Source organism: Pseudoalteromonas carrageenovora IAM 12662 (assembly GCF_900239935.1).
In the GTDB taxonomy this organism is placed as follows: Bacteria; Pseudomonadota; Gammaproteobacteria; order Enterobacterales; family Alteromonadaceae; genus Pseudoalteromonas; species Pseudoalteromonas carrageenovora.
Map to the genome: position 1 here is coordinate 412,287 of NZ_LT965928.1, position 57,671 is coordinate 469,957.

Sequence of the window (57,671 nt, forward strand, 5' to 3'; positions counted from 1 at the left end):
GCAAAAAAATGTAATGGTGAAGAGCGAAGCGGTAGTTAAATCAGATCAAGTTAAACGGGCTGAGCTATTAACAGGGGCTAAGCAGGCAATACAGTTTGGTTTGTATGATGAAGCAATAAGTGATTTAAATTTAATTTTAATTCAGTCTCCTTTGCATATAGAAGCAAGAAACTTATTAGCAGGTACTTACTTTAAGCAACAAGATATAAATTCGGCTCAACTCGTATTACAAGAAGGTATTGCCTTAAATGCGAATGTACTTGAGTGGCGCATAATGCTAAGCAAAATATTAATTATGCAAGGCGAGTACGATGTTGTATTGCAATTGTTAAGTGCTGAATTTGAAAGCCAAGCGAACCTTGATTTTTGGGTGCTCCAAGGCACTGCAGCACAAAGTGCTAGCCAACATAAACAAGCATTAAATAGCTTTAAGCACCTTACACAGTTGCAACCAAGCCAAGCTAAATGGTGGCTTGCACTTGCTACCTCTAAAGATGCATTAGGAGAGTACCTAGATGCAAAGCAACTTTATAAAGTGGCATTAGACTTAGGCGGATTAAATACAGCCATGACCCAGCATGCATTACAGCGTTTAGTTGCGCTCAAGGAGGCAGTATGAGACCGAGTTTAAAAATGCGTTTAGGGGATTTACTTGTTCACGAACAAATGATTACCGAGGCACAACTAAGCCAAGCACTTAATGTGCAAGCGTCATCGGGTCGTAAATTGGGTGCAACTCTTATTTCTCTGGGGTTTATCCGTGAGCCGCAACTACTTAGATTTTTAGCTCAGCAATTACAAGTCCCGTTTTTAGATATCTCTCAGCGTAAACTTTCACCCGATGTATCAAAGCTTTTATCTGAAGTGTACGCGCGTCGTTGCCGGGCTTTAGTTATTGAAGATAATGGTGACTCAGTTTTAATGGGGATGAGTGACCCTGCTGATTTAAGAGGACTTGACCAACTTGCGCCTATGCTTGCCCCTAAACGAATTGATTTAGCGGTAGTGCAAGAAAGCCAAATATTAGTAGCCTTTGATAACGTATATCGCCGTACCGACGAAATAACTAACTTTGCAGAGCAGCTCCATGAAGAATATGAAGATGTAGAAGAGTTTGATTTAAATTCTTTAGGTGATGAAACATCTGACGCAACAGTTGTTAAGTTACTGCAATCTATTTTTGAAGATGCTGTTCAAGTTCGCGCCTCAGATATACACATAGAACCCGATGAAGGCTTACTTAGAATACGTCAACGTGTAGATGGCGTTTTGCAAGAGCATACCCTTAATCAAGTAAAAATAGCCTCTGCATTAGTGCTACGTTTAAAGTTAATGTCGGGTTTGGATATTTCTGAGAAACGCTTACCGCAAGACGGACGTTTTAATATTAAAGTACGTAGCCATAGTGTTGATGTTCGTTTATCAACAATGCCTGTGCAGCATGGCGAATCAGTTGTAATGCGATTGCTTGACCAATCGGCTGGATTGCTATCGTTAGATGAAACAGGCATGCCTGTACATATACTAAAGCGAGTGCGCAGTATTATTAAGCGCCCCCATGGGATGGTACTTGTTACTGGGCCAACAGGCTCAGGTAAAACAACCACACTTTATGGGGCCTTGAGCGAGCTAAATCAGCAAGAAAGTAAAATTATTACTGTTGAAGATCCCGTTGAATATCGTATTGGCCGCATAAACCAGGTGCAAATTAACAATAAAATTGGTTTGAGCTTTGCGAGCATTTTACGAACGGCGTTAAGGCAAGATCCCGACATAATAATGGTCGGCGAAATGCGAGATCAAGAAACTGTTGATATAGGTTTAAGAGCCGCGCTTACGGGTCATTTAGTTTTATCAACACTGCATACAAACGATGCGATAACCAGTGCAATGCGCTTGATTGATATGGGAGCCCCCGCTTATTTAGTCGCAAGCTCACTGCGGGCTATTATTGCTCAGCGCTTAGTTAGACGCGTATGTAACGATTGCAAAGTACCTTACCTACCAGATCATCAAGAGTTGAGCTGGCTAAAATACCTAGGCGAAGACATCGCTGACGCACATTTTTCTAAGGGGCAGGGGTGTACCGCCTGTAATCATAGTGGTTATAAAGGGCGTGTAGGTATTTTTGAATTGCTAGAAATGGATGATGCGATGATGGATGCGCTGCGTGCAAATGACACTCAAGAGTTTTCAAAAGCCGCTAAAAATAGTGCAAACTTTTCACCACTTTCAACTATGGCATTAAATTACGCTAAACAAGGCATTACTTCCTTAGATGAGGTATTTAAAGTAGCGGAATACATCCCCGAAATTGTAGGGGATGCTGATGCAACTATATAGCTATAAAGCAAAAGACAGCAAAGGGGCGTTAGTTAAAGGGCAGGTTGAGGCTAACAACCAAGCTGGCGTTGCTGATAGCTTAATGAGGCGCCAGTTTATTCCAATTTCAATCACTCAAATTGAAACCAAAAATAATATTAAAATGTTCGATAATTTATTTATCGAAAAAATAACACTCGATGACATGATCATGTTCTCTAGGCAGATGTATTCTTTGCTTAAAGCGGGAATACCTATTATTCGCGCGATGATGGGCCTGGCAGACACCACACAAAACAAGCAGTTTAAAAATGTACTAATAGAAGTGACTAAACAGCTAGAGCAAGGGCGTGATTTATCAAGTGCTATGGCTATTCACAATGAAGTATTTAGCCGTTTAACAGTGTCGATGGTAATGGTAGGGGAAGGCTCAGGAAGATTAGAAGATGCTTTTTATCAGCTAGCTATTTATTTTGAAAAAGAGCAAGAAACACGCAAACGAATAAAAGCCGCCATGCGATACCCTACGTTTGTTATTTTAGCCTTGGTAGCCGCAATGGTTATTTTAAATATTTTTGTAATACCTACCTTTGCCAGTATGTTCGCAAAATTTGATGCTGAATTACCTCTAATGACACAAATATTAATTGGCACGAGCAATTTCTTTGTTAATTACTGGTGGTTGCTATTAATACTTGGAATTGGCGCTGTATTAGCTGCTCGTCATTATTTAAATACCACCGCAGGTCGTTTTAAGTGGGATCAGCACAAGTTAAAAATTCCTTTTATTGGACACATTTTAAAGCGAACATTACTTGCACGTTATAGCCAAAGCCTAGCTATGGTACTTCGCTCAGGGGTTCCAATGACAACCGGCTTATCACTCACTGCACATGCGGTAGATAACAGCTATATGGAAAAAGCAATTATAACAATGCGCCAAGATATAGAAAAAGGCGATAGTTTGCTTAGGGCATCAAAAAGCTCAACTTTATTTTCTCAGTTAGTACTACAAATGGTAGCCGTAGGTGAAGAAACCGGCCGAGTAGATGAGCTACTGCAAGAGGCCGCTGATTATTATGAACGTGAAGTTGACTATGACCTGCGTAGTTTAACCGCAAAAATAGAACCTATATTAACTGTGTTTGTTGCCATTATGGTGCTCATTTTAGCACTGGGTATATTTATGCCTATGTGGAACATGATGTCGGCAATTAAAGGTAATTAAGCAAGTGATAGCTTCTAGAGTTTACTCAAAAGGTTTTACGTTATTTGAGTTGGTGATAGTTGTTATTTTACTCGCGATTATTATGAGTTTCGCTATACCTCAATATTTAGGTATTAAAAATCAGGCGTATAACTCTAGCGTAGATGCAGTTGCTGGTGGTTTTGCTTCTGCTGTTGGTATGGTTAAAGGGCAATGGGAATTGGAGGGGCGGCCTAGCGGCAAGCTCAATACTACTTTTGTAAATTATGGGGGAGTAATAGTTGGTGTAGATGGAACTAAAGGCACACCAACCAGTGATGAAACTACAAAAATAGATACTCGCGCACTGGCAAGTAATGCACAAAAGTGTCGCCAAGTATTACGTGTAATTTTACAAGATGCACCCAGTAGTACGTTAAGTAATCAAGTATCAATAATAAAAAGTGTAAGTTTTTTAGTTAGGTACAATGCAAAAAATACACAATGCATCTACTATTTAACTAACACCCTTGATACTAAAAATATACCAACCAATGGTGCCGTTGTACCTGGTTTGGCTGGTTTTTCATACTTTCCCCAAACAGGTAAAGTAAAAGTATTTAAATTGAGTAATTAAAAGAGGCTTACTTATGAAAACGCAATCATTAAACAACTTACCACTAAATAAACAAGCAGGTTTTACGCTTGTAGAATTGATTATTGTAATCGTTATTTTAGGCATTTTAGCGGTTACCGCTGCACCTCGTTTTTTAAACTTACAGGGTGACGCAAATGCTTCAACACTTGAGGGTTTACAAGGTTCTATTCGCAGTGGTATGAATATCGTAAATGGTAAATCTATTATTGCGAGTGATCACAAAAAGGCAACGGCAACGGTGACTGTAGATACGGGTGATGCAGTTCCTACTGTATATGGCTACCCGGCAGCTACACTGTCTGCATTTGAAGCCTTTTTGGATGTAGATTTTGCAGCTGATGATTCAGCAGATTTTAACCTTGATGATACAGCCGCAGATGGCACGCTAATTATTTATCCTAACAGTTACGTAAAAACAGATGATTGCCGTATTGATTATACACAAGCTACAGCAACGACAGGACCTGTTGTAGTAACTCCACCTACCATTACTCTTGTAACTACAGGCTGTTAATTAAACTAAATGAAAAGCAGTAGTAAGCAACGGTTGCGTGGCTTCACACTCATTGAGTTAATTATTACTCTAGTGATATTGGGAATACTGTCGGTAACGGCAGTTCCCAAATTTCTGGGAAGCTCAACAGAAGATGCATATTCATATCGAGATAGTGCTTTAAATGCGCTTAGAACAGTGCAATTACGTGCAATGCAAAATACCGCTTTAAGCAGTTGCCATAAGCTCTATATTACTCCCACCCTTATAGCACCTCCCACACCAGATACATGTACCGGTAGCGCAGATGCTAATAATAGCGAACACTTAGTTGTTCAAATAAATACGCAGCGCAGCGATATCACTTTTAATGCTTTAGATAGTAACGCAAATACCTTTACTGAAATTAGCTTTGATCCGTTAGGTCGTGCTGATCAAAATTGCGCATCACAGTGCAAAATTGATGTTGGCTTAGCTGCAATATGTATAAGCGGCGAAGGGCTTATTTATGCATGCCCTTAAAGCTAAAGGCTTTACATTAATAGAGCTGATTATAGGTATAGTCATGCTTGCTATTACACTTAGCATTATTACAGCGTTAATTGCCCCTCAGGCACAAAAAAGTGCAGAGCCCATTATCGCTTTAAGGGCTTCAGAGCTAGGCCAGTCTCTGATGAACGAAATTCAAAGTAAATCATTTGATGAACACAGCGATAGAAGCCCCCCTTTTAGGCGCTGTGGTGAAATATTAGTGGGTGCACAAGCGTGTACCGCACCTGCTGAGCTAGGGGTAGATAACTCAGAGACCAGAACCAGCTACAACGATGTTGATGATTATATTGCGCTCTCTAATCAGCCGATTACTAATAGTTTAGGTGAGGTGCTAGCACCATATAGCGACTTTAATGTTGTTATTGCTGTTGAGTACGATAGTGATTTTAACGATTCAACCAATAACGATGGCACCACCTTTAAGCGAATTACGATTGAAGTAACCTCATCTCAAGGTGAGGTTTATGGATTTAGTGCATATAAAGGAAATTATTAATGCAAACAGCTAAGTATCAATATGCATTTACGCTTATAGAGCTATTACTTGTTATGGTGATAATAGGTATTTTAGCGGTAAGTGCATTTTCATTCATTGGTGCAGGTGTCAGCATTTATTCACAAGGTATAGAGCGGCAAGAGGCTGTGGCGCAGGCTCGTTTTGTAATTACACGTATAAGTAAGGAGCTACGCCATGCTACGCCAAACTCACTTAGGCTCTCTTGCGATAATAACACCCGTGGTGCGTGTAGTGCTCAACAGTGTTTAGAGTTTACGCCGTTTTTATCGGCTACTCATTACACTAATTATTTACCCACTGTAGCGCCTTTTAATATTAGCGCTGTTGATTTTGAACTTAATAATTTAACGCAGCCGCAAGCAGGAAGTTGGGCAACAATTTACCCATTAAATAGCGGGGACATATACGACGAAAACAATAATAAGCGTTTACAGGTATCTGCATTTTATAGCTCGGCAACGAGTGCAATTGACGAATGGCAATTTGATAAAGCATTTGCACAGGAGTCGCCAAGTAAACGCCTTTACTTACTCAGCACGCCAGTTAGTTTTTGTATTGAAGGGCAGTATTTATATCGGTATAGCGATTACGGCTTTAGTGCTACTCAATTAAATGCCGTAGGCTTACAAGTATCATCAGGCGTAAAACGAGATTTACTCGGGATTTATATTGCAAATAACTTAGCCTCTGAATTGTTTTTTACCCTTGATTCTATTTCACTGCAAAGAAATTCAGTACTTAACATAAATGCACAAATGCAGTTTAACGAAACCGAAGTTATGAATTTTAATCATGAGGTACATATTCCTAATGTCCCTTAAAAAACCACACGGTACGTGCTCGTTAGCAAAGCAAAGAGGTAATTTAATTATTGTTTCTTTAGTTATTATTGTAGTTTTATTGGCTCTAGGCTTAGCGCTTGTAAAAGTGCTTTCGGGGGCGTCGCAGCAAAATACAATTGAATACTATGGCGCGCGGGCATATATGGCAGCACAAAGTGGAATCGAAAGCGGTTTAACGCAGTTATTCCCTGTAGACAGCCCTGCACAAAATTGCGCATCGGTAACATCAAACTTAACCTTTGAAACTAAATATTTAGCTTATTGCACGGTCACTCTTAGCTGTGAAGAATATATAGATTTACCTGATAGCAGCACAACTAACGGGCTTGTGAATATATATTACTTACAAAGCAGCGCAACATGCGCTGCAACAAATTGCCCCGTTGGGAATAGTTGTAGAAAAGATTATTGGCAAACGCAAAGAACGCTAAGCGTAGAGGCTAAAACGTTACCATGATAAAAAATGCCTTAATAATTTTTATTTTTAGCTGTTTATTACTTTGTAATTACGCATACGCTGTTCCCCCTAAAATAGAAGGACGCTATATAGAGCTACAAAACACGTATACGTCGCCTATTTGGACAAAAATAAACTTTCAGCAACAATACATCACGCCTCCAGCTGTATTTATGCTTTCAACAAACCAAGGCGGAAACCCTGCAATAATAAGAATACGTAATATAACCACAACAGGCTTTGAGGCACTACCGCTTGAACCCTCAGGGGAGGATGGGGGGCATATTAGTATGGGCGCGCACTACTTAGCCGTTGAATATGGTGTGCATGAGTTTCCTGATGGAACAGTTATGGAAGTCGGGAGTACTGATCTGCAGCTTGAATTACAATATGGCTCTAAATCAGGTTTCTCCCCTTTGACTCCTAAAGGTTATAAGTCGTTAGTGTTTGCAGAGCCATTTACTCAAAGGCCAAACTTTTTTCATTCTTTGCAAACGCTTAATAGTATTGATAGTAATCCACCTTCTCAGGCATTAATTCCGTTTTTAACCATTGCAGTAGAAAGTGGTTCTTTATCAACCAGTGGTGTAAATGTAGCACTTGAAGCATCAGAAACCGCGCTTGGCATAATAAAAAATGAAACGATTGCTTATATGGCAGTAGAACCTGGAAGTAATCGAACGTTTAGCGACGATAATGGCATTGAGGTATCGTGGGAAACATTTTTTACCGGCTTTGAAGTCGATGGCTGGAGCAATGGCTGTAATTACTTTAACTTTACTAATGACTTTAGTGTTGCACCTTTAGTGGTTGCCAGTAAAAACTCGCGTTTAGAGGACGACGGTGGTTGGCTACGCAGCTGTAACTTACGAACCGACAGGCTAGGGCTTGTTGTTGATGAAGACCGTGATGGCGATAACGAGCGAAATCACGTAAAAGAAGAAGCGTCTATTCTCGCAATGACCAGTACCTTTGTATTTAATGGTGACATTTTAGATTGCGATACATTATTTCCAGGGGCTATATCCACTTACAATAATGGTGAGGTACAGCTTGTTCAAGGTGTTGAAATAACAGATGGTAATGCTCAGTTTGTAACTACGACCAATTTAATTTCTACAGCACTTACAAACCCTCCTTTGTGTAACGGGCAAGGCTGTGTTGCAAGTGGCTATAACTCTTTAGAGGCAAACCAAGCTGCGCAGGTACCAACAGTTACAAACGATGGTAGCTCAACAGGCCCTATCCCTACGTCGCTTGCAGGGGATTATTTTTACGATGAGCTGCAATTGAGCATGCTCGAAACACAATATAAAGTAACCGCCCCTACACGGATTTTTTTAAAAGACACAACATCACTCATTTCCACATCGTTTTTAAATATTGGTAGAACAAATATAGAAGTAGAAACAGGCGCATACTTAGCAATATACGTTGATGGTGCCATAGCTATTGCCGCAGATGCTAATATTTCAGCGTATATTGTTGCCACAGGAGAGGTAAGAATAGCGCAAAACGTTTCATATCAAGGCTCTATTACATCAGCAACACAAGTGATTACCGAAGGCAGTTCAACATTTGACGCAATAACAGTACCCGAAAGCATTCCTGGTTTTTGTGGTATTTATAAACCTGTGACTCTCGATCACTATCGCTTATCTATGAGTGATAATACGGGCTTAACGTGTGAAGCAAAAGAAATGACACTTACTGCCTGTGCAAACGATGCGTGTGATTTATTGTTTGATGAACCGTCTAGTTTGAACTTATCGCCAGATAATAGCGGACAGCAGAGCTGGGTTACGGGAGAAAATATTAATTTTACAGGCTCAACAAGTGTTGAGTTTGCCAAGCGCACAACCGGGAGCGTCACTTTTGGCTATAACACCGCAGACCCTTCGGCTCCGCTTCGCTGTTATATTGCAGGTAATAATGTTGGGCTTAGTGGCTGTAAAGTGACGTTTTCAGATGCAGGGTTTATTTTTAATAACGAAACCGATGGCAACACAACTATACCTACTCAGTTATCAGCTAAACCTTCAAACACTGGTTTTAATGCCAAAGCGCTCTCAATTCAAGCAGTTAAAACAAATACTACTACCGGCGTATGTGAAGCTGCTTTTCCTGCGGGCGGTGATGTAAACTTAGATTTAGCCTATACATGCAGTGCAGGGGCGAGCTGCACTGACCCTATTGTATTGAGCAATAACAATAATGACTATAGTGTTGAGCAGGCATACCAGACTTTTACTATAAATTTTGATAATGATTCTAAAGCGCCCATTATTATTAATTATCCTGATGCAGGTAAACTCAGCCTAAATGTAAAAACCAATTTAATATTAGATCCCGTAACTAATTTATCGGTTAATTTAACAGGTAGCTCTAATGAATATGTTGTTAAACCATTTGGACTCGCAATGAGTGTTGAAAACGATGGTTATGCAACAGATGCTAATGGCAGTTTGTTTAGACTAACTGGTGAAGCATTTAACTTAAAAATGAATGCTGTGCAATGGCTCTCAGGGCAAGACACTAATAACGATGGCTACCCAGATAACTACAGCAACATTAATAGTAATCCTATTGCTAAACACTTTATCACAGAGCAACCGTTAGTAGCGGCAACAATAAAAGCCCCTTTATCTGGTGTATCAGGTACGCTTGAAGCTATGAGTAATGTTGCCTTTAGTGATACAGGGGACTTAAGCGAATCTGTATCGCAGTATAATTACGACCAAGTGGGTATTGTTGATTTAATAGCCGGATTGCAAGATGCAGATTACTTTGGGGCTGGTGATGTAAAAGGGGCGCTTTATAATGTAGGTCGCTTTGCACCTTCACAGTTTCAAATATTAGGAATACAAGCCGCTGCACAATGTACGCGCTATGGCAGCAACTTAACTTACCTTGAGCAACCTTTTGAGCTTAGCTTTACAGTGCAGGCTCAAAACCAAAATAATCAGTTAATGGCAAATTACCGTGATGGGTTTGATAAATCCTTAGTATCCATCAACGCTGAAAATAACGAGGCCGGTAATTATATACCTGCAACGAGTTTTACTAGCCGACTTGTAAACCTAGGTAATAGCAACTGGGGAGATATCAGCGACGGCCAGTGGCAAATGAGCGAACTCAACACCACACTTGAAAGATTAGGAGTAGGACAACCAGATGGGCCATTTGCCATGGTCAGTTTAATGGCAACAGTTACTAATATTGAGGGGGCGATGCTTGTCGATGCTAACGAAAAGCCAAGCACACAAGCAGCGTGTACAACTGATTGTGATTCTTTGACGTTAAATACGCTGCCAATACAGTTTAGGTTTGGCCGTTTAGTATTAGGTAACAATGCAGGCTCAGATTTAGATCCATTACTTATTCCCATGCAAGCGCAATATTACAATGGCAGTGGGTTTGTTAATAATGCCGATGATAATTGCAGTGTGTTCGAGCATCCCCAAATTACGCAAGTATCACCTTCGAGCCCGCAACTGAGTTATGAATATGGCGCAGGGGGCGCTGGGCAATTAGAGTCGGGCAGTTATCCTGCAAATAATGGTATTTATGCGCAGCCTAATGGTTTAGGAGAGTTTACCTTAGAATATAATACTTACGATTGGCTAAAATGGGATTGGCAAGGGGATGGCACACAACTTAATCCTCACGCTATTTTACAATTTGGTCGCTTTAGAGGAAATGATCGGGTTATTTACTGGCGTGAAACACGCGAATAGTTGTAAACTAAGATAATAATTGAACAAAGCTTGTGTTTTGTGCTGCAAGTACATAGCATAAGGCTTTAATTATAAAAAATAATAACGACCAAATAATTGCCGCTTTTTGGGACTGGAATATATGCGAATTACTCCTTTATCTCTGTTAATTTCAGCTAGTTTGTTAGCTAGTAGTGCATTTGCACAAGACACTGCTACAGTAACTGGAATTGAGTCAGAGATTAGTGTTAAACAGACAGAATACGATAACTCGACAAGAATACTTGAAAAACATCTTAAAGAAGAAAGTCAGTTACAAAATCAATTAGAGCTACTTCGCTCTCGTTCTACAGAGCTAGATAAAGAAAAAAACCAAGCGCTCGATGCGATGAACGAAATGTACCGTCGTTTAATTGATGATCCAACTATAGATATTAGTGCAGCACAATCGCGCTATCAAAAAGCTGTGGTTGATCATAAGCAAAACAAAGATGATATTTCTATGCAGTTGGCGGCAATTGCATCCCACCGTAAAGACATCGAACAAATCCGCGTGGCTAAACACACGCTTTTAAATACGCTAGAGAGCTTAAAAGAGCAGTTAACTACAGCTCGAGTAGAGCGCTTACGCAACGAGTTTACGCGTGAAGGCACACTTGAAGTTAACCACACTATTAACTGTAAGCGCACCGAAACACTTGCGGCATGTGAGCAACGCGGTCAGCAAATGGGCTTACAAAAAGCAACTAAGCGCTTTGTAGATCAAATATTTGCAAACTTAACAGAAGAGCGCATTGTTGAGCCAAAACGCAACTTAGCTGGCGCTCAAGTGCAAATTTTAAGTAGCCATGTAGTAAATAGTGCCTTTAGCGGACAAGGTAATTATAACGTTAATTTAAGCGTTACTATGCGCGGCGAAGTAAACAGTAGCCGTTTATGTAGCTTATTAAGTATTGATAACCGTTATTGCTCTGAATACGGCACGCCGCTTTCAGCAGCTTACCAACCAGCTTATGGCACAACATTTACCGATAGTCAGTTAACATTCAGTAATACCAAGGATAATGCCAGCACAGTTTCGGTTTCTCGTTTAAATGAACAACCAGTGCGCGATTATTCAGTTAAATCTGCGCCGGTAAAAAGAGATTACCCTAGCATTACTAACAAAAAGCAGGATCAAACAGTAGAGCTAACATTACGTTCTAATGTATATGATGACGAAGTGTTTATTGACGGTGTTAGCTTTGGCTCTACACGTTTAATTACGCGTTTACCTCGCGGTGTGCATAACGTTGAAGTACGTAAGTTGGGCTATAAACCGTTTCAGGTACGCGTGGATCTTAATAAAGCACAAACAATCCATGCAAATTTAGTAAAAAAGCCTGAGTCGATTGCTGCACCGACCTACACTCGTGAGCAACCAGAAGTTAAAACTCGTCAGGTTAGTGAAAACGTTAATGTACTCAATACAAACGTAAAAACGCCTATAGTAGTTATTCCTGCGGGCAAATTTAAAATGGGCGACATTAATGGCAATGGTTTAGCCAATGAACGCCCTGTAATTGAAAAAGTAATAGCGAGTTCTTTTGCTATGCAAAGCAAAGAAGTAACCGTAGGAGCCTACGAAAAATTTGTAGCTAATACTGGTTATAAAACGCAAGCAGAGCAAAATAAAGGGTGTGCGTATTATTTAAATGGCGAACCAGTATGGGAAGCTAATTTAAACTGGCGCAACCCAGGTTTTGAGCAAGGCAGTGATTTTCCGGCTGTATGTTTAACTTATAACGATGCTAAAGCTTATGCTGAGTGGTTATCAGGTCAAACAGGCCAACAGTTTCGTCTACCAAATGAAGTTGAGTGGGAATATGCAGCACGCGCAGGAACTGAAACAGAATACCCTTGGGGTAACGAAATTGGTAAAAACTTAGCAAACTGTGGTTGGTGTGGTAGTGAATGGTCAAACAGACGCGCAGCACCGGTAGGGTCTTTTTCTCCTAATGCATTTGGATTATACGATACCGTAGGCAATGTATGGGAATGGACTAACAAAGAATCTGGTGAGTCGGATGTAGCGGTAAGAGGCGGAGCGTGGAACTTTGCACCAAGTCTTGCACGTGCATCTACGCGTTTAATTTTAGCGCCTGACTTTAGATCTAACTACATTGGTTTTCGCTTAGTTCGCGAACGATAAAAACTCAATAAGGAAGCTTTGCTTCCTTTTTTCACAAATTTACAAAGGCAGCTGCGCTTTATATTGCTCATCTATTTAAGCATGTTAAAGTGAGGCAGCTAATATAAGAACGTATTTCAAAGGTCATCCAGCCTCATGTTTAAAAAACTCCGTGGTATTTTTTCTAACGATCTATCGATCGACTTGGGTACAGCCAATACCCTCATTTATGTTAAAGAAGAAGGTATTGTTTTAAACGAACCTTCAGTTGTTGCTATTCGCCAAGAGCGAGCTGGTGGACCTAAAAGTGTTGCATCTGTAGGTACAGAAGCAAAACAAATGCTAGGTCGTACGCCGGGTAATATAAAAGCAATCTGCCCAATGAAAGACGGCGTAATTGCCGACTTTTATGTAACAGAAAAAATGTTACAACACTTTATTAAGCAAGTGCACAACAACAACTTTATGCGCCCAAGCCCGCGCGTACTCATTTGTGTGCCTTGTGGTGCTACTCAGGTAGAAAAACGCGCAATACGCGAATCTGCAATGGGAGCTGGCGCTCGTGAAGTTTATCTAATTGAAGAACCTATGGCTGCGGCAATTGGCGCAGGCTTACCTGTATCTGAAGCAACAGGCTCTATGGTTGTTGATATTGGTGGTGGTACAACTGAAGTTGCTATTATTTCACTAAACGGTGTTGTTTACTCATCATCAGTACGTATTGGTGGTGATAAATTCGACGAAGCAATTATTAATTATGTGCGCCGTAACTTTGGTAGCCTAATTGGTGAAGCGACAGCCGAAAATATTAAACATCAAATTGGCTCTGCGTTTAAAACAGATGAACCAATTGAAATTGAAGTACGCGGACGTAATCTTGCTGAAGGTGTTCCACGCTCATTTACGCTTAATTCTCACGAGATACTAGAAGCATTACAAGAGCCATTAATGGGCATTGTAAGTGCGGTAATGGTTGCGCTAGAGCAGTCGCCACCAGAGCTTGCTTCTGATATTTCAGCACATGGCATGGTACTTACTGGCGGTGGCGCATTATTAAAAGATTTAGACCGTTTATTAATGGAAGAAACGGGTATTCCGGTTGTTGTTGCTGACGATCCACTTACTTGCGTAGCACGCGGTGGTGGTAAAGCACTTGAGATGATCGATGTTCATGGTGGTGATGTTTTTAGTTACGACTAATGAAATTAATGTTTGGACGCACAGTCTCTTTGCAACTGCGACTTTTTGTCGCAGTGCTTTTGAGTATCGTACTCATAGCAGGAGACAAATATACACAAGGTGGTACGGTTGTCCGTACTAGTCTTAATACTCTTGTAAGCCCTCTAATTTACGTTGCTAATTTACCCTACGAATTATTTAGCTTAGGTGCTAAAAGCCTGCACACACGCGACCAACTCCTTACCGAAAATGAAGCGCTGAAAAAAAAGCAAATGCTTCAAAGCGAGCAATTGCAGCAGTACCAATTTTTAGCGAGAGAAAATCAAAAGCTACGTGCTTTGTTAGGCTCATCGGCTAAGCAATCTAATCGTAAAATTATTGCTCAAGTACTCTCGGTACATTCAAACCCTTATAGTCATCAGGTTGTTATTAATCGTGGTACTACTGATGGGCTCAGTGAAGGGCAAGCTGTAATTGACGAAATGGGTGTAGTGGGGCAGCTTACTAAGGTGGGGTCAACTACGTCACGCGTTTTACTGATGACCGACACAACACATGCAACACCTGTTCGCATATTACGAAATGATGTACGTACCGTGGTTGAAGGCATAGGTAAAATTAACGTCGTCAAGCTTTCTCACGTGCCGCACAGTTTAGATGTACGAATTGGTGATGTACTTGTTACATCAGGCTTAGGCGGAACCTTCCCAGAGGGTTACCCTGTAGCGGTAGTCACTGAAATAAACCGTGATGAAGGACGCCCATTTGCGCAAGTATTTGCAGAGCCTATAGCGCAGCTAGACCGTATTCGATTGCTTGTTATTTTATGGCGTAATCAACAGGAGCAAATCAACGATGATTAACCGTTATTCATTGTTAATTGCACTGAGCATCTTTTTTGCTTTAATAATGGCATTAATGCCACTGCCATTTTCATTTGAACCATTTAGACCCGACTGGGTTTTACTTGTGCTTATGTATTGGTCACTGGCTGTACCGCACAGATTAAATATAGGCACAGCTTGGGTTGTTGGCTTACTCATAGATTTAGCGTCGGGTTCTCCGCTTGGCGTAAACTCGCTCACATTCTCAGTATGTATATTTGTTACCGCGAGTAACTTTCAAAAAATTCGTAACTTCTCGCTTTGGCAACAAAGCTTACTGATTGGTCTATTTTTAACGCTGTATCATTTAATGCAGTTTTGGCTAAATCACTTTTTGTTAGGGGTTTATTTTAATCCTCAGTATTTATGGCCAGTAGCAACCGGTATGGTGAGTTGGTTTTGGGTATTTTTACTGCTTCGCAAATATCGTAGACACTTTAGGATCAGGTAATGACTTGTGCAGTATATTTGGCATCAGCCTCCCCACGTCGTAAAGAATTATTAAGTCAGTTAGGTATCGAGTTTACTCAATTTAGTGTTGATGCCGATGAAAGTCCATTACCAAACGAACAACCTAGAGCACTTGTTGAACGCTTAGCAAGGTTAAAGGCGCAAAGTGGGGTTGCACTTGGTTATACCGACCGCCCAGTACTAGGCAGTGATACAGTGGTTGTTATCGATAATCAGTCACTTGGTAAACCACGCGATAAAGACGATTTTACAGCCACTTTAAAACGCCTTTCAGGTAATACACATCAGGTGTTAACTGCCGTTGCATTTGCTAGTGAAACTGACGTCGTTAGCTGCGTAGTAAGTACCGATGTAACCTTTAAAACATTAACTGATCAAGAGATAAATGACTATTGGGAGTCAAAAGAGCCGCAAGATAAAGCCGGTGGCTATGGCATCCAAGGGTTAGGTGGTCGCTTTGTAACTCACATTGCGGGTAGCTATTTTGCCGTAGTAGGCTTACCTTTATACGAGACCGAACAATTATTACAAGCATTCTTAAGAAGGTAGCATGAGTACAGAATTACTAATAAATGTCACGCCAAGTGAAAGCCGTGTTGCCCTGATCGAAAATGGTGTACTTCAAGAAATCCAATTAGAGCGAATTGGGAACCTCGGTATTGTAGGCAATATTTACCTAGGAAAAATTAGCCGTGTTTTACCCGGTATGCAAGCTGCATTTGTAGATATAGGCCTAGATAAAGCTGCTTTTTTGCACGCTTCAGATATTGTAAACAGCGCCTCAATTGTTGAAGGTGTTGACGACGAGCCTATTAAAAAAGTACAAGATATTCGCGAGCTTGTCCGCCAAGGGCAATACATTATGGTACAAGTGGTTAAAGACCCATTAGGTACTAAAGGCGCAAGGCTCACCACCGATATCACTATTCCATCTCGCTACTTAGTATTTATGCCAGATGCTACCCATGTAGGCGTAAGCCAGCGTATAGAAACAGAAGAAGAGCGCTCACGCCTTAAAAAAATAGTTGCTGAATATGGCGACGATAATGGCAGCTTTATTGTGCGTACCGCTGCCGAAGGGGCAAGTGAAGAAGAGCTACGTCACGATGCTGGTTTTTTAAGAAAGCTTTGGGAGAGAATTACTTCTCGTAGGCAAAAAACCAGTAAAGCCAGTATTTTGCATGAAGATTTAACGCTCGCTTTTAGAACCCTACGTGATTACGTAGGTGAGGACATGGAGCGTATTAGAGTCGACTCAAAGCTGACTTATGAAGAGCTAAAGTTATTTACAGAAGAGTTTGTACCGCTGCTTTCTCAAGTTTTAGAGTACTACCCGGGCGAGCGACCTATTTTTGATTTGTTTGATGTTGAAACAGAAATTCAAAAAGCACTACACCGTAAGGTAACGCTTAAATCGGGTGGTTATATTATTATTGACCAAACTGAAGCGATGACCACGGTTGATGTAAATACGGGGGCATTTGTAGGCCATCGTAATTTAGAAGAGACTATTTTTAATACCAATGTAGAGGCAACGTCAGCAATTGCGCGTCAGCTTAGACTGCGTAATTTAGGCGGTATTATCATAATCGACTTTATTGATATGGTAAGTGAAGATCATAAGCGCCGTGTATTGCACTCACTTGAGTCAGCGCTTGCAAAAGATCGCACTAAAACAAATATTAATGGCCTTTCTGCGCTTGGCCTTGTTGAAATGACACGTAAACGAACGCGTGAAAGCTTAGAACATGTTTTGTGTGATGTTTGCCCTGCGTGTTCAGGACGCGGCTCGCAAAAAACAGTAGAGACCGTTTGCTACGAAATTTTACGTGAAATAGTGCGTGTAAACCGAGCTTATGCAGCCGACAAGTTTATGGTTTACGCGGCACCAGCAGTGAGCGAGGCATTACTGAATGATGAGTATCATAACCTGGCTGAGCTTGAACTATTTATAGGAAAGCAAGTCAACATTCAAACAGAGAGCTTATACAGCCAAGAGCAGTTTGATGTGGTAATGATGTAATGAAAGCAAAAGCGGTCTGTTTTTTTGTTTTAGAAAGTTATGGCAAACCTGCGCCATAATTTTAGTATTACTGGCCGTTATTGTTTCAATCTTAAAGTACACTCTTCCTTATGCGAACGATTACAAAGGAAATATAGAAACCTACCTTCACGATAAGTTTGCAATTAGTCTATCAATAGGCGAAATATCTGCAAGCTGGCAGGGCAATGGCCCTGCTCTTGTGCTTGAAGATTTATCGTTTAAAGATAACGAAATCGCCCCTATTTCACTCACCATTGCTAAAACTAGCCTAGAGCTTAATTTGTGGGAAAGCTTAAAATCCTTTCAGCTAAAATCTAATTACTTTGTTATTAATGGTTTTCATACAAGCGTAAAGGTCGAAAATTTATTACAAAGCAATGATGAAGAAGTATCGTTTGAGCAAAAAGAGCTAATAGAAGAGCTATTTTTAGGTGAAACAGGCCACTTTGCAATAGAAAACTCTAGTATTAGTTTTATTTTAGAAGATGGCAAAGAGCGTAAACTACTTTTAAAAAATATTGTATGGCAAAACGAAAATGAGCAGCACTTAGGCAGTGGGAGTTTAGCGTTACCGGGTATCTCCGTTGGAAACTTTGATGCACGCATCGCACTTACTGGCGATACTATAGAGCAAGTAGCAGGCAATATGTATGTACACGCTAATAAGGTCGATGTATCTAATTGGCTAGCGCAATATATTAATACCGAAAAACAGCAGCTGCACAGTGATATTAATTTACAAGCTTGGCTAAAATTAAATAAAGGCTTAGTGAGCGACGTAAAAATGCAGTGGCTACCAAGCTTTGTGCGCTGGCAACGAGAAGAGCAAAGTCAGCAAGTAAGCCTAAGCGAAGGTGGTTTTCATTTATACCCCGAGCAAAATAGTTGGCATTTAAAAAGTACCGGCTTAACGTTTAATAGTAACGATAAAGCATGGCCAAGCCTTGAGTTTGAAGCGCAACTAGGTAAACAAAATAAAGTATGGCTTCAGCAAGTTGATTTAGAGCTATTAAGTAATTTGGCAGGGCTCAGTAATTTTAATGATTTAGAGGCGTTACTTGCGCGCCAACCAAGTGGGCAAATAGATCAAGCTTATTTAAGCTTTAGCAGTGCACAGCATTGGCAGTTATGGTTTGAGGCAAACAATATAGGCTGGCAAGAGTTAAACTCTGTACCAGCAGCACAAGCACTTAGAGTTGATGGATTGCTTACGCAAAGCCGCGGCCGAATAAACCTATTTGGAGAAAATGGTACGCTGGTAACGGGCGAGAGCTTTAGTGGCGATATTAATTATAACCAACTCAATATTGAACTTGATTTAGCTAAACGTACAAACGGCTGGCAAATAAACAGCGATAATATTTGGTTTGATAATAACGAAGTGACACTCGCCGCTGAGTTACAAATTAGCTTAGGCGATGAGCCTCGTTTAGATCTTTACGCTGAAGCATTTGCTTCCGATGCCAAAATTGCAGGGCATTACTTTCCATTAAAAGCGATGAGCCCAGGCTTAGTGAGTTACTTAAATGGTGCGATTAAAGGGGGCGAAGTATCTAAAGCGCAAGTGCTCTTTGCAGGGCCGCTCTCAGGTTTTCCATTTACAGATGGTAGTGGACAGTTCGATGTTTTAGCACAAATAGATAACGCCACTTACCAGTTTGATCCAAACTGGCCTACGGTCACTAACGCCAACATACAATTACATTTTGCTAATGAGCGAATGGACATTTATAGCCAGCAAGGCCAATTAGTTAATTTAGAGCTCGGTAATAGCGTAAAAGTAAGTATTGCCGATTTAATGAATGCCGATGAACTAATAGTACAAATTGATAAAAAAGCGCCGATGGAAAAGTTACATGACTTTTTTGCTGCCACGCCAATAGCAAACCCCCTTGCTAATATTTTTGAAGTTGTGCAAGGAAAAGGCGAAGTCGAGGCCAATATTGAGCTATTAGTTGGTGATAAATTTAAAGGTGGCGCGAGTGTTAGTGGCAAAGTGGCACTTAAAGACTTACCACTTTACATTGCAAACCCAGGCATTGAACTTAAAAAGCTAAATGGCGAACTGACTTTTAAAAACGACAATATTCGTTTAAATAACGCCACTGCAACGTGGCTTGGCATGCCGATAAAAATTGATTACAACAGCCAAAGTGAAGCAAAAGATTACACCGCAAATATTAATATTAAAGCGCAACTAGATGCAGATACGTTAATCGCTAAAGCTCAAGGCATATTAAAAGGCTACTTAAGCGGACAAAGTGAGGTAGATATTGGCCTTACATTAAACTTTACCGAACAAGGCTTTAATTACCGCGCTCAAGTAAACTCTGAACTGCTGGGTTTAACAAGTACCTTACCCGCGCCTTATAACAAAACTAGTCAGCAAGTTTGGCCGCTTGATGGGGTAGTGCAAGGTGATGATATTTCCAACCTGATCACTGCCAATGCTAACCAACAGCTATTTTTTAATGCTATTTTAGAAAGTGGGAAGCCACAGTTTAGCAATGTTAACATTGTACTAGGTAAGCAAGATTTAGGGCTTAACCAAAAAGATTTAAGTGTAAATATAAACCTCGAAAAAACTAAATTATCGCCTTGGATAGAATTAATAGATCAAATTATACATGCCGCACAGTCTAAGCCTGATACGCAATCACAAGGCATTATGCCGCCACTTAGCGAAGTCGTTGCAAATATAAACACGCTTGATGCAAGTAATATTATTTTTAACGATTTTGAAATGCGTTTAGCGCCGGCGCAAAGCGACTTATTTTTGAAATTAAATGCAAAGGAGTTGCGTGCAGGAGTACACATTCCTACATCACAACCTAGCCAACCAATTAGAATTAACGCTGATTACTTAAGGCTTAACTTTGCTGAAAAAGTAGAGCAAGCGCTTGAAGTCACAGACGTACTCCCAAAAGAAGATTTAAATTGGCTTACTAAAGTGCCCGCAATTGAGTTTGAATGCAGTGATTGTAAAATATCGAGTTACCAGCTTGATAAAGTGAGCGCGTCGCTTGTTGGCGATGGTAAGCGTTTATCAATTTCAGAGCTCGTGGTGGATAAAGGCGATCATATACTTCGTACTAGTGGCCAGTGGCAAAACGGGTTAACACAGCTCAGTGGAGAGCTTAAAAGTGATGATATAGGTGCGCTGTTTGATGAGTTTGATATAACCACAGCCATTAAAGATTCTAAAGCAGATCTTAATTATGATCTTACTTGGCAAGCAGCCCCCTATGATTTTGATGTTAAAAGCCTAAGCGGCGAGGTAGATTGGGATTTAGGAGAAGGGCACTTAACTGGAATTAGTGATGGTGGCGCTCGCGTATTTTCATTGCTTAGCCTTGATTCGTTAGTGCGTAAGCTAAAGCTTGATTTTAGAGATGTATTTTCAAAAGGTTTTTTTTACAATAGCATGCAAGGCACTATGCAATTAGAAAACGGCATTGCTTATACAAAAGATACTAAAATGGATGGTGTACCCGCCGATTTAACTATTAAAGGCTATGCAAATTTAAACACCCTCGATATAGATTATGACCTAGCAGTAGCACCGCAAGTTACCTCAAGTATTCCTGTAATAGTGGCTTGGATGGTAAACCCTGTGATGGGGCTTGCAGCACTGGCTCTTGATAAAGTAATTCATTCAGCCAGAGTGATCTCAGAGATCAATTTTAAGGTGACAGGTAAAATGAACGATCCGGTGGTACAAGAACTTGATAGAAAAAGCCGTGAAGTTACTTTGCCACAAGCGGCCCAAAACCAACCTCAAGCATCTACAGAGCTACGCCTAAAAGACGCAGAACTATCGGCAACGCAATGATTGAGCACTCACCATGTATAGTTGCGCTACAAATGTGCTCTGGTTTAAATGCAGATGATAACATGCGTGATTTGGTCAGTAGTCTTAACACACTGCCCACAGCACGCCCTATGTTGGTGTGTTTACCTGAAGCTTTTTTAGTTTTTAGTAAAAGTGGTCACGATACCTTAGCCGTTGCTAAAAAAGCCGAGCATTACAAACAGCAGCTAAGTGCACTTTGTAAAGAGCATAATATTTGGTTGAGCGCAGGCACAATGCCACAGCTTTATAATGAGCATAAATATTTTGCTGCCTCACATTTATTTAATAGCCTAGGTGAGTGCGTTGCAACGTATAATAAAATTCACTTGTTTGATGTAAACGTTGCAGATCAAACGGGTAGTTACCGCGAATCAGATTTTACTCAAGCAGGTAATGAAGTCGTCGTTGTAGACTCCCCCTTTGGTAAAATTGGCTTAACAGTATGTTATGATCTGCGTTTCAGTGGGTTATTTAATGAACTTGCTCGCCAAGGCGCTGAGATTATTTTAGTACCCAGTGCCTTTACAGTTCCTACAGGGCTAGCACACTGGCAGCCGTTATTAACGGCGCGTGCAATAGAAACACAATGTTATGTAATTGCCGCTGCGCAATACGGAACACATCAAAATGGCCGACAAACCTATGGCCACAGCATTATTATTTCACCGTGGGGCGAGCAACTTTCAGTGCTGCCAAGCGGAGTTGGGTTTATAAGCGGTCACGCAGATTTAAACCAGTTAAATAAAATTAGAAGAGATATGCCTGTGCAATCTCATCAACGATTTAGAGAGCATTTATTATGAATTCGGTTGAACAGCATTTATTACACGACAGCCAGCTAAATCGAGAGGAACTCGAAAAAACGCTTGGCTATATTCATCAGCATAAAGTGGATTACGCCGATTTATACTTCCAATCAAGCCATCACGAATCGTGGGTGCTTGAAGACGGTTTAGTTAAAGAAGGCTCATACAATGTTGAACGTGGTGTAGGTGTACGTGCCGTAAGCGGCGAAAAAACAGGTTTTTCTTACTCTGATGCAATAAACCTAGAAGCGTTAAATAAGGCGGCTACTGCGGCTCGTAGCATCGCAGATGCTGGCGAAGATAAAGCAATAAAAGTATTTAGTGATGTAAAAGCAAAAGAGCAATTTGCGCCGCATCAACCAATTTCAAGCATGAGCGATAACGACAAAGTAAGCTTATTACGTGAGCTTGAAAACTATATTCGTGAACTCGCACCTGATGCAGAGCAAGTAATTAGCTCAATGTCGGCAGTGTACGAAGAGGTATTGATTGCTGCAAGCGACGGTACATTTGCAACCGATATTCGTCCTCTTATTCGTTTAAACTGCTCAGTACTGCTTGAAAAAGATGGCCGTCGTGAACGCGGTGGCGCAGGCGGCGGCGCGCGTTTAGATTACGGTTATTTTAAAGAATTAGTTGATGGTAAACCGCGTTGGATGGAATTTGCAGAAGAAGCGGTACGTCAAGCTAAAGTAAACCTTGAAGCTATTGATGCACCAGCAGGTACTATGGAAGTTGTACTTGGCAATGGTTGGCCTGGCGTGCTTTTACACGAAGCAGTAGGGCATGGCCTTGAAGGCGACTTTAACCGTAAAGGCGCATCAGCATTTAGCGGCAAAGTAGGGCAAAAAGTAGCGTCAGAGTTATGTACCGTTGTTGATGATGGCACAATGGCAGACCGCCGAGGTTCACTAAATGTAGATGATGAAGGTACACCGGCTGCGTACAATGTACTTATCGAAAATGGTATTTTAAAAGGCTACATGCAAGATAAGCTAAACGCACGTTTAATGGGTGTAAACCCAACCGGTAACGCACGTCGTGAGTCTTATGCGCATTTACCAATGCCACGTATGACTAACACCTACATGTTGGGTGGAGAGTACAGCCAAGCCGATATTATAAGCTCAGTTAAAAAAGGCGTTTTTGCACCAAACTTTGGTGGCGGACAGGTAGATATTACCTCTGGTAAGTTTGTGTTTAGCGCATCAGAAGCGTATTTAATCGAAAATGGTAAAATTACCCAGCCAATTAAAGGCGCAACGCTAATTGGTAACGGCCCAGAGGTTATGCAGCAAATCTCTATGGTGGGTAACGACCTTGCGCTTGATAAAGGCGTTGGTGTATGTGGTAAAGATGGCCAAAGCGTACCAGTAGGCGTGGGTCAGCCAAGTCTTAAAATTGATCAGCTTACTGTTGGCGGTACAGCTTAAATATTGCCAAGCGCGAAGTGAATTCGCGCTTTTTTGACGAAGGTAAAGTTTAGGCTTTTCCTTCATCCTCTTTATTCTTTTTAGCCTCTTCGTACCATAATGCAAAAAAACACTCTGTTAATTTGTGCTCTATTTCAAGCGCTTTATCTGTTGGGCAAAATAGCGTAAAGCTTGCTTTAAATTCACCTAATTCGGTGGTGCCAAAATGTATAACTGGCTCTGGTCCTGATATTTTTGCATCTAACTTTCGTTCAATCATTGAGTTATAGCGACTGGCTACTTCTTCAAATTCTTCGCAGTATTGTTTTGCTTTTTCAGTGAGAGTGTCGTGAATAGGGTAGGGATTAAAGCTCTCTCTGCGCACAATAGTAAAGTGATGGGTTGCAAAGCGTTTTACAAAGTTTAAGTTTTTAATAGAACTGGTAATAAGCTTATTGTTTGGAATATAAATAGTCTTTCTTGAAAACTGATATGTATGTATATCAATTTCATGCATAGTGGTTTTTATCCAATCGGTTTCGGCTACTTCACCAAAATAATCACCTACTTGTATCCAATCTCCCACTCTAAATGGGCGCGTTGTTACAAGATAAAAAAAGCCGATAACACACTGAATAAACTCACGTGTTGCGAGCACAATAGCAACTGCAAAGGCTGCAATTGAAAGAGCAAAATTTTGAATTTCAGTCGACCACACAAATAATAGCGATAGCACCATTACAAAGTTAATAAAGTGCTTAATATTGTGTGATATATACCTGATGTCTTTTTCTTTTTTTTCAGCACGGTTTTTTGCTAGCTTATCTACAAGTACTTTTAAAACAAAAGCAACAACAAGCAAAAGCAGCGAAATAAGAAATGGATGAGACAAAATATCTTTAAGCATAAATTCCAAAACACGAGTAAATCTAAACACTAGTATATTGATTTATTAAATCAATTAGCAAACTTAACTTCAATGAGATGAAGACGGTTGAGATTACAGCTTCACCAATAGGATGAGGATACTAGTTATTAAGTTGCTTGCGACACAAAAGTACAAGCTCAAAAGCTGAAATTAAAATTAAAGTATAACCAAGTGTTTCTATCCCTTCTTCTACAATGTTTTTAACTACACGTACGTAGCTATCACCCATTATAGAGTGCCAAAATGCCCCTTTGCCCATCATACGAGAAAAAGCTAAAAGCGTAACTAAACCAGATAAGCAAATTCCATAACTTGGAGTTTGCGAATAGGCTTGGATAGAGCTAAAAATAGTCCCTCTTTTTGTTATTAAGTAAACGAATATACAAGCCAGTATTGAATAAACGATAGCTTGCCAAGCCCCATCAAAAACATACATATCAAGGTATGTATCAAATTCTCTCACGAACATCATTGCAGTTAGAGTCGCTAGTAATACACAAGCTATCTTAAGTTGCGAGTTAATACGTGAGGCATAAAAAAACAGAATAGAACTTAGAAGCGTTAAAATATCTTGCATGTGTTCAGTAAGTGTTTCTTCGCTATAAAGTGCATTTTGCTGTAATTCGAAGCCTTCAAGCTGAATTAATGAAGCCACGCCAGCTAAGCATAATAAGTAAATAAAAGATCGCAGTAAAAACATGAAAAAACCAAATTGGTGACAATACGCGAGATTTTAATTACAAAAAGGACTGAAAGCCAAAACATTATGGAAACTTTTTTTATATTTTTCGGTCTAATATTTTTGTTGTTAAATTAATGGGTTAGATGTATATTTAATGTGTTTGTGATGTTTTGTTTGTAATGGTTTTAGTATGATTGTTGTGCATTAAAGTATAAATATACTGAGCATAAAAAAGCCCTTACTAAATAAATAGTAAAGGCTATTATAGTTTCAAGTCGATGCTTAGCGCATCGTAACAAATTCTTCTGAGCCTGTTGGGTGTAAAGCCACAACAGCATCAAAATCAGCTTTAGTCGCGCCCATTTTCATGGCCACTGCAAAACCTTGAATCATTTCATCAACTGCAAAACCAATTCCGTGCAGGCCAACTACTTTTTCCTCTGGACCAGCACACACTAGTTTCATTTTACAAGGCTGGCGGTGTTTAGTTACTGCAGTGTACATCGCCGTAAAACCAGATTGATAAATTTTAACGTTTTCTTCGCCATACTGAGAAATAGCTTCTTGTTCAGTTAGGCCAATAGTACCAATTGGTGGATGGCTAAATACAACTGTTGGAACTAAGTTGTAATCCATTTTTAAATCATCAGGGAGTTCTTTATTAAATAAACGCTCTGATAAAGTACGCCCCGCTTTAACAGCTACAGGCGTAAGCTCAATACCGTTTTCGATGATATCGCCAACAGCATAAACGTTTTTAGCAGTGGTATTTTGAAACTCATCGACTTTAACAAAACCATCGCTGTTAACTTCAACGCCAGCAGCCGCTACATTAATTGCGTCTGTTGTTGGCTGGCGGCCAATTGCCCAAATTACTTGGTCAACATTTTGGCTTTTACCATTATCTAAATGAAGCGTTACAGAGCCATCATCTTCTTTAACTAATTTATGAGGTACAGATTCAGTATGAAGAGTAGGGCCTTCAGCAGCCATAACATCAACAAGTGTTTCAACTATATAAGGGTCAAAGTTACGAAGTGGAGAGTGCTTACGAACAAACAAGTGAGTCTCTGTACCTAGGCCATGTAAAACCCCAGCAAGCTCAACCGCAATGTAACCAGCACCAATTACAGCAACGCGCTTAGGCTGCTCTTTTAGCTCAAAAAAGCCATTAGAATCAATACCGTGTTCAGCACCTTCAATATTAGGGATACTTGGGCGCCCACCTACAGCAATTAAAATATGATCAGCGGTGTAATGCTCGCCGTTTACTTCAACCGTTTTGTTGTCTACAAATTTAGCAAACCCTTTAATTACAGTAACGCCGTTACTTGCAAGGCCACTATCGTAACCTTTATGAATTCGGCCAATGTAGGCTTCACGGCTTTCTACTAATTTGCTCCAATCAAAGCCTTTAACTTCAACATTAAAACCATAGTCAGGTGCATATAAATTAATTGCTTCAGCAACTTGAGCACCGTGCCACATAACTTTCTTAGGCACACAACCTACATTTACACAGGTGCCGCCCATGTGTTTTGCTTCAATAAGTGCAACTTTAGCACCACGCATTGCTGCACGGTTTGCAGAGGCTATGCCGCCACTACCGCCACCAATTGCTATGTAATCAAAATGCTGAGCCATGTTTAATCCTCAAAAATATATTTAACTATAATGTGCCGATGATAGCATATGCTAAGTGCAAGTCACCTAAGGCGATGCTGTAAAAAACCGATAAATACAACAAACGAAATAGTTTATTATGGCGATCAGTTTTATCGTAAGCTATAACAGACCCATCAATCGAGGCTTGTATTTCATCGTTTTGCCCCAACTTCAAATTCATAGTTAATTAAATTGAGAGAATTCATGAGCGAACTACAAATTAACCCACTCATTGGCCTTGAAGGCTTACCACCATTTTCAAAAATAAAGCCAGAGTATGTAGTACCAGCACTAAAGCACGGTATTGAACAAAGTCGTAAAGCTATTGATGATGTTTTAGCTAAAGGCTCGTACACGTGGGATGATTTAGTATTACCGCTAGAAGAAGCCGATGATAAGTTATCGCGCATGTTTTCGCCGGTTTCGCATTTAAATTCTGTTATGAATAATGACGAGTTACGTCAAGCATACGAGCAGTGTTTACCGCTTATATCAGAGTATTCAACATTTGTAGGGCAGCACCAAGGTTTATATGAGGCCTATAATGCGCTTTATAATAGCGACGAATTTAAAACGCTAACGACTGCTCAGCAAAAAACAATTACTAATGCACTTCGTGACTTTAAGCTCTCGGGTATTGCACTTGGAGCTGACGATCAAAAGCGCTACGGCGAAATAAGCGTACGCTTATCTGAGCTGGCTTCTAAATTTGGTAATAATGTTATGGATGCAACACTTGCATGGCAAAAACACATTACTGACGAAAGCCAGTTAGCAGGCTTACCTGAGTCAGCTTTAGCGCTTGCAAGCGAAACGGCAAAAAGTAAAGATTTAGACGGTTGGGTATTCACGCTCGACTTTCCATCGTACTTGCCAGTAATGACTTACGCAGATGATCGTGAATTACGCAGAGAAACATATACCGCATTTTGTACACGCGCATCAGATCAAGGTCCTAATGCCGGGGAATACGATAACTCAGCAATTATGAGTGAGGAGCTTGCGCTTCGTCACGAGCTTGCACAGTTATTAGGATTTAGCAGTTATGCCGAAAAATCCCTTGCAACTAAAATGGCTGAATCTCCTGAGCAAGTGTTTTCCTTTTTAGAAGATCTAGCAGCTAAATCGAAGCCACAAGCAGAGCAAGAAGTCGCAGAGCTAAAAGCCTATGCTGAGCAAAAGCATGGTATATCTGGGCTTCAAGCATGGGATTTTGGCTACTACAGTGAAAAATTAAAGCAAGAAAAATACGCTATTTCAGATGAAGTACTACGTCCGTATTTCCCTGCAAATAAAGTACTTAGCGGGTTATTTGAAACCGTTAACCGCTTATTTGGAATTACCGTAAAAGAAGTTAACAACTTTGATAGTTACCACAGCGACGTTCGTTTTTTCGAAATTTATGATAGTAGTAACGAATTACGTGGTCGTTTTTACTTAGATTTATATGCACGAGACCGCAAACGTGGTGGGGCGTGGATGGACGACTGCATGGGGCGTAAAGTGCGTGCTAATGGCGAACTGCAAACACCTGTTGCGTATTTAGTATGTAACTTTAATAAAGCCGTAGGTGACAAACCTGCGCTATTTACACATGATGAAGTAACTACATTATTCCATGAATTTGGTCATGGTATTCACCATATGTTGACCCAAGTTGATGCTGCGCCTGTAGCCGGTATTAATGGTGTTGCATGGGATGCGGTAGAGCTGCCAAGCCAATTTTTAGAAAACTGGTGTTATGACGAAGAAGCACTTAGCTTTATTTCAGGGCATTACGAGACGGGCGAGGCGCTACCTAAAGAGTTACTAGATAAGCTACTAGCTGCTAAAAATTATAACTCAGGCATGCAAATGCTACGTCAAATTGAGTTTTCGTTATTCGACTTTAAAATCCATAACGATTACAAAGCGGGTGAGCAGTGCCAAATTCAAGCGGTATTAGATGATGTGCGTAGCCGTACCTCAGTAGTTAAACCGCCAGAGTTTAATCGTTTTCAGCATGGTTTTAGCCACATATTCGCAGGTGGTTACAGCGCGGGTTACTACTCATATAAATGGGCAGAAGTACTTTCAGCGGATGCATTTTCTAAATTTGAAGAAGAGGGCATTTTTAACGCTGAAACAGGTCAAGCCTTTATGCAAAACATTTTAGAAAAAGGCGGTAGTGAAGAACCTATGGAACTGTTCAAAAAGTTTCGTGGTCGTGAGCCAAGTGTTGACGCATTACTTCGTCACAGTGGTATAGCTGCTTAAGGCAACTTTATACCCTATTATTACTAAAGCGCCTTATGGCGCTTTTTTATTGTTTTTAGGTTTTTAACTAATAATTTTTAGTAATTTTACCTTCTCGTACTATGCTTTTAACACACCTTTTAAAATGGACTAAGGCATGGCAAAGTTGGTACTAGCAATTGATGATGATAAGTATGTTCATCATATAATTGAAGAATCTTTAGCGGGGTTTTGTAAAATAATTAATGCTAAAGATGGCGATGAAGGATTACGGCTAACTAATAAGTACAACCCTGACATTATATTACTCGATATAGAAATGCCGGGCCTTTCTGGCTACGATGTGTGTAAAACCCTCAAACAAAATGAGAATACTAAAGATATTCCCGTCATGTTTCTTTCTTCAAAAGTTGAGCTAAGTGACCGCGTTAAAGGTTACAGTGTGGGTGCATCAGACTACATCATTAAACCCTTTAATGCCGAAGAACTAATAGCGCGTATTAAAGTGTTATACGAATACCGGCAGCAATGTGTAAGGCTAAAGCTCGATATTGAAAAAGCCAATAAAACTGCCGAAATGGCAATGACTGAATCTGGCGATATGGGGCGTATAATGCGTTACGTTGGGCAAAGTTATCATGCTAATAACTTTCAAACGTTGAGTGAGTATTTTTTAGCATTTTTCACGCCATTAAACTTAGATGTAGTTGTCGTTTTTTGGTACAAAAGCAAAGGTATTTTTTACAGTCAACAAAGTGGTGTATGTCCGCTTGAGCAGGAATTACTCGAGCAGCACCGACACTCAAAGCGATTTGTAGATATTGGCAGCAGTACAATAATTAATTATCCAAAAGTCTCTTTACTTATAAAAAATATGCCAATAGAAAACAGCGCGTTATATGGACGATTCAAAGATTTATTTCCGCATATTTTAGAGGTTACAAACGAAAAGGTCGTTACTATGGAAAGAAGCGAAAGTAGCTATGAGCAGGCAGCTCAAATAAGCACAGCACTGCAAGACATTGTTAAACAGCTCAATAGTCAAAATATAGCGCAAAACTCTACAACTAAAGTGTTTATAGAGCAGCTGCATGAACTTGACTGTGCTGTAAAACACCAAAAAGAGCTGGCTAATCATGCCGACTTAACCCTTTATATTTCTCAGCTTGACGAAACGATGCAATTATTCGCTTCAGCAAATAGTGACTTAGCATTTATTAAGTATCAGCTAAAACAGGTTACAGAGAGCCGTAACGAGCTGCTTGCAAATTTACGTAGCAAAGCCGAAGCCGCGCAGCAAAATATTAATCATCATAATGATATAGAGCTATTTTAGGGCGTTAACGCTTGTTATACTGAAGGCGTATTTTATCGTCGGAGTGTGAAGTGGTTATTCAGTGTGCTTTTAAAGAGTTGCGCCCATATTTAAATGAGCTAGAAACGCGTTTTAACTTAGCTCAATGGGCACAAAGTTGCAGCGGCTTTAGCTTACATTATGACGATAAAGGGTTGAGCCTTTTAAAAACGGATGAGCCAAAATTAGGCGCCATTAATGTAGACTTTGTAACAGGCGCAGTTGCTCACAGGCGTAAATTTGGTGGTGGTAAAGGCCAATCAATAGCTAAAGCGGTTGGGCTAAATAAGGGGGCAACTCCCGTTGTACTTGATGCCACCGCAGGCCTTGGGCGAGATGGCTTTGTACTTGCCTCCCTAGGCTGTAAAGTAATATTACACGAGCGCCACCCGGTAGTAGCCGCTTTATTGTATGATGGTTTAAAGCGTGCCTATGACGACATTGAAATAGGCCCTTGGATGCAACAAAATATGAGCCTTATATTTGGCTCAAGCCATACATTACTTGAGCAGTGCGAGAGTATGCCTGATGTAGTGTATTTAGATCCTATGTTCCCACACCGTGAAAAATCAGCCTTAGTAAAAAAGGAAATGCGTGTATTTCAAGCGCTCGTTGGCGCAGATACCGACGCGGATGGTTTACTCGATTTTGCCTATCCACTTGCCAGTAAGCGCGTTGTAGTAAAACGCCCTGATTACGCACCGTTTTTAAATAACAAAACCCCAAGCATGCAAATTAAAACCAAAAAGAATCGTTTTGACGTTTATGTAAAAGCGGCCATGGTTTAAAGGCTGCTATTACGTTAGCTGATCGGCCTTAAGGATCTAGGATCTTATGTGGGTTTCATGTTAGAATTCGCGCAATTTTTTGGCATAGTTAAGTAGCACAGCAATGATCTTAGATGATATTCGCATCGTTTTAGTAAATACCTCACACTCAGGCAATATTGGTTCTGCGGCTCGCGCCATGAAAACCATGGGTTTATCAAAACTTTATTTAGTTGATCCTGCCTGTGAAGTAGACAGCCATGCAAGCGCACTTGCAGCTGGTGCTACAGATGTTTTAGGTAACGCGGTTATTGTTGATACAGTAGCAGATGCTATTGCTGATTGTGCGTTAACAATTGGTACAAGTGCACGTTCGCGAACGCTATCTTGGCCTATGGTTGAACCTCGTGAATGTGGTGAAAAACTAGTTGCTGAGGCTGTAAATGGCCCAGTAGCGCTTGTATTTGGCCGTGAAAATAGTGGCTTAACTAACGAAGAGCTACAACTTTGTAATTACCATGTATGTATTCCTGCAAACCCACAATACAGTTCGCTTAATTTAGCAATGGCAGTACAAACACTGAGCTACGAAACGCGTATGGCATTTTTAAATCAACAGCCTGCAAAGGTTGAAGAAGACGATGCTGTTTACCCAAGCTCAAAACAAACAGAGCTTTTTTACGACCACCTTGAAGACACGCTTTTCAAAACAGGCTTCATTATTAAACAACATCCAGGCTTAGTGATGACTAAGTTACGCCGTTTGTTTAACCGTGCTCGTCCTGAAGATGCCGAAATGAATATTTTACGCGGTATTCTTACATCAATTAATAAGTCTATTCCTAAGTAAGGTATAGCTATTGGTTATAAAAACCACGGTTAAATAGCTAGCTAATACTTGACTAAAATACTCAGGTAATTACAATGGCTGTAATACCTGACCAAACAGGTCAAGTATTAAAAGTTTGTTAATGTACTTAGCTCAACGCGAGGTACTTTTTAATCAAATTTTTATCAAGTGATAATACTTGACTATTTTACTCTGGTAATTAAAATTTGCACTCTTTTGTGCAGGGGGCGTTATGAAGTTAACATCAAAAGGCAGATACGCCGTTACAGCTATGCTGGATGTTGCACTACATGCAAGTGTAGGTCCTGTAGCCCTTGCTGATATTTCACAAAGACAAGAGATTTCTTTGTCTTACCTTGAACAATTATTTGCTCGTTTACGTAAAAATGGCCTAGTAAGTTCTGTTCGTGGACCTGGTGGTGGTTATTTACTAGGACGAGAAGCGAATGCAATTTCGGTTGGTGATGTAATTAGCGCCGTAGACGAATCTGTAGACGCAACACGTTGTCAAGGTGCCGATACCGGCTGTCAGAGTGGTATGCGTTGCTTAACTCATAATTTATGGTCTGATTTAAGTGCGCGTATAGAAGAATTTTTGAATAATATTACCCTTGCTGAATTGGTGGAAAAATCAGATGTGAAAGAAATCGCATCGCGCCAAGATAACAGTATCAATAATGCAATTAAGCAGTTGGAAAACATTCAAGTAAGCTGTCAACTTTAAGGTTGACCCGCAGCGGAGAGAGAAATGAAGTTACCGATTTATTTAGATTACGCAGCTACCACGCCTGTTGATGAGCGTGTTGCAAAAGAAATGATGCAATGCCTTACAATGGACGGTAATTTTGGTAATCCTGCGTCACGTTCGCACCGTTTTGGTTGGCAAGCTGAAGAAGTGGTTGATCAAGCGCGTACAGATATTGCTGATCTAATCAATGCAGACCCACGTGAAATTGTTTTCACATCGGGTGCTACAGAATCAAACAACCTTGCAATTAAAGGTGCAGCACAGTTTTACAAAAAGAAAGGTAAGCACGTTATTACCGCTAAAACTGAGCACAAAGCTGTAATCGATACATGTCGTGAACTAGAGCGCCAAGGTTTTGATGTTACTTACATGGACGTTGAAGAAAACGGCCTATTAGATCTTAAAAAGCTTGAAGACACAATGCGTGAAGACACCGTGCTTGTAAGCATTATGCATGTAAATAACGAGCTAGGTGTAATTCAAGACATCAACACAATTGGCGAAATGTGCCGTGAACGTAAAATTATGTTCCACGTAGATGCAGCGCAAAGTGCAGGTAAAGTATTAATCGACGTACAACAACTTAAAGTTGATTTTATGTCGTTCTCTGGTCATAAAGTATATGGCCCTAAAGGTGTTGGTGCACTTTACGTTCGTCGTAAGCCACGTGCTCGCCTTGAAGCTCAAATGCACGGTGGCGGCCATGAACGTGGTATGCGCTCTGGCACATTAGCTACTCACCAATTAGTGGGTATGGGTGCAGCATTTAGAATTGCTAAGCAAGATTTTGAAAAAGATCACGCACATATCAGTGCATTACGTAAGCGTCTAATTGACGGCATTATGGCTGATATGGACGAGGTTTACTTTAACGGCGCACAAGATCAGTCAGTACCAGGTATTGTAAACATCAGCTTTAACTTTGTTGAAGGTGAGTCGTTACTTATGGCAGTAAAAGACATTGCAGTATCGTCAGGTTCTGCGTGTACATCTGCAAGTTTAGAGCCTTCTTACGTACTGCGTGCGCTTGGCCGTAACGACGAATTAGCGCACAGCTCAATTCGTTTTAGTATTGGTCGCTTCACAACAGAAGAAGAGATTGATTACACCGTTGAATTAATGAAAAACTCTATCGGTCGCCTACGTGAAATGTCTCCTTTATGGGAAATGCATCAAGAAGGTATTGATTTAGATTCAGTTGAATGGGCTCACCACTAATACGTGTGAGCACGTACCGTAGCAGGTAATGAGGATAGAATTATGGCTTATAGTGATAAAGTAATCGACCACGTAGAAAACCCACGTAACGTAGGTGTTCTAGATAAAAACGATCCGTCAGTGGCAACGGGTATGGTTGGCGCACCAGCATGTGGTGACGTAATGAAATTGCAAATTAAAGTATCTGCCGAAGGCGTTATTGAAGATGCAAAATTCAAAACATATGGTTGTGGTAGCGCAATAGCTTCATCTTCACTTGTAACAGAGTGGGTTAAAGGTAAAACGTTAGACGAAGCTGCAACAATTAAAAACACTGATATCAGTGCTGAGCTAGAATTACCACCAGTGAAGATTCACTGCTCAATTTTAGCCGAAGACGCAATTCAAGCAGCAATTGCAGATTACAAAAGCAAACAAGCGAACTAAGAGAAATTCATGGCAGTGACATTGACAGATGCGGCAGCAAACCGCGTACAATCATTTTTAGCAAACCGCGGTAAAGGTTTAGGCCTGCGCGTTGGCATTAAAACGACGGGCTGTTCAGGTCTTGCTTATGTACTTGAGTTTGTTGACGAGCTAAACGAAGACGATGAAACATTTGCAGCTAAAGGTGTTACCTTAATTGTTGACGCTAAAAGCCTTGTTTACATTGATGGCACAGAGCTTGACTACACTAAAGAAGGCTTAAATGAAGGGTTTAAATTTAATAACCCTAATCAAGCCGACGAGTGTGGTTGTGGCGAAAGCTTTACCGTTTAAGCTCAACTACCTTTGTAGTATTTATAAGCCCTGCCAGTAATTGTAGGGCTTTATTATTTGTGAATTATATTGGTTGAAGTTATGCGTTATTTTGAGTTATTTGCAGTTCCCGTTGATTACAATATAGATTTAGCAACGATTAATAAGCACTACTTAGAGCTACAACGTACGGTGCATCCTGATCGCCACGCAAATGCAAGCGCCCGCGATAAGTTAATGGCTGTACAAAGTGCTGCTGAAATTAACGATGCGCTACAAACTTTAAAGCACCCAGTAAAACGTGCTGAGTATATGCTCAGTGAGTTAGGTGTTGATATTCGTGCAGAGCAGCAAACGCTTCAAGATCCTATGTTCTTAATGCAACAAATGGAGTTACGAGAAGAGCTTGAAGAGCTCTCATCTGCAAGCGACCCTGATACCGCGATTGCCAATTTTGAAAAGCAAATAAAACAGTTAAATGAGCAATACAGCGCACAATTGGCCGAGCAGCTGGCGAGTAACAATGAGCAGCAGTATCAACTTGCGGCAGATAATATTCGTAAACTAAAGTTTGTTTATAAATTACGTGACGAACTTGAGCGCATTGAAGACAGTTTATTCGACGATTAATTACTTGCTAAACAGCAAGCAACACGAGTTTAAAGAGTATTATGGCATTATTGCAAATTGCTGAGCCGGGGCAGAGCGCGGCACCACATGAGCACAAATTAGCAGTAGGTATTGACCTAGGTACCACTAACTCACTAGTGGCTACAGTACAAAGCGGTGAAGCCCGTACATTAACTGACGAGTTAGGCGCAGCGATGTTACCATCTGTTGTGCGTTATCAGGCTGGCGGTATTACAGTGGGTGCAGATGCAGTACAAGCTGCAACACAAGACCCCTCTAATACGCTTATTTCAGTTAAACGTTTTTTAGGTAAAACCCAAGCTGAAATTGAACAAAGTTATGGCCAGTTGCCTTATGACTTTTGCGAAGATAATGGCACTTTAGCGATTCAAACAGAGGCTGGAAAAATCAGCCCAGTTAAGGCGTCTAGCCATATTTTAGGGGCACTAAAAGCCCGCGCTGAAAAAAGCTTTGGTAACCAAGAAATTTTAGGTGCTGTTATTACAGTTCCTGCATACTTTGATGACGCTCAGCGCCAAAGTACTAAAGATGCTGCAGAACTTGCCGGTATTAACGTATTACGTTTATTAAATGAACCTACAGCAGCAGCGGTAGCTTACGGCTTAGATTCTGGGCAAGAAGGTATTATTGCTGTTTACGATTTAGGTGGCGGTACATTTGATATATCGATACTTCGTTTACACCAAGGTGTATTTGAAGTTATGGCCACTGGTGGCGACTCAAGCCTAGGTGGTGACGATTTTGATTCACTACTCGTTGACTACTTTAAGCAGCAAACAGGTGTATCGGTGTTATCTCCTTCGGTATTGCGTTTATTTATTAATAAAGCAAAGGCCTGTAAAGAAGCGCTTAGCCAGTATGCAAAAGTAAATGTAGTACTTGAGTTTGATGAGCAAAAATACACAGTAGAAGTAACGCGCGAAAAGTTTGATGAACTAGCAATACCTCTTGTGAAAAAAACGCTTCGTTCATGTCGTCGTGCTGTAAAAGATGCAGGCATTGAAAACGAAGAAGTACTTCAAGTTATAATGGTTGGTGGCTCTACACGTATGCCACTTGTACGCAGCCAAGTAGAAAGCTTTTTTGATAAAGAGCCTCTTACTTCAATCGATCCGGATCGGGTTGTTGCTCTTGGTGCTGCACTTCAAGCTGACGTATTAATTGGCAATAAGCCTGATTCTGACATGTTATTGCTTGATGTATTACCGTTATCGCTAGGTCTTGAAACGATGGGCGGCTTAGTTGAGAAAATTATTCCGCGAAATACCACAATACCTGTAGCGCGTGCTCAAGAATTTACTACGTTTAAAGATGGCCAAACAGCCATGTCTTTACATGTACTGCAAGGTGAGCGTGAGCTCGTTGATGACTGTCGCTCGCTTGCTAAATTTAGCTTAAAAGGCATTCCACCAATGGCAGCCGGAGCTGCGCATATTCGGGTTACCTTTAAAGTAGACGCAGATGGCTTATTAAGTGTTTCGGCAATGGAAAAATCAACAGGTGTTCAAGCCGATATTCAAGTTAAGCCTTCATTTGGTTTATCTGACGACCAAGTAGCAAATATGCTAAAAGAGTCGATGAGTAATGCTAAAGACGACATGCAAGCGCGTATGCTTAAAGAGCAACAAGTAGAAGCACTGCGAGTTATTGAAGCACTAGAAGCGTCGCTTGCTGTAGATGCAAACTTATTAGATGAAGTGCAATTAGCTAATCTAAAAGCCGAAATTGCAGAGCTTGCTAAAGTGCGCGAAAATGCACAGCAGCCAAGTGATATTAAAGCAGCGATTGAAAAAGTTGATAATGCGAGCAGTGAATTTGCATCACGCAGAATGGACGCATCAATTAAAAAGGCCCTTACAGGGCAGTCAGTAGACAACATTTAAGAGAGATTAGAATGCCACAAGTTATTTTTCTTCCACATCCGGAGTTGTGTCCTGACGGTGCAGCAATTGAAGCACCTGCTGGCCAAACGGTACTTGATGCAGCACTAAAAAATGGCATTAGTATTCCACATGCATGTGAAAAATCGTGTGCATGTACAACATGTCATTTAGTAATACGTGAAGGCTTTGACTCACTTGAAGAAAGTGATGAACTAGAAGACGACATGCTAGATAAAGCCTGGGGCTTAGAGTCTGAATCGCGCCTAGGTTGCCAAGCAATTATTAGAGATGAAGACTTAGTGGTTGAAATACCAAAGTACAATCTCAATATCGTTAATGAAGAGCACTAGTTTTTAATTAACGTCTAATCTATTAAAAGCCGCTGTTTGATACAGCGGCTTTTTTGTTTTTAAGATGTGTGTGCACGTAGCAGCGACTTTACGTCGCGTTTTTAAAGCAAAGCTCGTAAGTTATTTTGTAGACACGAAGCTTGCTTGCGTTGTGTGTTTTAACTCTAGGTTATAAATATAGAAGCTGCGCTTCTCACGTGAGCACGCTCAACGTCTACAGTATATTAAAACATTTACACCAAACCTGTAGACGCACAGCTTGCTGGCGTGACGAGCAAAGCTCGTATGTTATTTTGTAAACGTAAAAAAGTTAGCCTTGGTTCTATGCCACGCATTAAAAGCTAACACCTTAAAACGTAATTTTGGAGGTTTATTTTGAGTAATCTAATTTTTTGTGACTCGTTTATTAATGGTGAATTTTATAAAACAAATCAGCGCTTTAGCGTTGAGGATCCTGCTACCGAAAAAAGTATTGTAGAAGTAAGTGATATAGACGAGCAGGGTGTAAATAACGCTATAACTGCCGCACAGGGCGCTTTTGTAAAGTTAAAGTCAACAAATGCTACCGAGCGTAGTGAAACGCTGATGCGCTGGTATGAACTAGTTATAAAGCACAAGCAAACACTTGCAGAGCTTATGACACAAGAGCAAGGTAAACCACTTAAAGAATCTCTTGGTGAAATAGACTACGGTGCAGGGTTTATTAAATGGTTTGCTGAAGAAGCAAAGCGTAGTTACGGTGATGTGATCCCACCTACCGACAATAACCACCATTTAACCAGCTTTAAACAGCCTGTAGGTGTTGTAGCAGGCATTACGCCATGGAACTTCCCTGTTGCTATGGTGACTCGTAAAGTGGCCCCTGCTTATGCCGCAGGCTGTAGCTTTATATTAAAGCCTTCTGAACATACACCTCTTTGTGCCATCGCATTAGCATACCTTGCAGATCAAGCGGGCTTTGTAAAAGGTGCCTTTAACGTACTTGTATCACAAGATGCAAAAACAGTAGGCAAGATGCTTACTGACTCAGACGTTGTTCGCAAATTTACATTTACAGGCTCAACAGGGGTAGGTAAGCAATTACTTTCGCAATGTGCCGGTACAATTAAGCGTACATCTATGGAACTTGGCGGCAACGCACCGTTTATTATTTTTGACAATGCCGATATAGATGAAGCAATTGAAGGCCTCATGGCGGCTAAATTTAGAAACAGTGGGCAAGCGTGTGTTGCTGCAAATCGTATTTTTATACAGCGCGGAATTTTGGATGAAGTGCTTAATAAAATTACACCTAAAGTGGCAACACTTAAAGTGGCGAATGGCTTTGAGGACGATGTTGATATTGGCCCGCTGATTTACCCAAAAGCCAAAGATAAAGTACAACAGCTTGTTCAAGACGCACTTGATAAAGGCGCCAATTTAATTGGCGATAATAGTGATTTGGGCGGTAGTTTTCAAAATCCACTTATTGTTACTAACGTAACCACCGAGATGGATATTTATCACGAGGAAGTATTTGGCCCGGTATTAACGGTTATTCCTTTTGATGAGGAAAGCGAAGTGCTCGCATTAGCTAATGACGTGCCTTACGGGTTAGCAGCGTATTTTTATAGCCAAAACATTAAGCAAATTTATCGTGTAAGCGAAGGGCTTGAGTTTGGCATGGTAGGTGTTAATGAAGGGGTTATATCAAACCCTGTAGCACCGTTTGGCGGCGTTAAGCAATCAGGACTTGGTCGCGAAGGTGGGCATCAGGGGCTAAATGAATACCTTGAAGAAAAATACGTATGTATAAAAATATAGTGTTTTTAAAAGCGTAACTTAATTACGTTTAGGTTTATTTCATAAATATGTCAGAACGATGAACTTTCTTTTTTACGGTTGCTACATAAAGCGCTTAGTGCTACCTTTATGACCATATTTTTTGTTAAAAAATAACATTAAAATTGTAATAAAAAATGAAAGTATTTCTATAAGTAGAAATAACCCCGTGTGTAAATGCCACCGCAAGGTGGCATTTTTTTAGTTTTAAACTATTGGACTGTAACCAGGCAGGTTATTAAGATCTACTTCATCTAGTTGCTCTGGATTAGCAAATTCTATTATATATTTTTTATATACTTCTGATTCTATAAAAACTGCAAAAATGTCGGCATCAAGGTGGTTATTATTAACCATTACCCCCAGTATATTTAAGCATTCGCTTACCGGTTTTGCTTTTTTATAAGGTCGATCTACGGCAGATAGCGCTTCAAAAATGTCAGTTATTGCCATAAGCCTAGCGGGAATCGACATTTGATCTTTAGTAAGGCCTCTAGGGTAACCTGTACCGTCTAGTTTTTCATGATGTCCAAGCGCATACTCTTTAACATTACTCAAATGCTTAGGAAACGGTAGGGCATCTAAAATATTCTTAGTTACATCCATATGACGCTTCATAATATCACGCTCACCTTGAGTTAATGTGCCTCTGCGTATGGATAGGTTTTCTACTTCATCATCATTAAGTAATGGCATTGTTTTACCATTAATTTCTAATGTGTATTTATTAGCAATTCTTTGAATTTCGTTAAGCTCATTACCACCTAAAAATTCACCACCTACATTAATACGCTTTAATAGCGCTCTATCTAAAGATAGCTGCTTGAGTTCTGTATCAAGTAGGCGTTCTAACTGTTTTACTTCAATAGGTTTATTTTGCTTAAGCGCAGAGATAATTTCTTGCTGGTAAGAAATGTTTAAATCTCGCTTAATAACTTCAAACTTTGCATCTATATATTTTATACGATCAAATATAGTTTCAAGCTTTGTCGATTTTTCCATAATGTGATCAGGTGTAGCGATTTTACCACAGTCGTGAAGCCAACCAGCTACATCAAGTTCATGCCTATCGGCCTCAGACATAGTAAATGATGCCAAAGGCCCTTTATTGCTATCGTGTACAGCATCGGCAAGCATTAAAGTGAGCGCTGGTACCCTTTTACAATGGCCGCCAGTGTGTGGTGATTTTTCATCAATTGCCATTGCAATTGTTTCTGCAAAGGTGGTGAATAACTCTTCCATGCCTTTAATAAGCGTAGAGTTAGTTAATGAAATTGCACCTAATGATGCAAAAGATCGCGTGAGTGTGACAAGCTCTTCGCTAAAGGGAATAATTTCGTCGTTTTCACCTTTAACGTTTATAAGCTGTATAACACCGATAATATCATCAACATGATCTTTTAAAGGGATCGTTAACATAGACTTAGTGCGATAGCCTGTTAGCGAATCCATATTACGAGCTGCGCTCATATCAAAAGGAAGCGCAGCATAAACATCAGGAATATTTATATACTTACCTGAGTTGACAGCATGCGCTACGATTGCAGTTTCGTTTTCTTTACCGTTTATAAAAAGGTCTATATTAGGAAAATCGATCGGGCTATCTTCATCGCCTCTTAGGTGCAAGCCTAGTGTTTTGTTAATTACCGTTTCAAACTTAAGCTGTTTATTGTCAGTTATAGAGTAAATGCTGCCAGCATCAGCGTTAGCAACAGACATCAGTACTTGCAAAATTTCGTTAAGTAATTTACTTGAATCTTTCTCTGTCGTTAACCTAATGCTTATATCAACTAGGTGGCGCAGATTTGTTTTATCTTTTATGTGTTGTGGCATATTTATATTACTTTGTTTGATGTCTGAAGGCGCCATTCCAGTCCTTTGATAATGTTTTCAAATTGGTTTCGTTAATTCGCTTAATAAAAATGGTGTAAATATGAGAACTAAATACTGATGTGCTCTCAAGCTCAGTAAGTAGTGAAAGTGATTGCTGCCAATTTTTATTATAATAATGTGTCATAGCCACTTCAGACTTACTTAGCTCGGCTAGTTGGGTGGTATTTAAACTATCTGTAAAGTCGATAGGCTCAAATAACTCTGTAGCTGTGGTTTTTCCTACAACTTGCACTTTATCAATTAATCTAAAGGAAATATGTGGGCACGCTCTCATTGTTTCTTTAGTAACCAGAATAGCTACCTCATAAAACTTGGTCAAGCTTTCTACTCGCGAACCTAAATTTACAGCATCACCTAACACAGTATAAGCTTTACGGTATTTAGACCCCATATCTCCAACATTCATATCTGCGGTATTTAAACCAATGCCAATGTTTATGGCGGGGAGATTTTTTTCTAAAAATGTTTGGTTAATTGAGCTTAAGCCTTTTAGCATTGCCATAGCCGCTTCTACGCCATGCTTTGCATGGTCATCGTCTTGTAGGGGGGCATTCCAAAAAGCCATTATCATATCGCCAACATACTTATCTATTGTGCCACTGTGTTTAAAAATAATTTCGGTCGTCGCCGATAGATATTCATTTAAGTATTCACTTAATTGGTGAGCAGACATGTTTTCAGATAATGAGGTAAAACCACGAATATCTGCAAATAATACAGTCATGTTTCTTTTAACACTTTGCTGAGGAAGATCGCTAGATTGGTTAATAAGCTGATTAATATGATCTGGAGGAACGTATTGATCAAACATAGACTTTATTTTACGGCTGTGTTTCATTTCTGCTATTGAACCGACAAAAATATAGTAGCCAGATAAAAGTGTGATCAGTAAAAGAGGCATAAACAGTGGCAAACTAATTTTCTCTATTGCCCAAAAGTAAAAGTTAAACAAGATGGCTAGAACTGCTATGCCTAATGTAACGACCACTATGTGTCTTGCGCTCTTTTGGTAACTTAAAATAGTTAATAGACCACCTATAACTACGATCATAAATAACGTTGCGCCAGATGACCAACTAGGCTGTGCGGGAAGCAGCTCAGGATGAATTAGCCCTCGAAATATATTGGCATGCACTTCAACCCCAGGATACTGCAACCCTACAGGCGTAGCCCTTAAATCAGCTAAGCCAATGGCTGATGTACCAATGAAAACAACTGAGCCCTCCAGCTCACTTTCCCCAATCTTATTTTTTAGGATATCGGTTGCTGAATAATACGTAAAACTACCTGCCGGGCCTTTGTATGGAATAAGTATTTTTCCGTATTCATCAGTTTGAATCCATTGATCATTGAACTTAATACCATCAAATAATGTAATGTTATTTAAAATATGAGATCGCGTCTGTATTTTATCAGCAAGCGTATAAAGCCTGGCTGCTTCAAGAGCTAAAGAGGGGTAAAGTGTATTACCTACTTTGTGCACAAGGGATGCTTTTCGAATAAAACCATCATTCTCACTATGTGCATTAATAAAGCCATTGCCAGAGGCTTTGTTTTGTAAAGTTGGTATATTAACAGCGGCGCCTGAGAACTCGATAAACTGTGAGTTGTTTTGATCATCAAGCATCCAATCAACACTACTGCTAGGTAGTGGGTTAATTTGCTGATGAGTCTCATTATTTAACAAAAAACCGAGTACGGTGTCGTTATTGGACAGTACATTGGCAAACTTGGAATCAGCATCAATTTTTTTCTTAACCTCGTTAATTGTTAATTTGTTGCTGTTTATAAAGTTAGGGAACTCAGACTCTATTTGGCTAACAGGGTTTATTTCAGGTTCAGAAAAAAATATATCAAAAGCAATAACTATAACGCCTGCTTCAGTTAGTTTACTAACTAGCTCGGCCATTTTTGAGCGGCTCCAAGGAAAGCGACCTTGCTCTGCCATGCTTTTATCATCTATATCAATAATAACCACCGATTCATCAAATTGCTGCGGGGTGGCTGGGAGAGTTAAAACTAATCTTGAGTCGTAAAGTATGCCTTCTACTCTATTTAGTAATTGAGCAATAGCTCCAGTAGAAAAAAGCTCAATAGCAGCAACTAAAAGCGTAATGGTTACGCCAATAAAAAAATGTCTATAAATTTTTGGAATAAGAGAGCTATTAATTGGTGCTAATCCTTAACTGGGGCAAATTTGAAAACTCGACCTTCACGAGCGCACTCGATTGATAAGCTCTTATAGTTAGCTTGTAAGTACTGTTCTATTTCTAATAATTCGGTATCAGAACGCGCGGGATCGTGACTAATTACAGCTATATTTTTAACGTCAGCTTTTACTGCAAGTTCAGCAACTTGGTTTATTGTGCTGTGCCCCCAACCATGCTTTATTGGCATGTCATCGTTAGTAAACTGGGCATCATGTATTAATAAGTCAGCACCTTTTATAAACTGTGCCCACTCATTAACACTTGTTTTAACTTGCCCTGGTGGGTTGAGTTCATTATCGGTAACGTAAGCTATTTTTACTCCATTTGCATTTACGCAATATGCAGTGCCGCCGCCAGGGTGGTTTAGTGGTGCTGTGGTTACAAAAAAATCGTTAACTGTGAAGCTTTTTTGTGAAGAGCGCTGTGTATTCAGCGTAATATTTGCAGGCAAATCTTGATGCTTAACTGGAAAGTAAGAACCTTCCATTTGTTTTAAAATTGCATTTTTACTAGCTGCGTCGTCAACATCACCTACTGTAATAGTAATTTTACGATCCGCTTGATAAATAGGCTTAAAAAAGGGAAAGCCTTGAATGTGATCCCAATGATTGTGTGTTAGTAGAATATTTATAGGGTTTGTATTTTTTAATAAACGCTCACCTAGCTCTACTATGCCGGTACCTGAGTCTAAAACTAAACTTTGCCCATTACTTTGCTCTACATACACACAAGAAGTATTTCCACCAAACATATGTGTTTTTTTGCCGGGCGAGGGCATAGACCCTCTAACTCCAAAAAATTCAACTCTCATATTTAAGGCTTAACTCCATCTGCGTAGAAATCAAACTTAGACACACTTACATCGTTAGATGTGCCGTCAAAACACGTACTGCTAAGCACAACTTGAGCATCAGTTTGTAAAAGCATAGATGTAAATTGATGGGTGCTATCACATTGTTCAGCTTGATAATAACCAAGGGCATTTGGGCCAAATAAAGTGTCTAGTGTGCCGTCAGCTAAAATACGTGCAATCATGCCTTTTGATTCACTCATACCAGATAGAACTATATTGCCTGAAGTATCTAACGCTGCGTCGGTAACTTTAGTATTAAAGCTTGGTGCTAATTGGTATTGGCCCACACCACTCGCGGCAAAGCTTGAATCTTCGTTACCCTCAGGAGTTAATTTTATAATAACTGCTTGATTAGGCGTTGTGCCTTCGTTTGCAATTAAGTAAAGGTTTCCTGCGCTATCGGCCAATACTTTTGTAGTGCTATCAGTTATATCTGCAGTGATACGGGTGTCAGTATAAGTAAATATTTCATTAGCATCATCGTCTATTTTTAGCATTATTAATTGTGAATCACTCCCTGATACTTGTTTGCCCGCTATAAATATTTCTTTATTTATATCTATATAGAGTGTTTCAAAAAACTCATCTATATTGCCGTAATAAGCCCCGCTTGTGCCAAAGCTATTCTCTAATGTGCCATTACTTTTTAACATGGTCGCAAATGAGCGGGTAACACTTGATGCATTAGTCGAAGTGCCCACAGCAACAATATAGCCACCGCTATCTATAGCTACATCAACAAAGTTTATATCGGTATTTAAAATATCTACCGTAGTATAAATCCCCTCTGTAGCAAAGCTGTCATCTAAGTAACCATCTTGGTCTACTTTTGCTATAAAGCCTTCTTCAGTTAAACCATTTATTTGCGTACCAGCAATGATGATACTGCCATCACTAAGCTCTTTTAATGTAACGGCTTTAAACGCCACATTTATGTTGAGTGCTTTAATTCCATCAATGCTAAAGCTTGTATCAATAATTCCAGCGCTCGTATAACGGGTTAAAACCAGCTTATTAGTAGTATTAAATTGTGCAACAGAGGCACTTAAATATTTATTAGCTTGAGCACCACTTTTGAGTTGCAGCATGTTCATTGATAAATCATCTGAACTCACAGTCAAATTATTCAAGCTCGTATAGCCATTTGTTGAAAAGTTAGTAAACAGGCTTGCATTACTGGTTACTGAAGTTATAAAAGGTTCATTAGTCGAGTCGTTAAATTTACCAGAGAGCCATACGCTATCATTTTCATCAATAGTAATAGCGTTAGCTGATTGATTGCTAATTACGTTTGAAATTATATTAATGCCCGAAGCACCATAACTCGTATCAAGCTCTCCGTTACTCACTGATACGCGCGCAGTAAACAACTGCTCTTTTTGAGCTGTATCACTGCCATCAACTCCTGTAGTGCCCGAAAGAATTATTTGATTACTCATAGAAGCATATTTTACGCCGGTAATTATTGCACCGCCGTCACCTTTACCTGAGTTTCCATCGATATCATATATAGTAATTTCTTCGTCAATATCATCATCGTCAATATCGCCCGATCGGTTGAACGAAATCATAGCGGCTTCTTTTTCACCTGATGAACGAGTAATATAACCCCCTAAATAAGCAGTGAAATTAACTGCGTCTATGCCGCCAATAGCAAGTAGCTCATCGTCACCTTCTTCATCAGATAAGTCTAATATAAGCGCATCGCCAGAGTTAAAACTTCCGCTATTGTTGCCATCAGGAATAAGGTATCTAATTGTTGCATCTAAATCGTTTTCCTCCCCTATTACGCTACCTACAACCAAAAGTTCAGAGTTACCAAAGTTTCTAATAGCATGCGACACGTCATCACGGTTATTACCGCTTACATCAACAATACCAGGGCTGCCCGCTTCAAAAGCGAGGGTTGATACATCGTATTTAAGAAATAAACTGTCTTTATCTAGGCCGTTTACTGAATAGCCTACGCCTTGCACTTTGTTATCTGTGAATTCAAGGTCGTGTATTACAGATTCACTCGCAAGCGTTGTACATTTAGTACCTGAGTTGCCGTCACCTGAATTTGTACTAACAATACCTGTCGCACTCATTTTTAATAGACACGCTTCGGTTTCCGTTCCATTAAAGCTTGTGTAGCCAATAAATAGCTCACCATTACCAGAGATGATAGCAGTGCCTTTTTCATCTTCACCTAGGTCAATGGTTTTAAAACCGGTGCCATTAAATGCAGTGTTTACATCGCCGGTATTTGTGTAAGAGGCAACAATAATATCTGCGTCTTCATTGTTATTGTAACCAACAAAAAAAAGGTTGGTATTAAGCTCAATGCTGTCGTTAAATTCACCATCAGAAAAAACACGAGAAAGGTCTATTTGTCCACTAAGAGGGCGTCCAAATGTATCATCTTTCACTGGAATTAGCGGATCGACGTCATCAGTAACATTTACAGTAACAGTGATTGTTGTAGTTTCATTTGGCGAACCATCATCTGTAATATCAATATTTACAGAGTGTTGTGTAGCGGTTTCATAATTGAAAGGGCGTGTACCATTTACGCTTAATAAGCCACTGGTGCTGTTTATATTAAATAGCCCTGTTTCACCACCACTTAAGCTAAAACTAAGAGTGTTATTTTCAATGTCGGACGCAGCAATAGTACCAATTGTTTCATCGTCAATTGCATTTTCTCCAATTGAAAATGTTTGGTTTATCGCAATGGGTGCATCATTCACAGGCGTTACTGTGATAGTCAATATGCCTGCTGCTGACTCTGTACCATCAGTGATAGTGTAATTAATTATAGCTTGGCCGTTAAAGTTTGCCTCTGGAGTATAAGCTAAGTTACTACCCGCGACAGACACTGAGCCTGTATTTGCAGCTGCGGTACTAATAGATAATGAATCATTGTCTTCATCGGTATCGTTACTTAATACGTTAACATTTGTTGTTACGGAATCTTCTATAATGGTTGCAGTATCAGGGTTAGCAACGGGTACATCGTTCACAGGAGTTACAGTGATAGTTAATATGCCTGCTGCTGACTCTGCCCCATCGGTGATAGTGTAATTAACGATGACTTGACCGTTGTAGTTTGCATCTGGAGTGTAAGCGATATTATTTCCCACAACAGACACCGAGCCTGTATTTGCAGTTGCGGCACTAATTGATAAAGCATCATTGTCTTCATTGGTATCATTGCTCAAAACGTTTATATTGGTCGTAGAGGCATCTTCTAAAATGGTTGCAGTATCAGGATTAGCAACGGGTGCATCGTTCACAGGCGTTACAGTGATAGTTAATATGCCTGCAGCTGACTCTGTCCCATCGGTGATAGTGTAATTAACGATGGCTTGACCGTTGAAGTTTGCATCTGGAGTGTAGGCTAAGTTGCTACCGGCGACAGTTACCGATCCCGACGTTGTACTTGCTGAGCTAATAGAAAGCGTATCATTGTCTATATCTGTATCATTGCTCAAAACGTTTATATTAGTCGTAGAGGCATCTTCTAAAATGGTTGCAGTATCAGGATTAGCAACGGGTGCGTCATTAACGGGTGTAATTGTAACTGTTAATGTGCCAGTAGTACTCGCTATGCCATCTGTTAAACTATAAGTAATTGTTGCGGTGCCATCTTCATCAGCGCTAGGCGTATATTGAATTAGGTTGTTTAGGATTGCTGCATTACCAATATCACTCACAACTGAGCTAATATTTAAGCTGTCACCATCTATATCTGTATCGTTGCTTAGCACATTTATTAGCGTTCCCTGGGCATCTTCAGCAATTGTAATACTATCTGGATTGGCCACTGGTGCATCGTTAGTTGGGGATATAGTTATTTGTAAATTGGCACTCGCACTAGCTCCGTTACCATCTGATATTGTATAAGAAACAATTGCTACTCCGTTACTGTTAGGCGTTGGCGTATATTCTATTTTATTCTCAACAATAGAAGCCATGCCTAGTTCAGTAACAACACGTGTAATTGTTAAGTTATCATCATCTACATCGCTATCGTTAGCGAGTACATCAATTAATATAGGTGATGCATCTTCTATCATTGAGGCGCTATCTGAAGTGGCTATAGGCGCGTCATTTATAGGTATAATTGTAAGCCTTACAGTTGCAGTACTTGATTGCGGCGCATCATCTGCAATGCCATCAGAAATTGTATAGCTTATAATGACTTCACCAAAGAAATTAGGCTCGGGTGTATATTCAATACTATTATTTACAATCTGCGCTGTGCCAACAGTATTTGTAATGTTTATAAGTGTGATTGTATCGCCATTAGCATCAGTATCATTCTCTAACACATTTAATATTATGCTAGGGCTGTCTTCAGCTAACGTATACTGATCATCATTAGCTTTTGCTGGAGAGTTTGAGCCTGTTTTAGTGAGTACCACTTGTGCGGTGGCTGCTAAGCCTTGCTCATTAGTAACTGAATAAGTAAAACTATCTACATCCAATGCATCTAAATTTGGCTCATAAGTAAATGAGCCATCATTACTCAGCGTTAGCGTACCACTTTGCACATTTACAACTGGGGTCGTGTTAATAGTTAGTCCGCCAGACTCTATATTTACATCATTTTTCAGTAAGCCATTTTCAGCTGTAATACTGAGAGTTTGATTATATTGAAATTGATACTCGTCATTCTGCGCAATCGGGTTATCTGGCGTGCTATTAATTGTAAGTGTTGCTGTTGCCGTTGCCGTGGCGCCTAATGTATCAATTACTTGGTATTGAAATTCATCAATTCCATAATAATTAGGATCAGGGATGTATGAAAAACTCCCATCTGTGGCTAAAAATAATTGGCCATGAGCGGGTGAAACTAAATAAGTATCATCAATAATAAAGGTGTCGTTATTAGGATCCGTATCGTTCGCTAGTAACCCTAGCGCAGCCTCAACAACAAGTGTGTTGTCTTCATTAACACTATAGCTATCGTTAGACGCAGATGGCGGACTATTTTGATCTAAAGGATTGATTGTTACATCTGCAACTGCCTGAGCACCTTGAGCATCAAAAATACGGTATTGAAAACTATCAGTGCCTTGCATGTTGGCGCTTCCTGTATATTCAAAGCTACCATCTGTATTGAGTGTTAAGTTACCTTTAAGAGGAGAGGTTACAGGTGTTGTATCAACGGTAAGTGTATCAAGATCGATGTCGCTATCATTGGCTAATAAACCAGGAGCTGTGACAAATAAAGTACCGTCGGCGTTTATGTTATAGGTATTATCTAGTGCACTTGGTACATCATTTACAGCATTTATAGTTATTTCTACAATACCTGTATCTGTCATACCAAGCTCGTTAATTACAAGGTAACTAAAAGCATCAATACCATTAAAATTAGCGCGTGGAGTGTAAGTAAATTCGCCGCTTGAATTTATTATAACACTGCCATGTTGTGGGCTGACTAATGCAGTAGTATTTACTGTAAGATCGCCTTGGTATTCATCTGCATCATTAGTTAATGCATTATTTAGCAGCGCTTGGTCTTCATTAACTTCAAATTGATCGTTAAATGCTTTTGGAGCAAAGTTCAAGGTACCACCTAAAGGAGCGATATTTATTACTTCAGCAAAGCCACTTTCGCCACTTCCATCAATTCCGGTGATTAAAATTTGATAGCTTTTATCAGTTAAAGTATCGCTAATACTAAATGTTGTTCCAGATAAACCTAAAAATTGTTGGCCGTTTTCTAAATCATTTATATTGGTTGTTGTAACGCCGGCTTCAGTCGCTAAGTAGATGTTATAACGGTTTAAGTTTTCATTTGCCTGCCATGAGAGGTTAATACTTTGTTCATCTCGCTGTGCAGTAGTACCTTCAATTTTATAAGGTTGCCAACTTACAGTAATAGCATCGGCCAGTACTTGGTTATTAAGGTTATCAGTGATCCATATTTCTAGGCGTAAATCACCTGCATCAATGCCATAAAAATAAGGACTAAGTCCTATTACTGATTGCTCAAAATTAGTACCACACTCTTGCGTACATATAGGCAAGCTTTTATTAACGCTTGGAAGCACTAAATTTACTGCGTTTATACCATCAGGGTCCGATACGCCAAGTAAAAAGGTAATATTACCCTGTATTACTTCATTTATTTGAGAAAGGGTAATAGTAGCCTGAGAATTAGCTACGTTTGAACCTACAACACCTCTATTTGTAGAAACAGCACCAGAAACCAGCACTTTAGTTGTGATAGTTTCACCAGTAACACCCGTTAGGTTAATTGTGTTAGTTGAGGGGGTCGGGGACTCTTGACCCTCAGGTGTTGGTACAGATTCTTGTTGAGCTGCCTCTTCAGAGGAGCCGCCACAAGCACTTAGCAAAAAAACCATTAAACCGAGCAAAAAAGGGTTTTTTGCTGTCATTCTACGTACTCCAATAAAAAGCTTTATATTCTATTCTGTTAAGGCTCTAATCTAAAAGAACCTGAGGAATTTACTGCGGGGTTACTTATTTCATTAAGGTTAAAATCACCAGTGATAGTATCTATATCATTTAAAAAAATAGCATCAATGTCACCCACTGCTTTATTGTTATTATGTGAGGCAAAAGTAACGGCCAAATCTAATTTGGTTAAATCAATAAAGCCACTATAAGCAGCGTACCAATTTCCGCCAGCATCATTAAAACTTACTTCTCCGTCAGGAACAGTACCGTTGTCAAAATCGACTGACATAGACATAGAAAAATCACTTACTTCACCTAAACTTGATGAAACGTCAAAACTAGTTGCTTGATAGTTAAAAATACCTTGTCGCTGAGCTATTTGATCAATTAAAGCAGCATTACTAACCGCTTGAAACTGCTGCTCTGCGTATACATCTGCAAGTAAAGTATCGGCATCTTCATTATTTTCTGAAGCGCTATTTTCTGCTATTTGATCCTGTTCAGCTTCTGATTCATCATTACTGTTAATAGAGGCTATACTTTGAGTAAAAATAGCGGGTGCTTGAGTGGTCTTAATTACATCCCCTACAGAAGTTACTTGTGCAAAAGAAAACGCCTCATTACTACCAAGTGATAAAATACTGTTGTCTTGTAAAGTAAGGTCGATAGCGCCATCCCATACTGCAACATACATATCACCATCTACTAGCTGTAGTTCAAAGTGTGTACCACGTATACCAATAGAGCCTACTGGCGTTTTTACATTATAAGAACCACCGTTCTTTTTTATAACACCCGAAATAGAACGTAACCCCCCTTTAATTAACTCTATTGACGCAGAGCCTTTTTGCGTACCCGCATCAAATTCATAGTTGGCAATATTTAGTACTGAATTTTCTTTTAATGCAATTAAGCCCCCATCAGACATCGAAAACTGAGCCTTACTCTTTTCACCAGTCGTTATTTTGTCTACACCATATACAGTGTCGCGGCGCTTTAAGGATCTTTGCTGCTCGGAGGTCGCATCGGTTGCTACTACAGCACCTCTAGCCAAAATAGTTTTGCCAGCAGCTGTGGTATTAGCTTGCGAGTAGAAACTCACACAAAGTAAGGTGGTTAATACTGGGGTTAAATGTTTCATAATTACCTTAAATTAAAATGAGTAACTAGCGCTTAAATTTGTATCAAAGCGGTCGTATTCAAACAGCGAAATATCACTTGTTTTATCTTGATAGTTTAATGCTAACTGCAGCGCTAAGCTTTTATTAATTAGGTACCGTAATGAGCTTGAAAGTATTAATAAGTTATCATCGCGATTTTGCATAAATAATGGGTGCTCATCTTGATATTCAATCCACTGATAGCCAGTTTGAGCTGATAATTGCCACTGCTGAGCAAGTAATGCGGTTACCTGGTAGTAAATCCCATTAATATTTCTCGCATTAAAGTCACCACTCTCAATACTAGCAATTTCGCTTTTATGACTCGCGCTAACACTCTGAAGCCACCTACTAGACATGTAACTAGCGCCAATATTGAGCGCATAAAAAGAGTTGTCTAACTTTTCATCAAACGAATTGTTCATATCACCCAGAGTTAATGCACCAAACAGGCTCAGCTGTTTATCTATTTGGTAGCTAGCTCCGCCAGTTAATGTTGTTTCAGTTCTGTATAGATCGCCGTCTAATAATAAAGGGGTAACACCGGCCTGCACATACCAGCGAGTATTGTTTAGCTGGTACTGATAGCGAGCAGATAAATGAGTATTTATACGATCGTATTGTGATAGCTCATTAAATTTATACCAGTCAGTATTTATACCTATAGATAATGAACTTTGTTGATCAATCGGATGTGAGTAACGCCCTTTGTAATTTAGCTTTACATAGTTGTCGTCGGTACTTTTACTGTCAGAAGAAAGTAAAAACTCACCTAAATTAGGAATTAAAATAGTATCTTCTGATGTACCCGCATTAACGTTATCATCAACACCATAAGCAAGCTCAATACTTTGGTTAAACGAGCGTGCAGTAGTGCGTTGTTTACGTTGAGATATATCTAATAAAGTTTGCGCAGCCGTTTTCACTCTATCTGATGAAGTATTAGTATTTATTATAACTAGGGCTTGAGAATTCGCTGCCGGTAAATTATTTGCCGCAATATACGATTTAATTAAATATAAACGTGCCTCATACCATTGAGGTTTGTCTTCAACGACTCTTTCAAATGCAAATACAGCGGGGGCTGATTCACCTGAATTGAGAGCTGAAATTCCCAACAAATAATCGAAATCAGGTTCACCTAAATATTTATAATTTTTTTGGCTGCTTTTATATGCTTCTGCATACTGTTTATTGGAAATTAAATGCTGTAATTCACCTAGTAATTTTACATAAGAAACGTTGTCTTCAGCTTTAGCGTTTAAACTATGTAAAGCAAGGTAACTAAGTAATATACTAAAAATAAGGTGCTTGATCATGCCGGTGTGAAAATCCTATAAAGGTGACTAGTACTAAAAGCTATGAAACTATAACTAAGGTAGCACTTTCCATTTATATGTAAAGCAGATTGGGTGGTTATTAAATAAATGTAAACAGTGAGTTTTGTTTTAACAACTTAAAAACAGCTTAACGATTTGCTAAAAATATTTGTAGAGTAAGATTTTTAGTTTTTATTTTATAGAAATACAAAGGAGGGAAAAAATGGGGCGATTGACGGGGCTTGAACCCGCGACAACCGGAATCACAATCCGGGGCTCTACCAACTGAGCTACAACCGCCACTACGACACCTTGTTTGGTGTGGCGCGCATAATACATAAAATAATAAACCTTGGGAAGCCCTAAAAGCTAAAATTAATAAAAAAACTAAAAAAAGAACAACAAACATCTTAAGTTCATAAATAATAAGTAGTATGCGCGGCGAATATGTTGGCTAAAAAATCAAAAAACACCATGTTTTTAGTATTAATTTACTATTTTATGAGAACGAATTGTAAATTAATGTATAATCATGTCTGGAAAAACGCTTAAAAAATAATTTGGAGTAAATATGGATTCAGTACTTAATTGGCTAAATGAAAACTCAGGCCTAATTTTACATTATGGTATTCAAGCTGTTGTAGCGCTTGTTATATTTTTAATTGGTAGTCGTGTTGCTAAGTTTTGTTCTAACTTAACTGAAAAAGGCTTTGCTAAAAAGAAAGTAGACAAAGCTGTCGGCTCATTTGTTGCTAGCATAGTATTTACACTTGTGTTTGCTGTAACAATTTTAATGGCGCTTTCACAGATTGGTATAGAAACAACTTCATTTATAGCTATTTTGGGTGCTGCAGGTTTAGCTGTTGGTTTAGCACTACAAGGTTCATTATCTAACTTCGCCTCTGGTGTATTAATTATTTTGCTTCGTCCTTTCAAGTCTGGCGACTTTGTTGAAGCAGGCGGAAAAATGGGTACTGTTAAAAAAATAGAAATTTTCTCAACTGAGTTACGCACTCCAGATAATAAAGTAATCATTGTTCCTAACTCTCAAATTATGTCTGGTGCTATTACTAACTTTTCACGTGAATCTACACGTCGTATCGATTTAGTTATTGGTGTTGGTTACGATGCTGATTTACGCCAAGCAAAAGAAGTATTAAAATCAGTGCTTGACGCAGAAACTCGTTTACTTAAAGATCCTGCTTACACAGTTGCTGTAAATGAGCTGGGTGATTCTAGCGTAAACTTTGTTGTTCGCCCTTGGGTTAACTCTGCTGATTACTGGCCAACATACTGGTCATTAATGGAAAATATTAAAATAGCACTAGATGATGCAGATATTAATATTCCATTTCCACAAATGGATGTTCATTTACACAAGCAAGACTAATTTTTAGAATCAAATAGGTTATTTTTAATGAAATTGAAGCTTTTAACACTTTTAGTTGCAGCATCTGCTGCAACTAACGCATTCGCTGAAGACGCAGATAGAAAAACGTGGGAAGTAACTAGTGAAGTAGGTGCAATCATTACTAGTGGTAATACTGAAACAACTACCTTAAAAGGCGGTCTTAAAGTATTACATAACCTAGAAAATTGGAATAACGAGTACAAAATCGACGGCATCTATAAAGAAGATGAAGTAGAAGATGACAACGGCGATAAAGACAAGCAACGTACTAACGAAAAGTACTCTGCATCAGCGCAAGGTAATTACAAATTAAATGAAAAGAATTCTCATTTATTCATTTATGGTTCACACGTTTCAGGCTACTTTGGCGCGAATAGAACAGAATCTGTAATTTCTGCTGGTTACGGCTTACGCTTACTTGACCAACAAAATATGTGGCTAAATGCGGAGTTTGGTCCGGGTTACAAGTTTTTTGAATACTCAGACGATAGTACTCAAGTAGACGACAACGGCAACCTACTTGCTGGCGAAAGCGACAGTGAAATAATTGCTTTAGGTAAGCTTGATTACAATTGGCAGATTTCTGAAAGCGCACGTTTTACTCAATTAGTGGCTGTAGAATACGGTGACTCGAATACTAAAACACGCTCAGAAACTGCACTGCTTGCTAAAATCAACGGTTCATTACAAATGAAAGTTGCTTTTAATCTAACCAACAACTCAGACGTTGCTGATGATGAAGAAAGCACAGACACTGAAACATCATTGACCCTGGTTTACAGTTTTTAACCAAACCAGCAAGTTTAATGACATTTAAGTGACAAAAGGGACGAAAGTCCCTTTTTTATTTGTGCAAATTTAATGTATTATAGCCACCAATTTTGGTTGTAGACCTAGGGATATACCTACTCGTGAAAGTTTTTACACAATTTATTAGTGCTTTTATTCTACTTTGTAGTTTTAGTACGCTGGCTTTTACGCCAACAGCGTCACAAATTGAGCAATTTAAAAAATTGCCTAAATCTCAGCAGGAAGCCCTAGCAAAGCAGTACGGTGTGGATATTTCTACAATTACCGGTGCAAATCAGTCAAATGAAGAAAATGATAAAGAAGAAAAATCAACTATAGGTGAACGTCCTGAAAAGGAAGAAGAAGATTTAACGGACGAAGAACGCTTTAAGCCAAAAACAGATGAATTAAAACCATACGGTTATGAGTTATTTGCAGGCGAACCTGCGACCTTTATGCCAAATGAAAATGCGGCAGTACCTGATACCTATATAGTAGGTGCAGGCGATCAATTAAAAATAAATTTTTACGGTAAAGAAAGTGACAGTTTTAATGTAACTGTTGACCGTGAAGGGCGTATAAATATTCCAGATTTAAGCCCTGTAGAAGTTGCAGGTTTGACCTTTGCCGAAATCAAAGAATTAATTAAAGTTAAAGTTGAACAAGAAGTCATAGGCGTAAAAGCTTTTGTATCGCTTGGTCAACTTCGTAGCATGCGTATTTTAGTACTTGGTGAAGCTTATAAGCCAGGAAGTTATAGCGTATCGTCTTTAACGACTGTATCTCATGCTTTATTTGTAAGCGGTGGTGTGTCAGATATTGCTTCTCTTCGTAATATACAGGTTAAACGTGCAGGTAAAGTTATTACTAACTTCGACCTTTATGACTTACTGATCAAAGGTGATAGCAGTAACGATATAGTTTTAAAATCTGGCGATGTTGTTTTCGTACCTCCTGTAGGAGCTCAAGTTAGAGTTGAAGGCTTAGTTAAGCGCCCCGCAATATTTGAGCTAAAAAAAGGCGAGACTGCAAAGCAATTATTAACTATGGCGGGAGGCCTTAAACCTGGCGCTTACGCTAAAAATGCAGTAGTAGAGCGCTTTAATTTTGACCGTAAAGAAGTGCTATCTGTCGATTTTTCAAAATCTCAAATAAACTACATTCCTCAAGATGGCGACCGAATTCGTTTTAACTCTATTAGTGCACAATATCAAAATTCAATTAGCCTAATTGGCGCTGTAGCGCGCCCGGGTAACTATCAGTGGTATCAAGGTAAACGTATTTCTGATGTTTTAAAATCAGTTCGAGGCGACTTATTGCCACAAGCGGATTTAAGCTATGGCTTAGTGATTCGCGAAATAAATATTAATGGTGATATAGAAGCGCACCAATTTGATGTAGCTCAAGCGATAATAAAGAATCCAGAAAATAACTTAACGTTAAAAGCGAATGATAAAATAATCGTATTTAGCCGCTTTGAAGAAAAAGAAGCTGAAAAATCGGCACTTGCTAATATGGCTTTAAGCCAAGAACAGCAAGAGCAACAGTTAAAGGCTGAACAATGGCATACATACCAGCAAAAAGAATTTGAAAAATACATTGGTATAAATCAAGAAGAGGAGTTTATTTTTGAAGAAAATAAAGCTCTTACACTCGCTGAAATGTCAAAACGCAAAGCTAAAGAAGAAGCTGAGCTTGAATTAAAACCAGAAGACTACGCTTTATTCAGCCGCCACAATTTACTGGCCCCACTTATTGCAAAATTTAAGCAACAGGCTTCTGTTAATCAGGCTATTCAGCTTGTAGAAATTAACGGCAACGTTACATTCCCTGGTGTGTATCCGTTAATGATAGGCGGTGAAGTGCGTGATTTAGTAACAGCTGCTGGCGGGTTGTTAGAGTCTGCTTACGTAAAACAAGCAGAAATCACTCGAATTGTTGAAAACGATGGCTCCAAGATAGAGCATTTACGTTTAGATTTAGAAAGCGCGATGCGCGGCGACCTACAAAGTAATATCACTCTACAAAGCAAAGACAGCATTAACGTGTTTGCTATCCCAAACTGGCAAGAAAACGTAAAAGTAGAATTAAAAGGTGAGCTTAAATTCCCTGGTGTATACACAATCCGTCGCGGCGAAACACTAACGGAGCTATTAGAGCGCGCAGG

General features: G+C 39.7%; 42 protein-coding genes, 1 tRNA gene and 1 pseudogene (2 of these 44 cut by a window edge). 34 read left to right on the top strand and 10 right to left on the bottom strand.

The window, feature by feature from the left end; translation table 11 throughout:
* The 19 genes and pseudogenes from ALFOR1_RS01955 to tldD all read left to right on the top strand — a co-directional run.
* On the top strand, positions 1 to 619 hold the 3' portion of the coding sequence (locus ALFOR1_RS01955) for a tetratricopeptide repeat protein (RefSeq protein WP_104643602.1). 512 nt of this gene lie to the left of the window's left edge; only the last 619 of its 1,131 coding nucleotides appear in the window; the start codon falls outside the window, past its left edge; it ends in the stop codon at positions 617 to 619.
* The gene (locus tag ALFOR1_RS01960; RefSeq protein WP_104641881.1) at positions 616 to 2,343 is read left to right on the top strand and encodes a GspE/PulE family protein; all 1,728 of its coding nucleotides are present in this window, start codon (positions 616 to 618) and stop codon (positions 2,341 to 2,343) included. The genes ALFOR1_RS01955 and ALFOR1_RS01960 overlap by 4 nt, the downstream gene beginning before the upstream one ends.
* Positions 2,330 to 3,550, top strand: a complete 1,221-nt coding sequence (locus ALFOR1_RS01965) for a type II secretion system F family protein (RefSeq protein ID WP_058547583.1) — start codon at positions 2,330 to 2,332, stop codon at positions 3,548 to 3,550. The genes ALFOR1_RS01960 and ALFOR1_RS01965 overlap by 14 nt, the downstream gene beginning before the upstream one ends.
* Before the next feature lie 4 nt (positions 3,551 to 3,554).
* Positions 3,555 to 4,145, top strand: coding sequence for a prepilin-type N-terminal cleavage/methylation domain-containing protein (locus tag ALFOR1_RS01970; protein ID WP_104641882.1), 591 nt, complete (start codon positions 3,555 to 3,557; stop codon positions 4,143 to 4,145).
* 13 nt (positions 4,146 to 4,158) lie between these two features.
* The gene (locus ALFOR1_RS01975) at positions 4,159 to 4,680 is read left to right on the top strand and encodes a prepilin-type N-terminal cleavage/methylation domain-containing protein (RefSeq protein ID WP_104641883.1); all 522 of its coding nucleotides are present in this window, start codon (positions 4,159 to 4,161) and stop codon (positions 4,678 to 4,680) included.
* 9 nt (positions 4,681 to 4,689) lie between these two features.
* Positions 4,690 to 5,181, top strand: a complete 492-nt coding sequence (locus ALFOR1_RS01980; protein ID WP_104641884.1) for a type II secretion system protein — start codon at positions 4,690 to 4,692, stop codon at positions 5,179 to 5,181.
* Entirely contained in the window at positions 5,168 to 5,707 is a 540-nt protein-coding gene (locus tag ALFOR1_RS01985) for a type IV pilus modification PilV family protein (protein ID WP_104641885.1), read from the top strand. The genes ALFOR1_RS01980 and ALFOR1_RS01985 overlap by 14 nt, the downstream gene beginning before the upstream one ends.
* Positions 5,707 to 6,549, top strand: a complete 843-nt coding sequence (locus tag ALFOR1_RS01990) for a PulJ/GspJ family protein (protein ID WP_058547578.1) — start codon at positions 5,707 to 5,709, stop codon at positions 6,547 to 6,549. Before ALFOR1_RS01985 ends, ALFOR1_RS01990 begins: the two co-directional genes overlap by 1 nt.
* Complete coding sequence (locus tag ALFOR1_RS01995) at positions 6,539 to 7,027, top strand: agglutinin biogenesis protein MshP (protein ID WP_104641886.1); 489 nt, start codon at positions 6,539 to 6,541, stop codon at positions 7,025 to 7,027. Before ALFOR1_RS01990 ends, ALFOR1_RS01995 begins: the two co-directional genes overlap by 11 nt.
* A complete protein-coding gene (locus tag ALFOR1_RS02000) occupies positions 7,024 to 10,764 on the top strand; it encodes an H-type lectin domain-containing protein (protein WP_104641887.1) in 3,741 nt (1,246 codons plus the stop codon). Before ALFOR1_RS01995 ends, ALFOR1_RS02000 begins: the two co-directional genes overlap by 4 nt.
* Positions 10,765 to 10,885: 121 nt before the next feature.
* Positions 10,886 to 12,934, top strand: a complete 2,049-nt coding sequence (locus ALFOR1_RS02005) for an SUMF1/EgtB/PvdO family nonheme iron enzyme (protein ID WP_104641888.1) — start codon at positions 10,886 to 10,888, stop codon at positions 12,932 to 12,934.
* Between the two features lie 135 nt (positions 12,935 to 13,069).
* On the top strand, positions 13,070 to 14,113 hold the full coding sequence (locus ALFOR1_RS02010; RefSeq protein WP_104641889.1) for a rod shape-determining protein: 1,044 nt from the start codon (positions 13,070 to 13,072) through the stop codon (positions 14,111 to 14,113).
* The gene (gene mreC / locus ALFOR1_RS02015; RefSeq protein WP_171038414.1) at positions 14,113 to 14,955 is read left to right on the top strand and encodes a rod shape-determining protein MreC; all 843 of its coding nucleotides are present in this window, start codon (positions 14,113 to 14,115) and stop codon (positions 14,953 to 14,955) included. The genes ALFOR1_RS02010 and mreC overlap by 1 nt, the downstream gene beginning before the upstream one ends.
* Positions 14,948 to 15,427, top strand: coding sequence for a rod shape-determining protein MreD (gene mreD, locus ALFOR1_RS02020; RefSeq protein ID WP_002958403.1), 480 nt, complete (start codon positions 14,948 to 14,950; stop codon positions 15,425 to 15,427). Before mreC ends, mreD begins: the two co-directional genes overlap by 8 nt.
* Entirely contained in the window at positions 15,427 to 15,996 is a 570-nt protein-coding gene (locus tag ALFOR1_RS02025; RefSeq protein ID WP_058547574.1) for a Maf family protein, read from the top strand. Before mreD ends, ALFOR1_RS02025 begins: the two co-directional genes overlap by 1 nt.
* Before the next feature lies 1 nt (position 15,997).
* Positions 15,998 to 17,470 (top strand): ribonuclease G, encoded by a 1,473-nt coding sequence (rng, locus tag ALFOR1_RS02030; protein ID WP_058547573.1) that lies wholly within the window; start codon positions 15,998 to 16,000, stop codon positions 17,468 to 17,470.
* Positions 17,470 to 21,323 (top strand): annotated as a pseudogene (locus tag ALFOR1_RS02035) (YhdP family protein). Before rng ends, ALFOR1_RS02035 begins: the two are co-directional and overlap by 1 nt.
* On the top strand, positions 21,320 to 22,147 hold the full coding sequence (locus ALFOR1_RS02040) for a carbon-nitrogen hydrolase family protein (RefSeq protein ID WP_058547571.1): 828 nt from the start codon (positions 21,320 to 21,322) through the stop codon (positions 22,145 to 22,147). Before ALFOR1_RS02035 ends, ALFOR1_RS02040 begins: the two are co-directional and overlap by 4 nt.
* A complete protein-coding gene (gene tldD, locus ALFOR1_RS02045) occupies positions 22,144 to 23,583 on the top strand; it encodes a metalloprotease TldD (RefSeq protein ID WP_104641891.1) in 1,440 nt (479 codons plus the stop codon). Before ALFOR1_RS02040 ends, tldD begins: the two co-directional genes overlap by 4 nt.
* Positions 23,584 to 23,632: 49 nt before the next feature.
* On the opposite strand, the gene ALFOR1_RS02050 is transcribed toward tldD, so the two are convergent.
* The 3 genes from ALFOR1_RS02050 to gorA all read right to left on the bottom strand — a co-directional run bounded on the left by ALFOR1_RS02050 (position 23,633) and on the right by gorA (position 26,816).
* A complete protein-coding gene (locus ALFOR1_RS02050; RefSeq protein WP_058547569.1) occupies positions 23,633 to 24,469 on the bottom strand; it encodes a mechanosensitive ion channel family protein in 837 nt (278 codons plus the stop codon).
* A gap of 121 nt (positions 24,470 to 24,590) precedes the next feature.
* A complete protein-coding gene (locus tag ALFOR1_RS02055; protein ID WP_058547568.1) occupies positions 24,591 to 25,190 on the bottom strand; it encodes a hypothetical protein in 600 nt (199 codons plus the stop codon).
* A 264-nt stretch (positions 25,191 to 25,454) separates the two neighbouring features.
* Complete coding sequence (gene gorA / locus ALFOR1_RS02060) at positions 25,455 to 26,816, bottom strand: glutathione-disulfide reductase (RefSeq protein WP_058547567.1); 1,362 nt, start codon at positions 26,814 to 26,816, stop codon at positions 25,455 to 25,457.
* A gap of 225 nt (positions 26,817 to 27,041) precedes the next feature.
* Here gorA and prlC point away from each other — a divergent pair, with 225 nt between their 5' ends.
* The 12 genes from prlC (at position 27,042) to ALFOR1_RS02120 (ending at position 39,434) form a co-directional block, all read left to right on the top strand.
* A complete protein-coding gene (gene prlC, locus ALFOR1_RS02065; RefSeq protein WP_104641892.1) occupies positions 27,042 to 29,093 on the top strand; it encodes an oligopeptidase A in 2,052 nt (683 codons plus the stop codon).
* Positions 29,094 to 29,229: 136 nt separating this feature from the next.
* The gene (locus tag ALFOR1_RS02070; protein ID WP_104641893.1) at positions 29,230 to 30,408 is read left to right on the top strand and encodes a response regulator; all 1,179 of its coding nucleotides are present in this window, start codon (positions 29,230 to 29,232) and stop codon (positions 30,406 to 30,408) included.
* 50 nt (positions 30,409 to 30,458) lie between these two features.
* Positions 30,459 to 31,214: a class I SAM-dependent methyltransferase gene (locus ALFOR1_RS02075; RefSeq protein ID WP_104641894.1), complete on the top strand. Its 756-nt coding sequence runs from the start codon at positions 30,459 to 30,461 to the stop codon at positions 31,212 to 31,214.
* Positions 31,215 to 31,317: 103 nt separating this feature from the next.
* Positions 31,318 to 32,043: a tRNA (cytosine(32)/uridine(32)-2'-O)-methyltransferase TrmJ gene (gene trmJ / locus ALFOR1_RS02080; protein WP_058547563.1), complete on the top strand. Its 726-nt coding sequence runs from the start codon at positions 31,318 to 31,320 to the stop codon at positions 32,041 to 32,043.
* A gap of 232 nt (positions 32,044 to 32,275) precedes the next feature.
* On the top strand, positions 32,276 to 32,767 hold the full coding sequence (gene iscR, locus ALFOR1_RS02085) for a Fe-S cluster assembly transcriptional regulator IscR (protein ID WP_058547562.1): 492 nt from the start codon (positions 32,276 to 32,278) through the stop codon (positions 32,765 to 32,767).
* A gap of 24 nt (positions 32,768 to 32,791) precedes the next feature.
* Complete coding sequence (locus tag ALFOR1_RS02090) at positions 32,792 to 34,009, top strand: IscS subfamily cysteine desulfurase (protein WP_058547561.1); 1,218 nt, start codon at positions 32,792 to 32,794, stop codon at positions 34,007 to 34,009.
* Positions 34,010 to 34,051: 42 nt separating this feature from the next.
* On the top strand, positions 34,052 to 34,435 hold the full coding sequence (gene iscU, locus ALFOR1_RS02095) for a Fe-S cluster assembly scaffold IscU (protein ID WP_058547560.1): 384 nt from the start codon (positions 34,052 to 34,054) through the stop codon (positions 34,433 to 34,435).
* Between the two features lie 9 nt (positions 34,436 to 34,444).
* Positions 34,445 to 34,768: an iron-sulfur cluster assembly protein IscA gene (gene iscA, locus ALFOR1_RS02100; protein WP_006791976.1), complete on the top strand. Its 324-nt coding sequence runs from the start codon at positions 34,445 to 34,447 to the stop codon at positions 34,766 to 34,768.
* An 81-nt stretch (positions 34,769 to 34,849) separates the two neighbouring features.
* Entirely contained in the window at positions 34,850 to 35,377 is a 528-nt protein-coding gene (gene hscB, locus ALFOR1_RS02105; protein WP_058547559.1) for a co-chaperone HscB, read from the top strand.
* A gap of 41 nt (positions 35,378 to 35,418) precedes the next feature.
* Positions 35,419 to 37,281: a Fe-S protein assembly chaperone HscA gene (gene hscA, locus ALFOR1_RS02110; RefSeq protein ID WP_104641895.1), complete on the top strand. Its 1,863-nt coding sequence runs from the start codon at positions 35,419 to 35,421 to the stop codon at positions 37,279 to 37,281.
* 11 nt (positions 37,282 to 37,292) lie between these two features.
* Positions 37,293 to 37,631: an ISC system 2Fe-2S type ferredoxin gene (gene fdx / locus ALFOR1_RS02115; RefSeq protein WP_058547557.1), complete on the top strand. Its 339-nt coding sequence runs from the start codon at positions 37,293 to 37,295 to the stop codon at positions 37,629 to 37,631.
* 375 nt (positions 37,632 to 38,006) lie between these two features.
* Positions 38,007 to 39,434: an NAD-dependent succinate-semialdehyde dehydrogenase gene (locus ALFOR1_RS02120; protein WP_104641896.1), complete on the top strand. Its 1,428-nt coding sequence runs from the start codon at positions 38,007 to 38,009 to the stop codon at positions 39,432 to 39,434.
* A gap of 225 nt (positions 39,435 to 39,659) precedes the next feature.
* On the opposite strand, the gene ALFOR1_RS02125 is transcribed toward ALFOR1_RS02120, so the two are convergent.
* The 7 genes from ALFOR1_RS02125 to ALFOR1_RS02155 form a co-directional block, all read right to left on the bottom strand.
* Positions 39,660 to 41,321 carry an HD-GYP domain-containing protein gene (locus ALFOR1_RS02125; protein ID WP_104641897.1) on the bottom strand — a complete coding sequence of 554 codons (1,662 nt, stop codon included), beginning with the start codon at positions 41,319 to 41,321 and terminating at the stop codon, positions 39,660 to 39,662.
* Complete coding sequence (locus ALFOR1_RS02130) at positions 41,293 to 43,515, bottom strand: CHASE2 domain-containing protein (protein WP_104641898.1); 2,223 nt, start codon at positions 43,513 to 43,515, stop codon at positions 41,293 to 41,295. Before ALFOR1_RS02130 ends, ALFOR1_RS02125 begins: the two co-directional genes overlap by 29 nt.
* Positions 43,516 to 43,520: 5 nt before the next feature.
* On the bottom strand, positions 43,521 to 44,366 hold the full coding sequence (locus tag ALFOR1_RS02135) for an MBL fold metallo-hydrolase (RefSeq protein WP_173827029.1): 846 nt from the start codon (positions 44,364 to 44,366) through the stop codon (positions 43,521 to 43,523).
* Between the two features lie 2 nt (positions 44,367 to 44,368).
* On the bottom strand, positions 44,369 to 50,803 hold the full coding sequence (locus ALFOR1_RS02140; protein WP_104641899.1) for a beta strand repeat-containing protein: 6,435 nt from the start codon (positions 50,801 to 50,803) through the stop codon (positions 44,369 to 44,371).
* 38 nt (positions 50,804 to 50,841) lie between these two features.
* The gene (locus ALFOR1_RS02145) at positions 50,842 to 51,966 is read right to left on the bottom strand and encodes a FecR family protein (RefSeq protein WP_104641900.1); all 1,125 of its coding nucleotides are present in this window, start codon (positions 51,964 to 51,966) and stop codon (positions 50,842 to 50,844) included.
* A gap of 12 nt (positions 51,967 to 51,978) precedes the next feature.
* Entirely contained in the window at positions 51,979 to 53,304 is a 1,326-nt protein-coding gene (locus tag ALFOR1_RS02150; RefSeq protein WP_104641901.1) for a surface lipoprotein assembly modifier, read from the bottom strand.
* A gap of 224 nt (positions 53,305 to 53,528) precedes the next feature.
* A tRNA-His gene (locus tag ALFOR1_RS02155) sits at positions 53,529 to 53,604 on the bottom strand.
* A 271-nt stretch (positions 53,605 to 53,875) separates the two neighbouring features.
* Between ALFOR1_RS02155 and ALFOR1_RS02160 the strand changes: the two genes are divergently transcribed.
* The 3 genes from ALFOR1_RS02160 to ALFOR1_RS02170 form a co-directional block, all read left to right on the top strand.
* A complete protein-coding gene (locus ALFOR1_RS02160) occupies positions 53,876 to 54,694 on the top strand; it encodes a mechanosensitive ion channel family protein (RefSeq protein ID WP_104641902.1) in 819 nt (272 codons plus the stop codon).
* A 27-nt stretch (positions 54,695 to 54,721) separates the two neighbouring features.
* Positions 54,722 to 55,504, top strand: a complete 783-nt coding sequence (locus ALFOR1_RS02165; protein ID WP_104641903.1) for a DUF481 domain-containing protein — start codon at positions 54,722 to 54,724, stop codon at positions 55,502 to 55,504.
* A 122-nt stretch (positions 55,505 to 55,626) separates the two neighbouring features.
* A protein-coding gene (locus ALFOR1_RS02170; protein ID WP_104641904.1) for an SLBB domain-containing protein crosses the window boundary here: on the top strand, positions 55,627 to 57,671 show its 5' portion. It continues 631 nt past the right edge of the window; 2,045 of the gene's 2,676 nt are visible here — the first part of the coding sequence; it begins with the start codon at positions 55,627 to 55,629; its stop codon lies off the right edge, out of view.

Excerpts from the sequence above, each read along its gene's own strand:
- ALFOR1_RS01960 (WP_104641881.1), top strand. The coding sequence starts at position 616 with ATGAGACCGAGTTTAAAAATGCGTTTAGGGGATTTACTTGTTCACGAA.
- ALFOR1_RS01965 (WP_058547583.1), top strand. The coding sequence starts at position 2,330 with ATGCAACTATATAGCTATAAAGCAAAAGACAGCAAAGGGGCGTTAGTT.
- ALFOR1_RS01975 (WP_104641883.1), top strand. The coding sequence starts at position 4,159 with ATGAAAACGCAATCATTAAACAACTTACCACTAAATAAACAAGCAGGT.
- ALFOR1_RS01980 (WP_104641884.1), top strand. The coding sequence starts at position 4,690 with ATGAAAAGCAGTAGTAAGCAACGGTTGCGTGGCTTCACACTCATTGAG.
- ALFOR1_RS01985 (WP_104641885.1), top strand. The coding sequence starts at position 5,168 with ATGCATGCCCTTAAAGCTAAAGGCTTTACATTAATAGAGCTGATTATA.
- ALFOR1_RS01990 (WP_058547578.1), top strand. The coding sequence starts at position 5,707 with ATGCAAACAGCTAAGTATCAATATGCATTTACGCTTATAGAGCTATTA.
- ALFOR1_RS01995 (WP_104641886.1), top strand. The coding sequence starts at position 6,539 with ATGTCCCTTAAAAAACCACACGGTACGTGCTCGTTAGCAAAGCAAAGA.
- ALFOR1_RS02000 (WP_104641887.1), top strand. The coding sequence starts at position 7,024 with ATGATAAAAAATGCCTTAATAATTTTTATTTTTAGCTGTTTATTACTT.
- ALFOR1_RS02005 (WP_104641888.1), top strand. The coding sequence starts at position 10,886 with ATGCGAATTACTCCTTTATCTCTGTTAATTTCAGCTAGTTTGTTAGCT.
- ALFOR1_RS02010 (WP_104641889.1), top strand. The coding sequence starts at position 13,070 with ATGTTTAAAAAACTCCGTGGTATTTTTTCTAACGATCTATCGATCGAC.
- mreC (WP_171038414.1), top strand. The coding sequence starts at position 14,113 with ATGAAATTAATGTTTGGACGCACAGTCTCTTTGCAACTGCGACTTTTT.
- mreD (WP_002958403.1), top strand. The coding sequence starts at position 14,948 with ATGATTAACCGTTATTCATTGTTAATTGCACTGAGCATCTTTTTTGCT.
- ALFOR1_RS02025 (WP_058547574.1), top strand. The coding sequence starts at position 15,427 with ATGACTTGTGCAGTATATTTGGCATCAGCCTCCCCACGTCGTAAAGAA.
- rng (WP_058547573.1), top strand. The coding sequence starts at position 15,998 with ATGAGTACAGAATTACTAATAAATGTCACGCCAAGTGAAAGCCGTGTT.
- ALFOR1_RS02040 (WP_058547571.1), top strand. The coding sequence starts at position 21,320 with ATGATTGAGCACTCACCATGTATAGTTGCGCTACAAATGTGCTCTGGT.
- tldD (WP_104641891.1), top strand. The coding sequence starts at position 22,144 with ATGAATTCGGTTGAACAGCATTTATTACACGACAGCCAGCTAAATCGA.
- ALFOR1_RS02050 (WP_058547569.1), bottom strand. The coding sequence starts at position 24,469 with ATGCTTAAAGATATTTTGTCTCATCCATTTCTTATTTCGCTGCTTTTG.
- ALFOR1_RS02055 (WP_058547568.1), bottom strand. The coding sequence starts at position 25,190 with ATGTTTTTACTGCGATCTTTTATTTACTTATTATGCTTAGCTGGCGTG.
- gorA (WP_058547567.1), bottom strand. The coding sequence starts at position 26,816 with ATGGCTCAGCATTTTGATTACATAGCAATTGGTGGCGGTAGTGGCGGC.
- prlC (WP_104641892.1), top strand. The coding sequence starts at position 27,042 with ATGAGCGAACTACAAATTAACCCACTCATTGGCCTTGAAGGCTTACCA.
- ALFOR1_RS02070 (WP_104641893.1), top strand. The coding sequence starts at position 29,230 with ATGGCAAAGTTGGTACTAGCAATTGATGATGATAAGTATGTTCATCAT.
- trmJ (WP_058547563.1), top strand. The coding sequence starts at position 31,318 with ATGATCTTAGATGATATTCGCATCGTTTTAGTAAATACCTCACACTCA.
- iscR (WP_058547562.1), top strand. The coding sequence starts at position 32,276 with ATGAAGTTAACATCAAAAGGCAGATACGCCGTTACAGCTATGCTGGAT.
- ALFOR1_RS02090 (WP_058547561.1), top strand. The coding sequence starts at position 32,792 with ATGAAGTTACCGATTTATTTAGATTACGCAGCTACCACGCCTGTTGAT.
- iscU (WP_058547560.1), top strand. The coding sequence starts at position 34,052 with ATGGCTTATAGTGATAAAGTAATCGACCACGTAGAAAACCCACGTAAC.
- iscA (WP_006791976.1), top strand. The coding sequence starts at position 34,445 with ATGGCAGTGACATTGACAGATGCGGCAGCAAACCGCGTACAATCATTT.
- hscB (WP_058547559.1), top strand. The coding sequence starts at position 34,850 with ATGCGTTATTTTGAGTTATTTGCAGTTCCCGTTGATTACAATATAGAT.
- hscA (WP_104641895.1), top strand. The coding sequence starts at position 35,419 with ATGGCATTATTGCAAATTGCTGAGCCGGGGCAGAGCGCGGCACCACAT.
- fdx (WP_058547557.1), top strand. The coding sequence starts at position 37,293 with ATGCCACAAGTTATTTTTCTTCCACATCCGGAGTTGTGTCCTGACGGT.
- ALFOR1_RS02125 (WP_104641897.1), bottom strand. The coding sequence starts at position 41,321 with ATGGCGCCTTCAGACATCAAACAAAGTAATATAAATATGCCACAACAC.
- ALFOR1_RS02135 (WP_173827029.1), bottom strand. The coding sequence starts at position 44,366 with ATGAGAGTTGAATTTTTTGGAGTTAGAGGGTCTATGCCCTCGCCCGGC.
- ALFOR1_RS02140 (WP_104641899.1), bottom strand. The coding sequence starts at position 50,803 with ATGACAGCAAAAAACCCTTTTTTGCTCGGTTTAATGGTTTTTTTGCTA.
- ALFOR1_RS02145 (WP_104641900.1), bottom strand. The coding sequence starts at position 51,966 with ATGAAACATTTAACCCCAGTATTAACCACCTTACTTTGTGTGAGTTTC.
- ALFOR1_RS02150 (WP_104641901.1), bottom strand. The coding sequence starts at position 53,304 with ATGATCAAGCACCTTATTTTTAGTATATTACTTAGTTACCTTGCTTTA.
- ALFOR1_RS02160 (WP_104641902.1), top strand. The coding sequence starts at position 53,876 with ATGGATTCAGTACTTAATTGGCTAAATGAAAACTCAGGCCTAATTTTA.
- ALFOR1_RS02165 (WP_104641903.1), top strand. The coding sequence starts at position 54,722 with ATGAAATTGAAGCTTTTAACACTTTTAGTTGCAGCATCTGCTGCAACT.